Below are 56918 nucleotides of genomic sequence, written 5' to 3' on the forward strand. Positions count from 1 at the left end.
CGGCCGGAACGGATGCGAATCTAACTTTTTCCCGCTCACCCAGGTAGTCCCCGTCGAGCTGGAAAGCCAGCGGGCGGCCCGAGAGCAGGGTGAACTCCGAGACGTCGTGCAGTTGGAGCACCTGCCGGCCGTGCGGGCCGGGCCGACGGGAGAAGGACTGGGTCACCGTACGTGCCGTGCTGCCTACTCGCAGCTGCCGCATCGCGAGCACGTCCAGCCCGAGGTCGAACGATGCCTCCGGGTTCGGGTTGATCTCCCGCTCACCCAGGTAGGTCCAGGGCGCGGTGTTCTGGATGATGACCGTGGACAGCTCGGTCTCCACCGCCTCGCCCGGGCGCTCCAGCGTGATCGTCGGATGCCGGCGGTCCGAGGCGAGGAAGTACTGGCTCAGCGTCGAGCGTAGGTAGAGCGCCGGTGTGGACACCCGACCCCGCCGGCGAGCCTGTTCGACCCGGTGGATCACCGCCGCGTCGATGCCGAAGCCGGCGCAGAAGGTGAAGTAGCGGTCGTCCGCCCGGCCCAGGCCGATGGCGCGGGATCGGCCGAGGCGCAGCCCCTCCAAGATCATGCTGGTCCCGTCGGGCCACTCCCGTGGCAGGCCGAGCGCGCGGGCGAAGACGTTGGTCGAGCCGCCGGGGACGGTGGCCAACGCCGGTAGCCGCTCGGCCGGGGTATCCCCCGTGCGGAAGGTCGGCGGCTCGGCGGTCATCAGGCCGTTCACCACCTCGTTGACCGTGCCGTCGCCACCGAGCGTCACCACCAGGTCGACGCCCTCCTCGGCGGCCTCCCGGGCCAGGTCCATCGCGTGGCCTCGGCGGCGGGTGTACCGCACAGACAGGTCGACTTCGCTGCGCAGCGCCCGGACCAGTACGTCCCGGCTGCGTTCGCTGGTGGTGGTGGCCTTTGGGTTGACCACCAGGACGGCCTGCATGGGCGGCACTGTACCGCGCCTACCCACGGGTATCGTGTCGCGCGTGACGATCGACTCCGAGCTGGCCCCGATTACGCTCCGCTGGGCGGTCTGGCTGCTGCGCGCCGAGGCGGTCGCGCTCGGCCTGGTCGCGGCGTGGCTGATCTGGTCCGACCTGACCGCGCGTACCACCGACCTGACCTCGGCGTTGCTGGTGACCGCGTTCGCGGTGGGCGGGGCGGCCGCGCTCTGGGCCCTCGGCAGTGCGCTGGTACGCCGCAGGGCGGGCGCCCGAGCACCGGCCATCGTGCTGCAGCTCATGCTGCTGCCGGTCGGCTGGTACATGATCCAGGGCGGGCTGGGCTGGCTGGGGGTGCCGCTGATGGCGCTCGGGCTCGGGGTCACCGGGCTCCTGCTCAGCTCGCCCACCAATCGGGCGCTCGGCTTCGACTGACCCACCCGCGGGTGTCCGGGCGCGTTGGCTCCCGGCAGGGCGGCGGGCGCGTTCGGCCGCCGGAGATGGACGACCCGTCAGAAGCCGGAGGCGCGGCGGGTGAGCAGGGAGATGGTGGCCCGGCCGTCGGCGGCCCGGGCGGACGCCGCGGTGGTCAGCGCGGTGAGCACCTTCCAGGCGAAGGACGACTCGGCGGGGAGCGTGGCCCCTCGGACGGTCGGCACGGTCACCTCGACGGTGAGCGCGTCCTCGGTGACCGCGAACCGGCACTCCAGTTCGGCGTTGCGGGTGGCGATGGCGAGCAGCATGGCGCAGGCCTCGTCGACCGCGATGCGCAGGTCCTCGATCTCGTCGAGAGCGAACTGGAGCCGGGCCGCGAGGCCGGCCGTAGCGGTGCGGAGCACGCCGAGGTAGGCGCCGTCGGCGGGCACGGTGAGGTGCACGACATCGTCGTCGGTCGTCGGCTGGCCGGTCAGTTGAGTCACGCCTCATCCCCCCGGTGCGGGACTCTACCCGCTCAGGCGTCCGAGTGGGTTGGTGCGGCGGCCGCCTGGGCGGCGAGGTCGTGCAGGGCTGTTCCGGTCAGCCGGTACGGCACCCACTCGTCCATCGGGGTCGCGCCGATGGACGCGTAGAAGTGGGCCGCCGGGTTCCAGTGGATCATCCACCAGTCCAGCCGCCGGTAACCGCGCTCGACGCAGATCGCGGCCAGGGTGGCGAGCAGCCGGCGACCGGCGCCGGTGCCCCGGGCCGCTGGACGGACGTACAGGTCCTCCAGGTAGATGCCGTGCACGCCTTCCCAGGTGGAGAAGTTGAGAAACCAGAGGGCGAAGCCGATCGGCTGATCCGTCGCGTCCACCGCGACGTGCCCGAACAGCGCCGGCGTGGGGCTGAACAATGCGGCGGTCAGCTGCTCCTCGGTGAGGTGGCACTGCTCGGGGGCCCGCTCGTAGTCGGCGAGTTCGTGCACCATCGCGACGACGGCCGGCACGTCCTCGGGACGCGCCGGCCGGATCGTCGGTGCCTGGGCGGGCAGACTCACGCCTGCTTGGTCTCCCAGAAGATCTTCGAGATCTCGTCGATCTTCGACAGTAGCTCGTCGGCCTTGGCCGGGTCGGTCGCACCCTTGGCGCCGGCCGCGCCGGCCAGCTTGGTGGCCTCGTTGAAGAGCTGGTGCAGGTGCGGGTACTTCTCGAAGTGGGCCGGCTTGAAGTAGTCGGTCCAGAGCACCCAGAGGTGGTGCTTGACCAGCTCGGCGCGCTGCTCCTTGATGACGATGGCCCGGGTGCGGAACTCCGGATCGGTGTTGGACTGGTACTTCTCGCAGATCATTTTGACCGACTCGGCCTCGATCCGCGCCTGGGCCGGGTCGTAAACGCCGCACGGCAGGTCACAGTGGGCACTGGCCGTCACACGGGGCGAGAGGATGCGGGGAAGGCGCATCAGGGTCCTCCATGGGATGTTTGCGATGATCCAAGCCGACATTACTCCTGGACATGCTCCCCGGCGGGCGGGAGGTGAAACCCGGTGCGTGCGAACGATCCGGCCCGTGCCGCGCTCCGCCGTCCGCTGGCGGCCGTGCTGGTCACCGGCCCCTCCATGGCCCCGACGCTGCGGCACGGGGACGCGGTGCTGGTGCGCACCGGCGGTCGGCCGGTACGCCCCGGCGACGTGGTGATCGCGGTCTTCCGCAGCCGCCCCGACCTGCTCGTGGTCAAGCGCGCGGTCCGCCGCCAGGACGGCGGCTGGTGGCTACGCGGCGACAACGACCTGGTCAGGGACGACTCCCGGGCGTACGGGGTGGCGGACGTCGCAGGCCGGGTGGTGGCCCGGTACTGGCCGCGTCCCGGGCTGGTCAAACGTCGGCCGCACTGGATATGACCCCGCTCACACCCGGGTGACGGGCGCCTGACTATGCTCGGAAAGTGCCCGGGTGACCCCCCGCACCGCCGCCCCGCTGGCCGCTGACCATCGCGCGCCGAGCCGGCCGGTCCGTCTGCTCGACAGATCCTGGAGTCACCATGTCTACGTCCACCCTGGACCCCGCCGATCCTGTCTTCCGGCTGCACGCCGGCGGCAAGATGGCCGTCGCGTCGACCGTTCCGCTCACCAGCCGGGAGGACCTCTCCCTCGCGTACACCCCGGGGGTGGCCCGGGTGTGCGAGGCGATCGCGGCCGACCCCGACCTCGTCGACGAGTACACCTGGGTGTCGCACACCGTCGCCGTCGTCACGGACGGTTCCGCCGTGCTCGGCCTGGGCAACATCGGCCCGCGCGCGGCGCTGCCGGTGATGGAGGGCAAGGCGGTGCTGTTCAAGCAGTTCGCGGGCGTGGACGCGGTGCCGATCTGCCTGGACACCCAGGACGTCGACGAGATCGTGGCGACGGTCCGGGCGCTGGCCCCGTCGTTCGGCGGGATCAACCTGGAGGACATCAGCGCCCCGCGCTGCTTCGAGGTGGAACGCCGGCTGGACGAGGCGCTGTCGATCCCGGTCTTCCACGACGACCAGCACGGCACGGCGATCGTGGTGCTGGCCGCGCTGCGCAACGCGGCCACCCTGCTCAACCGCAAGCTCGGCGACCTGCGGGTGGCCGTGAGCGGGGCCGGCGCGGCCGGCGTCGCGGTGACGAAGATGCTGATCGCCGGGGGAGTGAACCCGGACCAGGTGGTGGTCTGCGACTCCAGGGGCATCATCGGCCGGCACCGGGAGCTGACCGGCACCAAGGCAGAGCTGGCCGAGACCACCAACGCCGAGGGCCGCCAGGGCGGCGTCACCGAGGCGTTGCGCGGGGCGGACGTGCTGGTCGGCGTCTCCGGCGGGCAGATCCCTGAGGAGGCGGTGGCCGGGATGACTCCGGGCGGCATCGTCTTCGCGCTGGCCAACCCCACCCCCGAGGTGCACCCCGAGGTGGCCGCCCGGCACGTCGCGGTGGTCGCCACCGGGCGCAGCGACTACCCCAACCAGATCAACAACGTGCTCGCCTTTCCCGGCGTGTTCCGGGGCGCACTGGACGCCCGCGCCACCCGGATCACCGACGGGATGAAGGTGGCCGCCGCCGACGCCATCGCCGGCGTGGTCGCCGAGACACTCACCGCGGAGGCCATCGTGCCCTCGCCGCTCGACCCGCGGGTCGCCCCGGCGGTCGCCGAGGCCGTCGCCGAGGCCGCCCGGCGCGACGGGGTCGCCCGCCGCTGACCGCGCGACGAACGGGCCCGGGGGCGGCTCCGGCCCGTTCGCCCTTCTTGACCCGCGCTCCGCTTGTTACCGTGCCGATCATGCGTGCCGCCTATGCCTCGGCCCTCGACGCCGACAACCCGCTCGCCGCCCTCACCGTCGGCGACCGTCCCGAGCCGACCCACCCCGAGCCGGACTGGGTCACCGTGCAGGTACGGGCCAGCTCGCTCAACCACCACGACCTCTGGTCGCTGCGTGGCGTGGGGCTCACCGCCGACCAGCTCCCGATGATCCTCGGCTGCGACGCCGTCGGCACCGACCCGGACGGCAACGAGGTGGTCATCTACCCCGTGGTGCCCACCCCGGGCGACCCGCGCGGGGTCTCCATTCTCTCCGAGCACTTCCCCGGCACCTTCGCCGAGCGGGTGGCCGTACCCCGGATGAACCTGCTGCCGCTCCCGGACGGCCTGTCGGCGACCGACGCGGCCTGCCTGCCCACGGCCTGGCTCACCGCGTGGCGGATGCTCACCACCAAGGGCCGGGTGGCCGACGGCGAGTCGGTGCTGGTGCAGGGGGCCGGCGGGGGTGTGGCCACCGCGGCGGTCGCGCTCGGCGTCGCGCTCGGCAAGCGGGTGTACGCGACCAGCCGCGACGCCGGCAAGCGGGAGCGGATCACCGAGCTGGGCGCGACCGCGCTGGCGCCCGGCGCCCGGCTGCCCGAGCGGGTCGACGTGGTGATCGAGACGGTCGGCGCGGCCACCTTCGACCACTCGCTGAAGTCGGCCGCGCCGATGGCCCGGATCGTGGTCTCCGGTGCCACCGCCGGGCACGAGCCCAAGATCAACCTGCGCCGGGTCTTCGCCATGCAGCTGGAGATCCTCGGCACCTCGATGGGCACTCCGGGCGAGCTCACCGAGCTGCTCGCGTTCTGCGCCGCGGAACAGATACGCCCGGTGGTCGACAGCGTGCTGCCGTTCAGCCGGATCGAGGACGCGTTCGCCCGCCTCGCCTCCGGCGGCGTCTTCGGCAAGGTGGTCGTCGACCACACCGCCTGACCGCTGGTCAGAGGTGGTCGTCGAGGTTGGCCAGGCCGCCCCGGGTGGCGTCGGCGGGGAGGCGCTTCTTCGCCGCCGCGTCGCCGTAGAGGGTCCAGCGCAGGAACTCGACGGTGGTGTCGGCGACCACCCGGAGCGCCCCGCCGTCGGTGAGCAGGGCCCGCCCGTGGTCGCCCTTCGGCAGGCTGAGCATCGCCTTCGGCCAGGGCACCGCGTCGTAGGCCGCCTTGCCGGCGGCGTAGTCCACCACCTCGTCGGCCTCGCCGTGCACGAAGAGCTGCGGCGCGGCCGCCCCGGCGAAGGCGGTGCCGACGCCGAGCGCCGTACCGGCGAAGACGATGCCGGCGTCCAGCCGCTCGTCCCGGCCGGCGGTGAAGAGCCCGATCGTGGTCACCCCGCCCGCGCTGTGCCCGGCCGCGGCCACCCGGTCGGGGTCGAGCCGGCCGCGCAGCGGGTCCCCCGCCTTCGCGTCGAGCGCGAGCACCTGGCTCAGCGCGTACGAGACGTCGGCCGGCTGGTTGAGCACGTCGAGCACGTTGCCGTCGCCGCCCGTGCCGGTGTGCGGGAACCGCGGCGCGGCCACCACGAACCCGGCCGCCGCCCAGCGGCTCAGCAGCAGCTGGTAGTCCTCCGGCCGGGCGCCCAGCCCGTGGCTGAACATCACCACCGGGAACCGCCCGTGCGCGGCCGGCGCGGACCGCTCAGGCGCCCCGCCGGCCGCGCCCTGGGCCGGATACCAGACGGTCACCGGGAGGGCGCGGTCGCCGTCGCGGTTCAGCGGCAGCTGGCGTACGCCGACCGCGAAGCTCTCGGTGGGGGCGTGCCCGGCGGCCACCGGCGGCGCCGACGTGCTCGCCGCCGGTGGCGAACTCGGGGCGGCGCGCCTGGCCGGGGCCGTCCCGCCGGAGCAGCCGGCCAGCCCCGCGGCGAGCAGAGTGGCGGTGACCAGAGCGGCACGGCGACGGAGCATGAGGACGATTCTGCCTCGCGATCCGGCCCGGCCGGCCGGCGTCGTACGCGGCATGACCCGATCGGCGCGGCCCGGTGGTCTCACCGCTCCCGTTGAGCGGGCAGGCTGCTCCGGAGGCGGGCCCGCCCGCCGGCCGTCGTCAGCGGGGCAGGGCGCGGGTGGTGAGGGTGGTGACGCCGGAGAGGGCCGCGTCGGTGGGGAGACGGTGCAGCGCGGCCGGATCGTCGTAGAGGGTCCAGCGGAGAAAGTCGGTGGTGGTGGCGAGGACCTGGGCGAAGCCCGGGCGACCCGGGGTCAGGTACTCGCCGTGGCCCTGACCGGGGAGGCTCAGGAAGGCGGCCGGCCCGAGCGCGCGGGCGTACCCGGCCCGGCCGACCGACTCCGGCACGATCGGGTCGGCGCCGCCGTGCACGAACAGCAGCGGCGCGACCGGTCCGGCGAAGCTGCCGGCCACCCCGCCAGCGGCGATCACGATCCCCGAACGCAGCCGCGTCGAGTGCCCCGAGGTGAACATGCCGGCCGTGGTGAAACCACCCGCCGAGTGCCCGGCGGCGGCGATGCGGGTGACGTCGAGGTGCCCGGCCAGCGGGTCGTCGGGGCGGGTGGTGAGGCGGACCAGGTGGCGGATCAGCCGCCAGCCGTCGGCGGGCTGGTTGCGGACGTCGACCCGGGTGAAGTCCCGGGCCCGCAGGTTCGTACGCGGAAAGGTCGGCGCGGCCACCACGAAGCCGGTGGCGGCCCAGCGGGTGGTCAGCGGGGCGTGCAGCTCGGGGAGGCTGCGCAGGCCGTGGCTGTAGATCACCACCGGAAACCTCCCGGCGGCCACCGGCGCCCCCGGCCGTACGACCGGGCCGGCCGACGTGGTGGCGGGTGCCGTCGGCGGGCCGCTCGGCGCGGCGGGCGTTGCCGGGGTGGTGGGCTCCACCGGATACCAGACGGTGACCGGGAGCGGTCGGGGGCCGCCGGGGTCGACGACGAACTGCCGCACGCCGACCGCGTACGTCCGCTGCGGGGCGTGCCGGGGGGCCGGTGGGGCCGGGTCGACGGTCGCGGCGGTGGCCGGACCGCAGCCGGCCAGCAGCGCCGTCACCAACGCGGCGACCAGCCGCTGAACCCCCACCCCTGCACGGTATGCGGCCGGGTGGGCGGCCAGGCCCGCCCGACCGGATTGGTTGCCACCGCCACCCGGCCGAAAGTCCTCCGCCGGCCGGATCGGGTTTCCGTCACCGGCCCGGCGGGACCCTGCCGGTTGACGGGCTTCGCTAGGGTCACGCGCATGTCTGAGAACTACACCGACCCGAGCGGCAACACCGCGCAGTTCCGCGCCTTCGTCGAGTCGCCCGACACCGCCGCCGCGGCGGAGGCCCCGTCCCGGCTGCCGCTGTTCGTCGGCATCGGCGTGGCCGTGGTGGTGGTCGCCCTGGTCGCCTGGTTGGCGCTCGGCTGACCGCCCGTCGTCGACGGCGCGATCAGCTCTTGGCGGCGAGCACGTCCCGGGTCTCCCGGGCGATCTCGCGCTCCTCGTCGGTGCCGACCACGCAGACCGCGACCTCGGCACCGTCCGGCGAGATCACCCGGTCGCCGCTGCCGTCGTTGCGGTCCGGGTCGACGGCGATCCCGAGCCGCTCCAGGCCGGCCAGCGACGCGGCCCGGACCGGCGCGGCGTGCTCGCCGACGCCGGCGGTGAAGGTGATCGCGTCGACCCGCCCGAGCAGGGCGTAGTACGCGCCCACGTACTCGGTGATCCGGCGGCGGTAGACGTCGAAGGCGAGCGCGGCGGCGGCCTCCCCGGCGTCCCGGCGGGCCAGCACCTCGCGCATGTCGTTGACCCCGGTCAGGCCGAGTAGGCCGCTGCGGTGGTTGAGCAGGTCGTCGATCTCGTCCACCCCCATCCCGGCCTCGCGGCGCAGGTGGAAGATGACCGTCGGGTCGAGGTCGCCGCTGCGGGTGCCCATGACCAGGCCCTGCAGCGGGGACATGCCCATCGACGTGGCCACGCTCCGCCCGCCGCGGACCGCGCAGGCGCTCGCCCCGTTGCCCAGGTGCAGGGTGATCGTGTTCAGCTCCGCGTACGGCCGGCCGAGCAGTTCCGCCGTGCGCCGTGAGACGTACGCGTGCGAGGTGCCGTGGAAGCCGTACCGGCGGATGCCGTACCGCTCGGCGAGATCCCGGTCGATGGCGTAGGTCTCGGCGGCCTCGGGCAGCGTGTGGTGGAACGCGGTGTCGAAGACGGCGACCTGCGGGGTGTCCGGCAACGCCTCCCGGGCCACCCGGATCCCGGCCAGGTTGGCCGGGTTGTGCAGCGGGGCGAGCGGCACCAGGTCCTCGATCGCGGCGATCACGGCGTCGTCGAGCAGCACCGGCTCGCTGAACTTCCGGCCGCCGTGCACCACCCGGTGCCCGACCCCGGCCAGCCCGTCCAGGTCGAGCCGGTCGATGATCTCCCGGACCGCGCTCTCGTGGTCGGCCGGCCCACCGCCCGGCTCGCCGACCCGCTCGACGGTGCCCTTGTCACGGACCTCCTCGCCGTCGTACAGCCGGTACTTCACCGACGACGACCCGCAGTTGAGGACCAGGATCCGGTCGGTCACGCGACCTCCTCCGACGACGCGGCGGCCTGGATGGCGGTGATCGCCACCGTGTTGACGATGTCCGGCACGGTGGCGCCCCGGGAGAGGTCGTTGACCGGGCGCCGCAGGCCCTGCATGACGGGGCCGACCGCCACCGCGCCGGCCGACCGCTGCACCGCCTTGTACGTGTTGTTGCCGGTGTTCAGGTCCGGGAAGATGAACACGGTCGCTCGCCCCGCCACCGGGCTGTCCGGCAGTTTGGTGGCCGCGACCTGCGGGTCGATCGCCGCGTCGTACTGGATCGGGCCCTCGACCAGCAGCTCCGGCCGGCGTTCCCGGACCAGCTCGGTGGCCACCGCGACCTTCTCCACGTCCGCTCCGAAGCCGGAGCCGCCGGTCGAGTACGACAGCATCGCCACCCGCGGCTCGACGCCGAACCGGGCCGCCGTGTCGGCCGACGAGATGGCGATGTCGGCGAGCTGGGCGGCGTCCGGGACCCGGTTCACCGCGCAGTCGCCGTAGACCAGCACCCGGTCGGCGAGCAGCATGAAAAAGACGCTGGAGGCCACCGAGACGCCCGGCACGGTCCGGATGATCTCGAAGGCCGGCCGGATGGTGGCCGCGGTGGTGTGGGTGGCGCCGGAGACCATGCCGTCGGCGTGCCCGGTCTGCACCATCATGGTGCCGAAGTAGTTGGGCTGGGCCACGATGTCGTAGGCCAGTTCGAGGCTCAGCCCCCGGTGCGCGCGGAGCTTCGCGTACTCGGCGGCGAACTCGTCCCGCCACTGGCTGGTCACCGGGTCGACCACCTGCGCGTCGCCGACGTCGATGCCCAGCTCCCGGGTGCGCCGGGCGATGTCGTCGGGGCGGCCGAGCAGGGTGAGGTCGGCGACGCCGCGGCGCAGCAGGATCTCCGCCGCACGCAGGATGCGCTCCTCCGCGCCCTCCGGCAGCACGAGCCGCCGGCGCTGTGCCCGGGCCCGGTCGATCAGGTCGTTCTCGAACATCAGCGGGGTGACCCGTTCGGAGCGGCTGACCCGCAGCCGGCGGGCCAGGTCGACGGTGTCCACGCAGCGTTCGAAGGCGCCGAGCGCGGCCTCCACCTTGCGCGGGTTCGCCACGCTGGGCCGGCCCTCGATGTGGCTGGACGCCTCGACCGTGTGGTAGCTGTCGCTGGTCACCGAGAGGACGGCCAGGCCGGTGCTCAGCCGCTCGACCAGCCGCATTGCCCGTGGGTCGGGTTGCTCGCCGAGGGTGAGCACCATGCCGGCCAGGGAGACCTGCCCGGCCACGTGCGCGGCGCCCGCGGCCACCAGCAGGTCGGCCCGGTCGCCGGGGGTGATCACCAGCGCCCCGTCGGTCAGGTGGTCCAGCAGGGTGGGCACGTGCGCCGCTCCCACCACGTAGTCGAGCACGTCCCGGTCGAGGGCGGCGTCGTCGCCGGAGAGCAGGGTGGCGCCGAGCGCCGCCGCCACCTCGGCCACCGTCGGCGCCGACACGGCCGGGACCTCCGGGATCGCGTACGCGGGGACGGGCAGTTCGGGCAGCGTCATCGATCCGGGCACCCGGTTGGCGACCACCGCCACCACGGTCGCGCCCAGGTCCCCCAGGTCGTGGTACGCCCCGCGTACCGCCGCCGCGATCGCCTCCGGCTGCTGGCCGAATCCGTCGACCACGGGCACCACCACGCTGCCGAACTCGGTGGCCAGCCGGGCGTTGAACGCCAGCTCGCGCGGGCCGGCGCCGTCCCCGTCGGCGAAGTCGCTGCCGACCACGACCACCGCCGGACAGCGCCGCTCCACCTCCCGGTAGCGGGCGACGATCCGGGAGATCAACTCCTCCCGCCGGCCGTCCGCGACCAACGCGGTGGCCTCGGCGTACGTCGAGCCGTACAGCTCGTCGACCGGCAGCTCCACCCGGTAGCGCTCGGTGAGCAGGGCGAGGATGGGGTCGGGGTCGGTGCCGGGAACCAGCGGCCGGAACACACCGATCCGCTCGACCTGCCGGGACAGCAGCTCGGCCAGCCCGAGCGCGACCGTCGACTTGCCCCCACCCGACCCCACGCTGGTGAGGTACACGCTGCGCGCCACGACCTCACGCTACAAGATCGCACCGCACCCCGCCCGGGTCCTTGGGCCCGGGGCCGACGGCCCGCTCGGCGGTCACGAGGGTGCCGGCACGGCCGGTCCGGTGGCCGGTTCGGACACCACGTCGGCCGGCTCCAGCTCCCGTTCGTACACCTGCCCGGTCAGGTCCGTGCCGAAGCTGTGGTGTGGTTCCTCCCGGACCAGGCAGAAGCCACGGGAGAGGTAGATCCGACGGGCGGCGACCAGGGGGTGATTGGTCCAGAGCCGCATCCGGGTGTAGCCCGCGCGCCGGGCGAAGGCGAGGCACTCGTCGACGAGCCGGCCGCCGAGGCGCCGTCCCCGGGCCGCGGGGTCGACCAGCAGGATCCGCAGCTGCGCCGTCCGGTCGTCCGCCGCCACGCAGAAGACGCAGCCCACCCGCTCACCGTCGAGCTCGGCGATCCACGCGGCCTCCCGTGCCGGGTCGTGGCCGGCCGCGTAGTCGGCGACGATCCGCGCCACGAGCGCCTCGAAGCTGGTGTCCCAGCCGAATTCGGCGGCGTACAGCTCGCCGTGGGCCAGCACCACCCAGCCGAGGTCACCGGGACGGTTCAGTGGACGAATGAGGATCTCCTCGCTCATCGGTACCCTCCCAACTGAAACAGTCGTTTCAGTGGCAGAGTAGCGCTGTGAGCCAGCGAGAGCGACCCCCCAGCGCCCGCCGCGAGGAACTGCTGGAGCGGGCGTACGGGTACGTGATGGAGCACGGGCTGGCGGAGCTGTCCCTCCGCCCGCTCGCGGCCGCCATCGGGTCCAGCCCCCGGGTCCTGCTGTTTCTCTTCGGCTCGAAGGAGGAGCTGATCCGGGCCCTGCTCGCGCGGGCCAGGTCCGACGAGCTGGCCGCGCTCCGGCAGATCCGCCCGGCGGGGGGCCCGGACGACTTCGCGGGGGCGGTGCGGACGACCTGGGGATGGCTCGTGGATCCGGCCCATCGTCCGATGCTGGTGCTGTGGGCCCAGGCGTACGCCCGCTCGCTCAGCGAGCCGGAGGGACCGTGGGCGGGATTCGCCCGGCAGACGGTGGCGGACTGGCTCCGGCTGCTCGCCGAGGTCCAGGGTGGGGGCGACGGCGGCCCCGGCGCCGGCGATCGGGATCCGGCCCTCGGCCTGGCGGTGCTGCGCGGTGCCCTGCTCGATCTGCTGGCCACCGGCGACGCCGAGCGCACGACGGCGGCCGTCGTGCGGTACCTGCGCCTGATCGGGGCCGCGGCCCACTGAACCCGGGCCGCGGTCACCGACCTACTCGTCGTCCTCGTCGTCCAGCCGGGCCAGCCAGGTGGCGAAGCGCTCGATCGGGGTCTCGAACTCGGGGTTCAGGTCGACGAAGTCGCGCAGCCGCTCGCCCAGCCACTCCAGGCTGACCTGCTCGTCGCCTCGGCGCTCGACCAGCTCCTCGATGCCACGGTCGGTGAAGTACATGGTCCGTCCTCTCAGGAAGTGGGGCCGCCACACGAGGCCGGGGCAGCGGCCGTCGTACGGTCGCTGCCCCGGTGCTGGCGGTGCGGTCAGGTCACGGGCGGGGGAGAGCCGCCTCGATCAGCGCGGCCTGCTCGACCTCGTGCATCTTCGCGGAGCCGACCGCCGGGGCGGCGGCGGCCGGGCGGGAGATGCGGCGCAGCCGCACGTCGCTGAGGTGCTCGAGCAGGTTGAGCGCGACGAACGACCAGGCACCCTGGTTGGCCGGCTCCTCCTGGACCCAGGCGAAGTCCTCGGCGTTCGGGTACTGCGCCAGGGCGGCCCGGATCTCCTCGACGGGCAGCGGGTAGAGCTGCTCCATCCGGATGATCGCGGTGTCCGTGACGCCCCGCTCCTGCCGGGCCTGGAACAGGTCGTAGTAGACCTTGCCCGAGCAGAGCAGCACCCGCTTCACCTGCTCCGGCGCGGGAGCGGCGGTGTCCCGCAGGACCGGCTCGAAGGTGCCCGAGGTGAAGTCCTCCACCGGCGACACGCAGAGCTTGTGCCGCAGCAGCGACTTCGGCGTGAACACCACCAGCGGCTTGCGCTTCGGCGACAGGGCCTGGCGACGCAGCAGGTGGAAGTAGTTCGCCGGGGTGGTCGGGATGGCCACCCGCATGTTGTCCTCGGCGCAGAGCTGCAGGAACCGCTCCGGGCGGCCGGAGGTGTGGTCCGGGCCCTGGCCCTCGTGGCCGTGCGGCAGCAGCAGGGTGACCGCGGAGCGCTGGCCCCACTTCACCTCGCCGGAGGAGATGAACTCGTCGATCACCGACTGGGCGCCGTTGACGAAGTCACCGAACTGTGCCTCCCAGCAGACCAGCGCGTTGACGTTCTCCACCGAGTAGCCGTACTCGAAGCCCATGGCGGCGTACTCGGACAGCAGCGAGTCGTGGACGAAGAAGCGGGACCGCTCGCCGTCGCCGGTGAGCGACGCCAGCGGAAGGTAGTCGTCGCCGGTCTTCGAGTCGACGATCGAGGCGTGCCGCTGGACGAAGGTGCCGCGGCGGGAGTCCTGCCCGGCGAGCCGGACGGTGACCCCGTCGTGCAGCAGCGCGCCGAACGCGATGATCTCGCCGAAGCCCCAGTCGATGCCGCCCTCGACGGACATCTTGGCCCGCCGGTCCAGCAGCTGCTGGATCCGCTTGTGCGGGGTGAAGCCCTCCGGCAGGTTGACGTGCGCCTCGCCGATCGCCTTGACCACGGCGGCATCGGTGGCGGTGTCGACCTGCGGCTCCGGCTCGTTCTCGCGGCGGGGCCGGCTGAGCTGGCGCGGCGTGGTGGCGGCGTCCCGGGTGGCCTTGAAGACCCGCTCCAGCTGCGCCTGGTAGTCGCGCAGCAGCTCCTCCGCGTCCTCCACGGTGATGTCACCCCGCCCGATGAGCTCCTCGGTGTAGAGCTTCCGGACCGACCGCTTCGAGTCGATGATCTTGTACATCTGCGGGTTGGACATCGACGGGTCGTCGCCCTCGTTGTGCCCGCGCCGGCGGTAGCAGACCATGTCGATCACGACGTCCTTGTTGAACGCCTGCCGGTACTCGACGGCGAGCCGGGCCACCCGGACGACGGCCTCGGGGTCGTCGCCGTTGACGTGGAAGATCGGCGCCTGGATCATCCGGGCGACGTCGGTGCTGTAGAGGCTGGACCGGCTGTATTCCGGGGCGGTGGTGAAGCCGACCTGGTTGTTGACCACCACGTGCACCGTGCCGCCGGTGCGGTATCCGCGCAGCTGGGACAGGTTGAGCGTCTCGGCGACCACACCCTGGCCGGCGAAGGCGGCGTCACCGTGCACCGCCAGCGGCAGCACGGTGTAGCCCTCCAGCTTGAGGTCTATCCGGTCCTGCTTGGCCCGGACGATGCCCTCCAGCACCGGGTCCACGGCCTCCAGGTGCGACGGGTTGGCCACCACCGACACCTTGACCGCGTGCTCGCCGTTCGGCGTGGTGAACTTGCCGTTCTGGCCGAGGTGGTACTTCACGTCGCCCGAACCCTGCGTGGAACGCGGGTCGAGGTGCCCCTCGAACTCGGAGAAGATCTTCTCGTACGGCTTGCCGACGATGTTGGCCAGCACGTTGAGCCGGCCGCGGTGGGCCATGCCGATGACGACCTCGTCCAGCCCGGCCTCGGCGGAGCCCTCCAGCACCTCGCCGAGCAGCGGGATCAGCGACTCGCCGCCCTCCAGCGAGAAGCGCTTCTGGCCGACGTACTTGGTCTGCAGGAAGGTCTCGAACGCCTCGGCGGCGTTGAGCCGGTTGAGCACGTGCTTCTGCTCGTCGGGGGTCGGCTTCTCGTACTTGCGCTCGATCCGCTCCTGGATCCAGCGCCGCTCCTCCGGGTCCTGGATGTGCATGTACTCGATGCCGACCCGGCGGCAGTACGAGTCGCGCAGCACGCCGAGGATCTCGCGCAGCTTCATCCGCTGCCTGCCGGCGAAGCCGTTGACCGGGAAGACCCGGTCAAGGTCCCACAGGGTCAGCCCGTGCTGGAGGACGTCCAGGTCCGGGTGCTTGCGGATCGTGAACTCCAGCGGGTCGGTGTCGGCCATCAGGTGGCCGCGCACCCGGTACGCGTGGATCAGCTCGTGCACCCGCGCGGTCTTGTTGATCTGGCCCTCGGAGCTGACGGCCACGTCCCGCATCCAGCGCACCGGCTCGTACGGGAGGCGCAGCGAGGTGAAGACCTCGTCGTAGAAGCCGCGCTCGCCGAGCAGCAGCTCGTGCATCACCTTGAGGAACTCGCCGGACTGCGCGCCCTGGATGATCCGGTGGTCGTACGTGCTGGTCAGCGTGATGACCTTGCTGACCGCCAGCTCGGCCAGGGTGGCCTCGCTCATGCCCTCGTACGGCGCCGGGTATTCCATGGCGCCGACGCCGATGATGGCGCTCTGGCCCTGCATCAGGCGCGGGATCGAGTGCACCGTGCCGATGCCGCCCGGGTTGGTCAGCGAGATGGTGGTGCCGGAGTAGTCGTCCATGGTCAGTTCGTTGCGGCGGGCGCGCCGGACCACGTCCTCGTACGCCTGCCAGAACTTCCGGAAGTCCATCTGCTCGCAGGCCTTGATGGAGGGCACCACCAGGGTGCGGCTGCCGTCCGGCTTGGCCAGGTCGATGGCGATGCCCAGGTTGACGTGCTCCGGGCGGACCATCGCCGGCTTGCCGTCGACCTCGGCGTAGGAGTTGTTCATCTCCGGGTGCTCGACCAGCGCCCGGACCATCGCGTACCCGATCAGGTGGGTGAAGCTCACCTTGCCGCCACGACCACGGGCAAGGTGGTTGTTGATGACGATGCGGTTGTCCACCAGCAGCTTCGCCGGGACCGCGCGGACGCTCGTGGCGGTCGGCACGGCGAGTGAGGCGTCCATGTTCTGCACGATCTTGGCGGCGACCCCGCGCAGCGGGGTGGTGCCGGCGGCGCTCACGGCCGGGGCCTTGGCGGCCGGCTTCGCCGGCGCGGCCGGCTTGGCGGCGGGCTTCTCCACCGGCTTGGGCGCCGGCTTCGCCGGGGCGGCCTTGGCGGCGGGGGCCGGCCTGGCCGGCTTCTCGGCGACGCTGGCAACGGCCTCCTGCTGCTCACCCGGCTCCGGGCGCACGGCCGGCGCGGCCTTGCCGTCGGGGCGCGGAGTCGCGGCACCCGGGCCCGGCCGGTAGTCGGCGAAGAAGTCGTGCCAGGCCGGGTCCACGCTCGAGGGGTCGGCGAGGTAGCGCTGGTACATCTCCTCGACGATCCACTCGTTCGGGCCGAAACCCGCCAGTGGGTTCTCCTGCGAAGTCTGCTGGGTCGACACGTCCGCTGATCGCCTCTTTCACGCGGGTTCGTAATGTCACGCGGTGTCCTCCGATGCCCGATTGCGGTGGGCGCGGAGGACGGCTCCCAGGCTACGCCGTGCGAATGTCGCAGGCATTCTCGCCTCCGGCTGGTGTTGCGTTTCACAGAAGATGCCAGAAGTGCCGCAACCGCCACGTGTTCCATCGAGACCTGCTATGGGACGAAAGGCCCCGGACAGTGACGAAACGCCACCGCCCGGGGCCCGGTCGGGGATGCGACTCAGGAGATGTCGCGTCGCCGGATGGTCAGCACCCCGATCACGCCGGTCACGACGGCGTACCCGATCAGCACCGCGGCCCCCGCCCAGCGGGGCGGGTTGCCAGGGATCTCGGCCCCGCTCACCATCAGGCTCGACGCCAGCGAGGGGACCAGCAGCTGGAGCTTGTTGATCCACTCGCCGAACTTCTGGGCCAGCAGGCTGATCGCGATGGCGGCGCCGATGGTGCCGCCCAGGTAGAGCAGGATGCCGGTCACCGTGGCGCCGATCTGGCTGCGGATGAGCACGCCGATCCCGACGCCCAGCACCGACCAGAGCAGGTAGGCCAGCCCGTTGAGGGCGATCGCCCGCCACACGGCCCCGCTCCCGAGGTGGGAGCCGACGTCCACCGCGTTCAGCACCAGCGGGGCGATGGCCAGGTTGAGCACCGTGGTAGCCAGCCAGAACAGCAGGGCCAGCACGCCGGCGGCGGCCAGCTTGGCCAGCATCACCGCGGTGCGGTGCGGCGCGGTGAGGAACGTCGTGGTCACCGTCTGGTGGAAGAACTCGCTGGTCACCACGACGATGCCGAGCAGCATCACGATGAGCAGGCCGAAGAACTGGCCGTTGGTGTAGAGGTTGGCGGCCAGGCTGTCCGCGGTGGAGACCGCCTGGACCTGGTCGGCCTGCTCGGCCGGCACATCGCCCAGGTTTCCGCTGGTCAGGGCTTCGGTCTGCAGCCAGTTGAAGAACAGGGCGAGGGCCCAGAGCGGCAGGGTGATCAGGCCGAAGATCCACCAGGTGCTGGTCGTACGGATCTTGAGCAGCTCGGAACGGACCAGGTTCATCGGATCTCCGCCTTTCCGGCCGTCAGCTCCAGGAAGACCCCCTCCAGGTCGGGGCGCTCGGTGGTCAGCTCGTGCAGCTCCACCTTGGTGGCCAGGGCAACCCGGCCGACGGTCGGCGCGTCCACCCCAGACACCAGCAGCGCGCCGTGACCGTCGGCGTCGACCGTGGCCGACTGCTCGCGCAGCGCCGTGGCCAGCTCCTCGGCCTGCGGGGTGCGTACCCGCACCCGGGTGCCGTGCGTCATCGAGCCGATCACCTGGTCCACCGGCCCCTGCCGGACCAGCTTGCCGGCCGCGATGATCACCACGTCGTCGGCGAGCAGCTGCATCTCGGAGAGCAGGTGGCTGGAGACCAGCACCGTCCGCCCCTCGGCGGCCAGCCCCTTGAGGAAGCCGCGCATCCAGCGGATGCCCTCCGGGTCGAGGCCGTTGGCCGGCTCGTCGAGGATCAGCACCTGCGGGTTGCCCAGCATCGCGGCGGCGATGCCGAGCCGCTGCTTCATACCCAGCGAGTAGCCCTTGAACTTGCGCTTCGCGGCCGGGGTGAGCCCGACCAGCGCGAGGGCCTCGTCGGCCCGCTGGCGGGGCAGGCCCGCCGCCGCGCAGATCACCCGCAGGTGGTTGATCCCGGTGCGGCCCTTGTGCGCGCTGGACGCCTCCAGCACCGCGCCCACCGACCGCAGCGGGTCGGCCAGGTCGGCGTACCGGTGGCCGCCGATGGTGGCCTGGCCGGCGGTCGGGGTGACCAGGTTGAGCAGCATGCGCAGGGTGGTCGTCTTGCCGGCGCCGTTCGGGCCGAGGAAGCCGGTCACCCGCCCCGGCTGGACGGTGAAGGACAGATTGTCGACCGCCCGGACGTTCTTGTACTGCTTCGTCAGTCCGGACACCACGATCTGACCGGTCCCGGCGCTGGGGCTCCACTGCCCGTCGGACATCTTTCTCCTCTCCTGGCACGGCGCGCGGGCGCGCCGGTGGGGACGCCGTTTGCGGCGGCGCCGTGGGACAGCCTGACAACCTCGCGCAACCCGGTCAATCGGGCGGGACGGGTACGCCCTTCTCCGTCGCTGGCAGGAGGCGATCGTCCTCAGGGAGGAGACGTCAGGCCGCAGGCAGCGCGATCCAGGTGGCCCGGGCGTATCCGAGCAGGGCACCGTCGGGGCCGTAGAGGCTCGAGTGGACCTCGGCCTTGCGCCCCTCACCCCCGATCATGGCGCCGGTCACCACGCACTCGTCGCCGGGGCGCGGCAGCGCCGTGACCACCGCGGCGATCCGACCCAGGACGTACGGGCGGCCGGGCGCGATCACCGCCCAGCCGCCGGGACAGTCCAGCGCTGCCCAGACCGTCGCCGGCACCACCTCGGCCGGGGCGCGGAACGGGGCGGCGGTCCGCCCGTCCGGCAGGGGGCCCGGGAAGATCCGTAGTCCCTCCGGGTTCTCCGGTCCGCAGACGTAGCAGCCGGGGAAGGGGTGGTCCACCAGCCCGGCGTACGCCTTCGCGGCGATCTCGGCCGTCGGCGCGTCCACCGGCGGGACCACGGCGGTGAACTCGTCGACCCGGCGGACCTGCGCGATCAGCTGGCCGTCCGGGTCGAGGACCGCGCCGTCGACCACGGCCAGCGGGGTCTCCAGCGGAGGCGGCTTGCGCAGCGTGACCTCCACCGGCCCCCGGTCGTCGACCGCAGCCGCGAAGATCCCGGCGCTCCAGCCACCGTTGCCGGAGCCGGCGGGGCCGTGGTGGCGGGACTCGATGATCATGCTGTCCTCCGAGGATGGTCCGGGCACCGGCCGCGTCGCCGGACCCGCTCCGGCAGCCTCGCACGCCGTTCACCCGTCGCCCGGCACCGGTGGCCGGCGTCACACCGCGCGACCCGCCGCAGGTGGGAGCCGGGACCGGAGCGCCGACTGGCGTTCACCGGATCGACACCCCTCATCCCCGGGAGCGGCAACCCACGCCACCTACACAGATATCCATGGCCGTTCTACACGCCGCTGGCACCCCCCTCACGACCAGCGGTTACACCCTGCTGATCGCCGACGACCCGGCTCTGGTCGCGGCCGCGCAACGCCTGCGCCACGAGGTGTTCGCCACCGAACTCGGCGCGACCCTGCACCCTGGGGCGGTCGGGCTCGACACCGACGAGTTCGACGCCCACTGCGACCACCTGGTCGTGCTGCGGGAGGGCACCGACGAGGTGGTCGGCACCTACCGGCTGCTGCCCCCGGGGCGCACCGACCGCCGGTACGCCGAGGACGAGTTCGACCTGACCGCGTTGGCCCCGCTCCGGGACGACCTGGTCGAGGCGGGCCGGTCCTGCGTGCATCCGGACCACCGCTCCGGCGCGGTGATCAACCTGATGTGGGCCGGGATCTCCCGATACCTGCACCTGCGCGGGTCGCGCTGGCTCGGCGGCTGTGCCTCGGTGCCGGTGGCCGACGGCGGGACGGCCGTCGCCGAGGTGTGGGGCCAGGTCGCCGCCCGGCACCTCGCCCCGCCCCCGCTGCGGGTGGCGCCCCGCCGCCCGTGGTTCGCCGAGGCGCCCGCCGCCGTCGACCCGGCAAACTTGCCGCCGGCCGAGCGCCGCGCGCTGGTCCCCCCGTTGCTCCGTGGCTACCTGCGGCTCGGCGCGTGGGTCTGCGGGGAACCGGCGTACGACCCGGACTTCGGCTGCGCCGACTTCTACGTGCTGTTCTCGCTGGACCGGATGAACCCCCGTTACCTGCGGCACTTCCTGGGCGGGGAGCCGTCGTGACCACCGGTGAGCTGTGGCGCCCCGCCTCGGGCTGCGGACCGCGGTGCCTGCCGGCCGCTGCCGGACCGGACGTGTCGTTCCCACGCCGGGTGGGGCGGCTGCTGGGTGTGGTCGGGATGCTGCTCGCCGGGGCCGGGCTGGCCGTACTGCTGCCGCTGCTGCCCGCTCGGGGCCGGCGGGCCGCGCTGCGCGGCTGGGCCCGGGGGACGCTGCGTGTCCTGGGGGTGCGGCTGCTGGTCCGGGGCCGGCTGCCGCGCCGACAGGCTCTGCTGGTCGCCAACCACGTCTCCTGGCTGGACATCCTCGCGGTGCTCTCGGTCGCACCGGCCCGGCTGCTCGCCAAGCGGGAGGTGCGGGACTGGCCCGTGGTGGGGCCGTTGGCCGCCGCTGCCGGCACGGTCTTCGTGGATCGGTCCCGACCGCGGAACCTGCCGGCCACGGTCGCCCGGGTGGCTGCCGCGCTGCGCGGCGGTCACCCGGTGGCGGTCTTCCCCGAGGGGACGACCTGGTGCGGCGAGGCGGCCGACTGCCGACCCGGGCGGGGGTTCCGACCGGCGATGTTCCAGGCCGCGGTGGACGCCGGCGTGCCGGTCGTGCCGCTGCGCCTCGCCTACCGGTCGGCCGGCGACCCGACCACCCTGGCCGCCTTCCTCGGCGAGGAGACGCTCTGGGAGTCGGTACGCCGGGTGCTGGCCGCCCGGGACCTGACCGTGTCGGTGGTGGTGGCCGCCGCGCTGCACCCGGCCCGCGACGCGGACCGGCGGGTGCTGGCCCGCGCCGCCGAGTCGGCGATCCACCTGGCCCCGGTCCGGCCGGTGCCCCGGCTCACACTGGTGGGCGACTTCCTGCCGACGCCCGTCGGTGCGGCGGCGCTGGACCGGGCGGCCTGACAGAGTCGCGACACAGTCTTGTTCAGTCGCGATGTATCGCGTTATGCTCCTCTCGTTGCTCGACGCGCCATGTATCGGCGCGTCACCGAGGGGAGAACGCCATGGTCAGCTGGAAGGTCGACAGCCCGCAACGGCTCACCGTGGACGGGCCGGTCACCCGGCTCGACGTACGACTGATCAGTGGCCGGCTCAACGTGGTCGCCACCGACGGCCCGGCCCGGATCGACGTCACCCGGGTCAGCCGCCGGCCGGTCATCGTGGAGCACCGTGACGGTCGCCTGTTCATCGGGCACGAGCGGCACCCGCGCTGGGCGGGGGTCCTCTGGTGGCTCGGCCAGCTCGGTCGCCGGTTCCGCGCCGAGGTCTCCGTCGCGGTGCCGGCCGACGCGGTGGCCGACCTGCGGCTGGTGGACGGCTCGCTGGTCGCCTCCGGCCTGCGCCGGGACACCCAGGTCGACGTCACCTCCGGGCAGATCACCCTGATGGGGCTGCGCGGCCGGACCACCGCCAAGGTCACCTCCGGTCCGGTGGAGGCGCTCGGTGTCGCCGGTGACCTGAGCCTGGAGACCGTCTCCGGCGAGGTGATCCTCGCCGACAGCGCCCCCGGCCGCGTGCACGCCCACACCGTCTCCGGCTCGATCACCTGCGACCTGGACAACCCCCGGGGCAGCGAGATCCGGCTCAGCGCCATCTCCGGCAGCATCACCGTGCGGGTCCGCGAGGACAGCGATCTCACCGTCGACCTGCACACCGTCTCCGGCCGGATCACCAGCGGCTTCCCCCAGGTGCGGGGTCACGCCGGGCTGGGCGCGGTGAAGGACAGCCACGGCGTCCTCGGCGCGGGCGGCGGTAAGCTCTGGGCGTCCGCGACGTCCGGCAGCATCGCCCTGCTCGCCCGACCGGTCGAGGACGCCGACGACCTGGAGGAGCTGCCGTGACCGCCGTGTTCAGTCACGGCCGGCTCCGGCTCTATCTGCTCAAGCTCCTCGATGACGGCCCGAAGCACGGCTACGAGCTGATCCGGCTGCTGGAGGACCGCTTCCTCGGCCTGTACGCGCCGAGCGCCGGCACCATCTACCCCCGGCTGCAACGCCTGGAGGTCGAGGGGCTGGTCAGCCACACCGCCGCCGGTGGCCGCAAGGTGTACGAGATCACCGAGCCGGGCCGCGCCGAGCTGCGGCAGCGCGCCGACGAGCTGGCCACCCTGGAATCGGACATCACGGCCTCCGTCGAGGACCTCTCCGCCCTGGCCGGCGAGATCCGGAGCGAGGTACGTGGCTCGGTCCGCGACCTCAAGCGGGAGCTGCGCGAGGCGGCCCGGCAGACCCGGCAGGCCCGCTGGGAGCCGCCGATCCGACCCGCCGCCGGCGGCGGCACGGCGACGCGCCCCGAGTCGCCCCTGATCGCCGAGTTCGACCAGCGGCTCGCCGCGTTCACCGGTGAGGTGGGCACACTGGTCCGCGCCGGCCGACTCACCGAGACCCAGCTCCGGACGGCGATCCGGCTGCTCGACGGAGCACTGGACGGGCTGCGCCGGCTGCTCCGCTGAGCCGTCGGTCAGGGCTGGGCCGGCTCACAGGTTGTTTCCAGCATCCGCCCAGCACGGCCGCAGGCAGAACGCGGATGATGGGTGCCATGGCGGCTACCCAGACCGAGGCTCGACTGCTCGTCGTCGAGGACGATCCCAACATCCTCGAACTGCTCTCCGCGAGCTTGCGCTTCGCGGGCTTCGACGTCGCCACCGCGACGAGCGGCAGCGCCGCGCTGAACGCCGCCAAGGACCACCGGCCCGACCTGGTCGTGCTCGACGTGATGCTGCCCGACCTTGACGGGTTTGAGGTCATCCGGTTGCTCCGCGAGGGCGGGACGCGCACCCCGGTGGTCTTCCTGACCGCGCGGGACGCCACCGACGACAAGATCCGTGGGCTGACCCTGGGCGGTGACGACTACGTCACCAAGCCGTTCAGCCTGGAGGAGCTGACCGCCCGGATCCGGGCGGTGCTGCGGCGCACCGCCACCGGCGAGCAGGTCCCCTCCCGGCTCACCTTCGCCGACCTGGAGCTGGACGAGGAGACCCACGAGGTGCACCGGGCCGGCCAGCGGGTGCAGCTGTCGCCGACCGAGTTCAAGCTGCTGCGCTACCTGATGCTGAACGCCAACCGGGTGCTGTCCAAGGCGCAGATCCTCGACCACGTCTGGAACTACGACTTCCGGGGTGACGACAACATCGTCGAGTCCTACATCTCCTACCTGCGGCGCAAGGTCGACAACACCCAGCCCCGACTGATCCACACCCTGCGCGGGGTCGGCTACGTGCTGCGCAAGCCGGCGGCGTGAACGCCGTCCACGAGGCGAAGGGCCAACTTCGGGCCATCCCGCTCCGAGTCAAGCTGGTCGCCTCGGTCTTGGCCCTGGTCGCCGCCGCGCTGCTGGTGATCAGCTCGCTGACCACGTACTTCCTGCACAACTACCTGATCGGGCAGGTGGACGGTGAACTGAGCGCCGCCAGCGCGTACCTCGGCCCGGCGGTCCCACAGCTGGAGGCCGGGAGGGCGGAGGCCACGCTGCCCACCGACTACGTCGTCGCGCTCGCCGACGCTCGGCGAGCCGCCATCGTCGGGTACGACCGCAACCTGCGATCGGACGACCTGCCGCCCATCCCAGGTGACCTGGCGGGCTTCCGCGACCGGGAGGGCGATCCGTTCACCGTCCGCGCCGAGGACGGCCGGCGGTGGCGGATGCTCTACCAGGAATTGTCGGACGGTCGGGTGCTGGCGGTAGGGCAGCACATCACCGACGTCGACCAGGCGGTCAAGCAGCTCGCCTGGATCGACCTGCTGGTCGGCGGAGCCGTACTGATCGTGCTGGCGTCGCTGGGCGCGGGGATCGTGCGTACGAGTCTCAAGCCGCTCGTGGAGATCGAGCGGACCGCCGCGGCCATCGCCGGCGGCGACCTGACCCGTCGGGTGCCCGACCCGGAGGAGGGTCAAGCCTTCCCGACCTCCGAACTGGGCCGGCTCTCCCGGGCGCTGAACGCGATGCTCGCCCAGATCGAGGCGGCCTTCACGGCGCGGGCGGCGTCCGAGGCGGCGGCCCGCAGTGCGGAGATCAGCGCCCGGGACGCGGCCTTCGCGGCCCAGGCCTCCGAGGCACGGGCCCGCCGCTCCGAGGAGCGGATGCGCCAGTTCATCGCGGACGCCTCGCACGAGCTGCGGACCCCGCTGACCACCATCCGGGGCTTCGCCGAGCTCTACCGGCAGGGTGCGGCTCGGCAGCCCGAGCAGACCGCCGACCTGCTGCGCCGGATCGAGGACGAGGCGGCCCGGATGGGGCTGCTGGTGGAGGACCTGCTGCTGCTCGCCCGGATGGACCGCGAACGGCCGATCGCGCTCGCCCCGGTGGAGCTGCCGGTGCTGGCCTCCGACGCGGTGCAGGCGGCCCGGGCGGTCGACCCGGAGCGCCGGATCGAGCTGGACATCGAGCCCGGTGCCGGGCCGCTGGTGGTGCTCGGTGACGACGCCCGGCTGCGGCAGGTGATCGGCAACCTGATGACCAACGCGCTCACCCACACCCCGTCGGACGCCTCGGTGACCCTGCGGCTTCGGGTCGAGGCCGGCAACCTGGCCGTGATCGAGGTCGCGGACACCGGTCCAGGCCTCACGCCCGAGCAGGCCGAGCGGGTCTTCGAGCGGTTCTACCGGGTGGACGCGGCGCGGACCCGCCGGGCCGGCGGGCCGATCAGCACCGGGCTGGGGCTGGCCATCGTCGCCGCGCTGGTGGCGGCGCACCACGGAACGGTCGAGGTGGCCGACACACCGGGCGGCGGGGCCACCTTCCGGGTCAAGCTGCCGCTGCTGCCCGAGGCGCCCGAGTCGAGCGAGTGACTTTCAGAGAACATTCAGCCGTGTTCCAGGCTGGTCGCAGTGCCAGAGGGGAAGGTGGATCCATGACCGACCACGAGACCGACCCGCAGCGGTCGCCGGCTCCCGCCGACGCCGAGCCGTCGCACCCCACCGCCGAGCTGCCCCGCACCGGGAGCGTGCCCTCGGACTACGCCACCCCCACTCCGGCCGCCACGCCGGTTCCGGCCGACTCCCCGGCCGCCGGGACCGCCGCCCCGACCGTCCCTGACGCAAGCCGCGTCGACGCGCCGGCCGACGCCGGCCGCACCGATGTGCTGGCCGACGCGGGCCGCACCGATGTGCCGGCGGACGCCGTTCGCACCGATGCCCCGGCCCACCCCGACAGCCCGTACGCGCGGCCGACGGCACCGCCGCCCGCGCCGCCGTACCCGGTCTCGGGGCAGCCGCAGCAGCCCGGCCCCTGGTACGGGGGGCAGCAGCACAGCAGCGGCTGGGCCGCCGGCGCGCACCACGGCGCCGGCTACCCGACGCCCGCCGGCGGGCCGGTCCCGCCGTACCAGCACCACCAGCCGTATCCCGGCGCGCAGCCGCACCAGCCCGGCCAGCCGGTCCCGCCATGGGGCCCGCAGCCGCAGGCGCGCCCGAGCCGGGCGGGGAAGTTCATCGGCGTGGGGGCCCTCGCCCTGGCGCTGATGCTCGGCTCCGGGGTGGCCGGCGGTGCGCTCGCGCTCGCCCTGGGTGACTCGGGCACCACCATCACCCGCACCTACTCGGCGGCGCCCGTGATCAACGGTGCCGACCTGCCGAAGATCGCCGCCTCCGTCCAGGACAGCGTGGTGTCGATCATGACGGACAGCGGTGAGGGCTCCGGGGTGATCCTCAGCGCCGACGGGTACGTGCTGACCAACAACCACGTGGTCGCCTCCGCCAGCGGCGACACGGTGAAGGTGGTCTTCGCCGACGGCAAGATCGCCCAGGCCAAGATCGTCGGCACCGACCCCAAGACTGACCTCGCGGTGGTCAAGGCCGACGGGGTGAGCGGCCTGAAGGCGGCCAAGTTCGGCGACAGCGACGCGATGCAGGTCGGCGACCAGGTCCTCGCCCTGGGCAGCCCGCTCGGTCTCCAGGGCTCGGTCACGGCCGGCATCCTCAGCGCCCGCGACCGCACCATCCAGGCCGGCGAAGGCGGCCAGCAGCAGATGGACCCGCGGCAGGGCGCCAGCTCGATCTCGGGCCTGCTCCAGACCGACGCCCCGATCAACCCGGGCAACTCCGGCGGCGCGCTGGTCAACACCCGGGGCGAGGTGATCGGCATCAACACCGCCATCGCCACCGCCGGACAGGGCAGCAACGGCAACATCGGCGTCGGCTTCGCCATCCCGAGCAACAAGGCCAAGGACGTCGCCGGGAAGCTCCAGCGCGGCGAGAAGGTCAGCCACCCGTCGCTCGGGGTCAGCGTGAACGCCGCCGAGGACGGTGGCGCGCTGATCGCCGCGGTCACCCCGGGCAGCGCCGCCGAGAAGGCCGGGCTCCAGCGCGGCGACGTGATCACCAGCTTCGGCGGCAAGGTGATCAAGGATTCGAACGACCTGGTGGGCGCCGTCCAGTCGGGCAAGGTCGGCGACCGGGTCGACGTGCAGTTCAAGCGGAACGGTTCGACCCAGACGGCAACCGTGACGCTCACCGAAACGTCATAACGAATACAGACCTGCCTCCTCCACTGGCGGCGGGTGACGGAGCCAAGGGGGTTGGCGCCGTCACCCGCCGCCGCTTTCGTGTCCCACCCGGTTCGGGTGAGCCCGGCTCACCCGGTCCGGCGGCACCCTCGACGGACCGGGAACCGCACGGGAGGGGACGCCATGACGACCACCGCCGCCGTCCGAACCGATCAGGAGATCCAGCGGGACGTGCTCGCCGAGCTCGACTGGGACGCGCAGACCCGGCCGACCGAGATCGGCGTGACCGTCGCCGCTGGCGTGGTGACGCTGACCGGCCAGGTGGACAGCTACGCCCGGCGCTGGGCGGCCGAGCGCTGCGCGCACCGGGTACGGGGAGTCCGGGCCGTCGCCAGCGACCTCGAGGTACGGCTGCCGGCGATCGAGGAGCGTACCGACGCCGACATCGCCATCGCGGCCAGCCGGGCGCTGGAGTGGGACAGCTTCGTCCCCGCCGAGCGGCTGGACGTGACCGTCGCCGACGGTTGGGTCATGCTCCGCGGTGAGGTGGAGTACGGGTTCCAGCGGCGTACGGCCGAGCGGGAGCTGCGCCGGCTGCGCGGCGTACGCGGGGTCACCAACCTGGTCGAGGTGAGTCCGCCCACCCCCTCCAGCGACGAGCAGAACCGCCGTGACCTGCAGCGGGTGCTGTTGCGGCGGACCGGGACGGAACGGATCGAGGTGCACTTCACCGGGGACACCGTGGTGCTCGACGGGGTGGTCCGCTCCTGGTGGCAGCGGGAGGAGGCGGAGCGGGCCGCCTGGGCCGCCCCGGGGGTGCGCGAGGTGCACGACCGGATCGTGGTGGCCGGCTGAGCCCGTTTACCGCCAGCCCCGCCGGGAAAGCGTCGCCGATCACGTACGCCAGGGACCACTCGGGGAGGACTCGTGGCCGTGAACCACCAGCCGTCGGACCGCTCGCGGGCACGGCCGTTGCGGATCGCGATGGTGGTGCCCCCGTGGCTGTCGGTGCCGCCGCCTGGCTACGGCGGCCTGGAACATGTGGTGGCTGGGCTGGTGGACGCACTGGTCGACCACGGTCACGCGGTGACCGTCTTCGGCACCGGCCGGGACCACGGCACCGCCGCCGATTTCGTCTCCACCGGTTCGGAACTCCAGTACGACCGGCTGGGCGAGTCGCTGCCCGAGCTGGCTCACCTGGCCCGGGTCAACCACCTGATCGACCCCGCCGACTTCGACGTGATCCACGACCACACCACGATCGGCCCGCTGGTCGCCGGCCGTCGGGCGGTGCCCACCGTGGCCACCGTGCACGGCAACCCGGTGGGGGAGTACGGCACGGTGCTCAGCGACACCGACCACGGGGTGGGCCTGGTGGCGATCTCGCACGCCCAGCGCCGGGCGAACCCCGGGCTCCCCTGGGTGGGAACGGTGCACAACGCGATGCCGCTGCGGGACTTCCCGCGCAAGCGGGCACCGGGGCACGGCCCGGTGCTCTGGCTCGCCCGGTTCAGCCCGGACAAGGGCCCCGACCTGGCGATCCACGCCTGTCGGGTGGCCGGCCTGCCGCTCACCCTGGCCGGCAAGTGCAACGAGCCGGCCGAACGCCGCTACTTCGAGCAGGTGGTCGAGCCGCTGCTGGACGACGACGTGAGCCTGGTGCTGAACGCCGACCGGGAGGCGGCCCTGCGGCTGCTGCTCGACGCCCGGTGCCTGATCATGCCGATCCAGTGGGAGGAGCCGTTCGGCATGGTGATGGTGGAGGCGATGGCGACCGGTACGCCGGTGGTGGCCCTGCGCCGGGGCGCCGTACCGGAGCTGGTCCGCCCCGGGCTGACCGGGCTGGTCTGCGACCACCCGGACGAGCTGCCGGCCGCGCTGCGCGAGTCGTCACGCCTGGACCCGGCCGACTGCGTGGCGCACGTCGCGGAGAACTTCTCCGTGGAGCGGATGGCCCTCGGCTACGAGTCGGTGTACCGCAGCTTCCTGGCCAGTCGGGCGGTACGGCTCGGACAGCGGGAGCCCGCCCGGATCACCGCCCACTGATCGATCAGGCCCGGACCGTCAGCTGGGCGGCGGCGGCGTCGAGCTGTTTCGCGTACGCCGGGCTGATGCTGCCCTCGCGCTGTCGCTCGCCGATCTTCGTGCGGAGCCCGTCCACCGCGGTGGTCAGCGCGTCCTCGCCCGTCGCGGCGGTGGCGGTGCGCAGCAGGTTGCGCAGATCGACGCCGACGTCGTCGCGGATCTGGCCGGCGGCCAGGCCCGCCTCGATCAGCCCGTCCACCCGGCTGGCCGCCTCGACCAGGCCGCCGCCCGGCGGCACCTGCGGGGCGCCGCTGGTCGCCGAGGCCGATCGGGTCGGGCTGGGCGGCGGTGGCGTCCACGCCGTGCCACGGCTCGACGGCGCCGCGGAGGGGATCACCAGCGGTCCGGCCGTCGGCAGCCCCCCCGGGGACGGCTGCCGGTCCGGGAGCAGGCTGGACGCCAGCAGCGCGGCGGCGGCGACCACCAGCACGCCGGCCGCCACCAGGGGCAGCAACCGCCGGTTGCCGGTCCGCCGACGCGGGCCGTCCGCACCGGGCGCCGGTGGGGCAGCGGCGCCCGCGCCAGGCTCGGCGGCGCCCGCGCCAGGTGGGACGGCGGCGCCCGTGCCGGGTGAGACGGCGGCACACCCGTCGGGCTCGGCGGAGGAGGAAATGGCCTGCCCCGGCCCGGACCTGGGCGACCCCGGGGTGGCCGGCGCCGGCAGGGTCACCGCCGGAGCCAGCACGGTGGCGGCCTGCGCGTCGGCGGGCCGGAGATGGTCGCGCAGCGCGGCGGCCACCTGGCGCGCGGTGGGCCGACGGCGCGGGTTGCGGGCCAGGCAGCGCAGGCAGACGTCCGCGACCGGTGCCGGCAGGCCGGGTAGGTCGTCCAGCGTCGGTGGCTCGGCCTCGGCCAGCGCCACACCGAGCTGCTCCCAGGTGTCCGCCGGGTACGGCGTCTGGCCGGTCAGCGCCTCGAAGAGCAGTACGCCGAGCGAGTACACGTCGGTGGCGGGCTGGGCCGGCGCCCCGTCCAGCCGCTCCGGCGCGACGTAGGCCGGGGTGCCGAAGGTGCCGCCGTCCTCGTCCTCGTCGGGGGCGCCGACCCGGGTGGCGATGCCGAAGTCGAGCACCTTGGCGCCGACCCGGGTCATCATCACGTTCGCCGGGGTGATGTCCCGGTGCACGATGCCGAGCCGGTGCGCCGCGGCCAGCGCCTCGGCCACCTGAGCGCCGACCGCCACCGCCTCCGGCCAGGGCAGCGGGCCCTCGGTCAGCCGGTGTTCCAGCTCCTCGCCGCTGAGCAGCTCCATCACCACGAACGAGGTGATGCTGCCGTCCGGTGCCACCGCCTCGCCGTAGTCGTGCACGGCGGTGACATGTGGGTGCACCAGTTGGGCGGCGGAGCGGGCCTCCTCGCGCACCATGTCCCGGAACCGGGCGTCGGCGGCGAGCGAGGGGGCGAGCACCTTCAGCGCGACGATCCGGTCCAGCACCTCGTCCCGGGCACGCCAGATCACCGACATGCCGCCGGCCCCGATCCGGTCGATGAGCCGGTACCTGCGGGCCAGCAGGCTGCCGGCCTGCAGTGACGCCGTCACATCGCACCTGCCTGGCTTGGGAGCGGTTTCAGGTTGCGGGAACGTGTCCGGCATGTCAACGGGTGTCCGGTCCGGGGAGCCGCCCCACACGCGTCGGCGACCGCCACCGGTTGACGGGCCCGCCCTGCCGACCGGCTACCGGCGGGGCGCCTGCGGGCCGCGTGCCAGGATGAACGCCATGGCAGGCGGTCCGGTGGCGTTCGTGCTCGGTGGCGGGGGAGTGCTCGGCGCGGTCGAGGTGGGCATGCTTCGTGCCCTGTTCCGGGCCCGGATCCGGCCCGACCTCGTGCTCGGCACCTCGATCGGCGCGGTCAACGGCGCCCTGGTCGCCGCCGACCCGACCGAGGCGGTCACCGACCGGCTGGTCCGCCTCTGGGCCTCCCCCGAGGCGAGCGAGGTGTACGGCGACTCGGTCGCCCGGCAGCTGCGCCGCTTCGCCGCCCGTACCCACCTGCACTCGCCCCGGCCGCTGCGCCGACTGCTGGAGAACGAGCTGGGCGAGGAGACCACCTTCGCCGATCTGAAGGTGCCGTTCCGCTGCTGCGCGGCGAACATCGAGCGCGCGGCCGAGCACTGGTTCCACAGCGGGCGTGTGGTGCCGGCGGTGCTCGCCTCCGCCTCGGTGCCGGGACTGCTGCCGCCGAAGGAGATCGACGGCCAGCACTACATCGACGGCGGGGTGGTGAACTCCATCCCGGTCGGGGAGGCCGTCGCCGCCGGAGCCAAACAGATCTTCGTCCTCCAGGTGGGGCGGATCGAGCGCGAGCTGAGCCCGCCCCGCCGACCGTGGGAGATCGCCCAGGTGGCCTTCGAGATCGCCCGCCGGCACCGGTTCGCCCGGGAGATGGCGGCCCTGCCCGACGGGGTGGAGGTGCACGTGCTGCCCACCGGGGGGCTGGAGCCGCGCGACGACAGCCCGTGGGCGTACCGCGACATCGCGGCGGTGGGACGGCGGATCAGCCGGGCGTACACCGCCTCCCGCCGCTATCTGGACACCCGGCTGGAACGCTGATGCCGCTGCCGCCACGGTGGGTACGCCGGCTGCTGCTGGCCCCCGGCGTGGTGCTGCTCGCGCTCGCCGTGGTGGCCACGCTGCCGGCCTGGGCGTTGCTGGCGCTCGCCGCCTCGCCGCTGGTGCCGGGCCGGTTGCGACCGTTGCGGCTGCTCTGGATCGGCACCGTCTACCTGGTCTGGGACGCCGCCGCGCTGCTCGCCCTCTTCGGGCTCTGGGTGGCCTCCGGCTTCGGCGCACGCAAGCGCTCACCGGCCTTCCAGCGGGCGCACTATCGGCTCGCCGGCTGGTTCCTGCGGGTGCTGTTCTGGCAGGCCCGTTGGGCGCTGCGACTGCGCATCGACGTGGTCGGCGCGGCGCTGGACGTCGCCCTGCCCGGCCGCCCCGAGCTGGTGATCTGCCGGCACGCCGGGCCCGGCGACTCGTTCATCCTGATCCACGCGCTGGTGAACTGGTACCACCGGGAACCGCGGATCGTGCTCAAGGAGAGCCTCCAGTGGGACCCGGCGATCGACGTCCTGCTCAATCGGCTGCCCAACCGGTTCATCGCGCCGGGGCCGGACGGCCGGGAGGCGGTGGTCGCGCAGATCGGCCACCTCGCCACGGACCTGGACGGCGACGACGCGTTCGTGATCTTCCCGGAGGGCGGCAACTTCACCCCCAACCGGCGGCTGCGGGCCATCGCCCGACTGCGCGCGCTCGGGCTGGAACGGATGGCGTCGCGCGCCGAGCGGATGCAGCATGTGCTCGCTCCGCAGCCGGGTGGGCTGCTGGCCGCGCTGGACGCCGCCCCGCGGGCCGGGGTCGTCTTCGTCGCCCACACCGGGCTGGACCGGATGCTCACGGTCACCGACGTGTGGCGGGAACTGCCGATGGACAAACGGATCGTGATGCGGTTCTGGTCGGTGCCGCCGGAGGAGATCCCCACCGGGCGGCAGGAACGCATCGACTGGCTCTTCGACTGGTGGGCCCGGATCGACCGGTGGATCGCGGCGAACCGGAACGGGGTCGCCGCCGGCTGAACCACTCTCGGTGCGGGTACAGCGAGCTGGCAGGAACCCCACGTATCGTGCCTTCGTGGAGCAGATCTGCGTGGTGACGACGGTGGTGGACGCCCGGCGGGTCGCGGACGTGCTGGCGGCCGCGGCCGTCGCCGGACGTGTGGCGGCGTGCGCCCAGGTCGGTGGTCAGCTGGACAGCACCTACTGGTGGCAGTCTGCGATCCAGACCACGGCCGAATGGTCCGTGCAGTTCAAGACCGCGCCGGACCGCCTGGACGCCCTGGTCGACCAGGTCCGCGCCAACCACCCGTACGAGGTGCCGGAGATCCTGGTGACCCGGGTGGAGAGCGGCAACCCCGACTACGCGGCCTGGGTGCACGAACACACCCGTCCCTAGGTACGCCTACTCTGGGCCACCCTTGCCCCCGGTCACCATGATGGCCGGGTGGAGAACAGCGGCTACCCCTGCCCCGGCTGCGGCGCCCCCGCCGATCTGGCCTCCGGTTGCCCCGGCTGCGGCCGCCCGCCGTACCCGCCGGCCGCCGAGGTGATCCGGTTGGACCGGGAGATCGTCACGCTGTCGCCGCAGGTCGAGCACGCCCTGGCCGCGTACCGGGAGCTGGCGGCCCGGCTCGGCGCGGCCCGGCAGCGTCGGGCGGAGCTGGCCACGCGGATCCGACTGGACTTCCCGCTGCCGCGCCCGGGGTCGATGCCGCCGCCGGGCCCGGTCGGGTCGGTGCCGCCGGCACGCCCGGTGCCGGCCGCCGCGGTGCCGCCCGGCGGCGCGGAGACCTCGACGCGGACCGTGCAGGGCCTCCTCTTCGTGCTCGGCGGACTGCTGCTCGGCACCGCGGCGGTGGTCTTCACCGCGGTCGCCTGGGCCGCCTTCGGGGTCGGCGGGCGGGCCCTGATCCTGCTCGGCCTCACCGCGCTCGCCCTCGCCGTGCCGCTGGTGGCGCACCGGCGCGGGCTGCGCGGCACCGCCGAGACGATCGCCGCGGTGGGGCTGTTGCTGGTGCTCCTCGACGGGTACGCCGTCTGGTCGGTGGATCTGTTCGGGGTGGCCGGCTGGCCGGGGAGCCGGTACGCCGCGCTGGTCGGGGGGATCGGCGCGGCGGTCGCGGCCGGGTACGGGCGGCTCAGCCGGCTCACCGTGCCGTGGTTCGCGGCGCTGCTGACCGCGCAACCCGTGCTGCCGCTGGCCGCGGCTGCGGCCGAACCGTCGGCCGCCGGCTGGGCGCTGGTTTTCACCGGCCTGGCGCTGGGCGACCTCGTGGTGGTGGTCGTCCTGCGGAACCGGGTCCTGCCGGTGCCGGCCGGCGACGGTCCGGTCCGGCCTCCGCTCGTTCCGCCTGGGGTGGACGACGAGGGCTGGGCCGGGGCCGCACCGCCGGTCGTCGGCGGGGAACCCGGCCGGGGCGGGGTGGCCGGTGGGGGGCCGGTCCACCCCGGGCCGGCGGCGGGGAGCGGGGGAACGGCGGCCGGTGGGGGGCCGGTCGCCGTGCCGCGGCCCGCCCCGGCCGGCCCGGTGTTCGCCGGGCTGGTGCTCGGCTGGATCGGGCACGGCGTCGCGCTCGCGGTCGCGGCGGGCTGCGCGCTGGTGCCGCTCGTGCTCGGGCGGGCGGCCGGCACCCCGCTGCTGGCCGGTGGTCCGCTGCTGGCGGTGGCGCTGGCCCTGTTCGCCGGGGCGCTGGCGGCCGGCGGCCGCGCGTACCGGATGGTCACCGCCGGGCTGCTGGTGCCGGTGCTGGCCATCGCGCTGATCCGGCCGGTCGCCGCGCTGCGGCCGGGGCTGCTGTTGGTGGCGGCCGGGCTGGTGGTGGCCGGGTCGGCGGGCGCGGTGCGTGCGCTGCCGGAGCGGCTGCGCACCGGGCCGCGGGTGGGCGCGTTCGTGGTGGTGGCCGGGCTGGGCCTGGTGGCCGCGACCCTCACGGTGGTCGTCGCCGGTGCCACCGCGCTCTCCGCGCTCCCGGCGTGGCAGGGCGCGAGGCCGGTTCCGGCCCCGTCCTGGGGTTGGCAGCTCCCGGTTGCCGTGCTGCTCACGGCCGGGGCGGTGGCGCTGCTGGTGCCCCGGGCCGTCCGGCCGGTGGTCGGGGCGATCGGTGGGGCGCTGGCCGTGCTGGCCGCGCCGGCCGCCACGGCGACCCCGTGGCCGTTGGTGCTGGCGGTCGACCTGGTCGCGGCCACCGCGCTGTCGCTCGGCGCCGTGCTCCGGCCGCGTCGGCGGCGCGCGACCGTGCTGGTTCCCGCCCTGGCCGCGGCGGTGCTCGCCGGCCACGCACTGCTGGTCGGCTGCGCCGAGCCGGCCGGGGCGGGAGGCGCACTCGCGGTGCTCGCCCTCGTCGGCCCGGCCGTCGCGGCGTGGGGCCGCCGGGGCGAGGGCGCGCAGCCGGGCGTCGCGGGCGTCGCGCTGGGCGTGGCGCTGCTCGCCGTACCGGCGGGGGTGGTGGTCGCGCTGATCGGCTTCGGCGCGCCGCCCTGGTGGCGACTGCGTGGTGCGGCCGCTGCCGTCGCGGTGCTGGTGGTCGCCGTCCACGCCGTCCGTCGACGCTGGCCCGACCTGCACCGGTACGCCTCGACCGGGTTCGCCGTCGCGCTCGCTCCGGTCGGCGTCGCGCCGCTGGTGGTGTCCGTCGCCGAGCCGGTGGCGGTCTACGCCGCGGCGGGTGTGCTGCTGGCCCTCGCCTCCAGTTGGGTTGCCCGGCCGGACGGCGCGCTGCGGGTGGTCGGCGCCGGGCTGGCCGGACTGGCGTTGCTCACCGCCGCTCCGGCGGCCCTGCGGGTGCTGCTGGAGCTGCCCGTACCGGCCTGGTCCGGGGTGCCGGTCGTGGCGCCGGCGTCGGGCGCGGCCCGTGCCGGGTCGGGGCTGCTGCTGCTCGGGGCCGCCGCCGCGGCGTACGCCCGGGTCGCGACGGCTCCAGGTCGCGGCGTGGCGTCGGATGCGCCGAGCTGGCGGCTTCCCGCGCTGGCCGCGCTCCCGTTCGGCGCGATCGCCGCGCCGGTGCTGCTGGCGGCGGCCGGCGCACCCTGGCCGGTGGTGCCCGTGGTGGCGTTCGGGAGCGGGCTGGCCGCGCTGCTGGTGGCCGCGCTCGCCCCGCGTCCGCCGCTGGCGGTCACCCTGCCGCTCGGGCTGGTGCTGGGCGTCGCCGGGCTGGGCGGGCTGCTCGCCACCCGGGCCGGGACGCTCGCCGGGCTGGGCGCGGTGGTCGTCGCGGCGGTCGTGGTCGGGGCGGCCGGGCGGCACGCCGACGCCCGGCTCGCCGGTTGGCTGGCGGCGGTCGCCGCGGCCACCGGCTTCGCGGTGACCGCGTCGTTGGCCGGCGGGCTGCCGCTGCGTACCGCCGCCTTCGCGGTGCTGGCCGTGGCGGTGCTGGCGCTGCACGGCGTGCCGCTGTTGCGCGCCCGAGCAACCCGTGCGGTGGCGCTGGAGGCGGCGGCGCAGGCGGTCGCCGTGCTGGCGCTGCTGCTCACCGGCGGCGCGTTGCGGCACGCGGCGGCGGTCTGCGCGCTGTGGGGCGCGGTCGTGGCGGTGCGAGTGGTGCGCGGGGGCGAACCGTGGACCCGGCGGTGGGTCCTGGCCGGCGTGGCCGGCGGCAGCGCACTGCTCGGCGGCTGGCTGCTGCTGGCCGGCGGTGGGGTGGTGGTGCTGGAGGCGTACACCGTGCCGGCGGCGGCGCTCGCCCTCGGCGCGGGCCTGGTGGCGCTGCGGACCCGGTCCGGCCTGAACAGCTGGCTGGCGCTCGGGCCGGGGCTCGCCGCGGCGTTGCTGCCCAGCCTGGTGTCGGTGCTGGTGGCGCCGGACGCGCAGCCGTGGCGCCGGCTGGCGCTCGGGGCCGTGGCGCTCGGCGCGGTGCTCGGCGGGGCGGCCCGGCGCTGGCAGGCACCCGTCGTGCTCGGCGCGGTCACCCTGGTCCCGCTGGCGCTACACGAGCTGGCCCGGGGCTGGGACCTGTTGCCCCGGTGGATCTACCTGGGCCTGGGCGGCCTGGCGCTGATCACCCTCGCCGCCACCTACGAGCGGCGCCGGCGTGACCTGGCCCGGCTGCGGGCCGCGGTGGGCCGGCTGCGGTAGGGATAACACCACCTGCGGCTGGGGGGTTGGCAGGATTACTGAGCGAAGTCGATCAAGGCATGCTTGGTTACGGAGAGTCGCGCCGCCGGCGTGACGCACCGACCGAGGGGACGGGTATCGGCATGACCTCATCGACGCTGACGGCACCACCGAACCGGCGGGGCAGCGACTACGCGCGGCTGTCCCGCCAGGTTGCCGCGGCGGGTCTGTTCGACCGGCGACCGGGCTGGTACGCGGTCCGGATCGTGCTCACCCTGGGCGCCTTCCTGGCCGGCTGGGTCCTGGTGGTCACGGTCGGTGACTCCTGGGCGCAGGCGCTGCTGGCGGTCGGAATGGCGGTGGCCACCACCCAGGTGGCGTTTCTCGGGCACGACGCCGGCCACCGGCAGATGTTCCGCCGGCGCGGCCCGAGCGAGTTCGCCGGCCTGATCGCCGGCAACCTCGCGGTCGGGCTGAGCTACGGCTGGTGGGTGGACAAGCACAACCGCCACCACGCCAACCCGAACCACACGGACGAGGATCCGGACGTCGGGGCGGGCGCGCTGGTGTGGTCGTACGAGCAGGCGGCGGCGACCCGTGGGCTGGGCCGGCGGCTCGCCCGGCGGCAGGCGTGGCTGTTCTTCCCGCTGCTCCTGCTCGAAGGGCTGGCGCTGCACGTGGCGAGCGTCCAGGCGCTGGTCGGCCGGGAGCCGGACGGCCGGTGGCGCACCCCGGTGCGGCACCGCGCGGTCGAGGGCCTGCTGCTCGTCGCGCACGCCGTCGGCTATCTCGGCCTGCTGTTCGCGGTGATGTCGCCCGGCAAGGCGCTGCTCTTCGTCGCGGTGCACCAGGGGCTCTGGGGGCTCTACATGGGCTGCGCGTTCGCCCCGAACCACAAGGGCATGCCGATGCCCACCGCCGAAGACGACCTCGACTTCCTGCGTAAGCAGGTGCTCACCTCGCGCAACGTGCGGGGCGGCCGGTTCGTGGACGTGGCGCTGGGTGCGCTCAACTACCAGATCGAGCACCACCTCTTCCCGAACATGCCCCGGGCCAACCTGCGGCGGGCCCGGCCGATCGTCCGGGCGTACTGCGCCGAGCAGGGCATTCCGTACGTGGAGACCGGGCTGATCGAGTCGTACCGGCAGGCCCTGACCCACCTGCACGAGGTCGGCCGCCCGCTGCGGGCGGGGTGAGCCGGCACAGACCGACGGGGGTCGATTTCCGGCGAGCGTGGACCGGCCCCGATCGGCGCTGCCGGTAGGGTCGGGCCATGACAGGGGTGCGCACCGCGGCAGCGGTGCGGAACGAGCCGGGCGGGCGGGCCCCTACCCGGCGGACCGACGACATCGTCCGGAGCGCGGCATGAGATTCGAGATCAGCAAGGTGCTGGACGCCATCGAGGGGCGGGTCTGCACCGACCCGTCGTTGGCCCGCGCCGTGGTGGACCTGGCCGAGGTGATCCGCTGGCAGGACCTGGACGGCGGCCGGCCGGCGAGCCTGCTACGGCTGGGCATGGTGATCGACGCGCTCTCCCGGCAGCTGGAGGAGGACAGCGTCCCGGTCTACGCGATCGTGCACCGGGCCCTGCTCTCCGACGCGGACCTGACCTCCAACGAGCGGATGGTGGTCCGGCGCTGGGCCGACGACGGCCTGGTCGAGGTGCTGGACCACCCCGGCGACCGGATGCTGGAGGTGGCGGACCTGCTCGGGCTGCCGGTGCTCAGCCGGGTCCGCTTCGACGGGCTGAACGGCCGCTACCCGTGGCTCGGCCAGGCCGGGCGGGTGCTCGCACCGGTGCCCGGCGCCGGTGGCCCGGTGTTCATCGCGCACGTCGGCGGCGGGCAGAGCCCGGCCTCCGGCAGCCGGTCACCGGCCGGCGGAAAACTGCTGGCCCGGCAGTGGCGCTGCCCCGAGCCCGGGTGCGCACTCTTCGGCGGCGGCGGGGGCGGCGGCGCCTTCGCCGACCTCGCCCGGGTGGATCGCGCCCCGGCGGGACAGCCGCCACCCGCCCTGCGCAACGGCGTACCGACCTGCCCCCGGCACGGTGCCCGGCTGGGTGACGCCGGACCGCGGCCGCGTACGGAGGTGCTGGCGGTGCGGATCGGCGGGCTGGTGCGGCGGCGGTTCGTGCTCACCGAGAGCCAGCCGGTGCTGGTCGGGCGGGCACCGGACTCCGTCGGCGGAGTCGTGCTCGGCCAGTGGCTCAACGACGAGGCACGGCGCTGGATCAGCCGCAGCCACGTCCGGTTCGAGCTGCGCGTCGGCGAGGTTGTCGTCACTGATACCAGCACCAACGGCTCGGGCGTGCGTCCGGGCGGCTCGATGGCCGAGCCGGACCGGATCGCGCTGGCCCCGCAGCAGTCCCGGGTGCTGGCCGAGGGCGACATCATCGAGCTCTACCCGGGCGTGCAGGTCGGCCGCGCCGACGCGCTGGCCAGCGACGCCAAGTTCAGCCCCACCTCGGTGATGGCCGAGGCCCCCACCATGGCGATGCGGCTGCCGCGTCCCTGAGGCCGACGACGAAGGGCGCCGGGACCGTCGCGGTCCCGGCGCCCTTTTCGCGTACGGGGGTCAGGCCTCCAGCACGGCGGCGAGCTGGGCCACCGCGTGGTCGATCTCCTCCTCGGTGATCACCAGCGGCGGGGCGAGGCGGATGGTCGAGCCGTGGGTGTCCTTGGCCAGGACGCCCCGCTCCATCAGCCGCTCGCAGGCCTCCCGGCCGGTCATCAGCGCCGGGTCGATGTCCAGGCCGGCCCAGAGGCCGCGGCCCCGGACGGCGACCAGGCCCTTGCCGACCAGGCCGCGCAGGCCGGCGTGCAGCCGCTCGCCCAGCTCGGCCGAGCGCCGCTGGAATTCGCCGGTGGCCAGCAGCCGGACCACCTCGGTGGCGACGGCGCAGGCCAGCGGGTTGCCGCCGAAGGTCGAGCCGTGCTGGCCGGGCTTGAGCACGCCGAGCACGTCGGCGTTCGCGGCCACCGCGGAGACCGGCACGATGCCGCCGCCGAGCGCCTTGCCCAGCAGGTACATGTCCGGCACGACACCGTCGTGGTCACAGGCGAACGTCGCGCCGGTCCGCCCGAGGCCGGACTGGATCTCGTCGGCGATGAAGAGGACGTTCCGGTCGGTGCAGACCCGGCGTACGCCCGGCAGGTAGCCCTCCGGGGGCACCACGACGCCCTGCTCGCCCTGGATCGGCTCCAGCAGCACCGCGACGGTGTTCTCGTCGATCGCGGCGGTGAGCGCCGCCAGGTCGCCGTACGGGACGACCGTGAAGCCCGGGGTGTACGGCCCGAAGTCCGCGCGGGCGTCCTCGTCGGTGGAGAAGCTGACGATGGTGGTGGTCCGGCCGTGGAAGTTCCCCTCGGCGACCACGATGTTCGCCTGGCCCGGGGCGACGCCCTTGACCTGGTAGCCCCACTTGCGGGCGACCTTGATGCCGGTCTCCACCGCCTCGGCGCCGGTGTTCATCGGCAGCACCAGCTCCTTGCCGCACAGCTCGGCCAGCTCGCGGCAGAAGTCGGCGAACTGGTCGTGGATGAACGCGCGGCTGGTCAGGGTGAGCCGGTCGAGCTGCGCGTGCGCGGCCTCGATCAGCTTCGGGTGCCGGTGGCCGAAGTTAAGCGCCGAGTAGCCGGCCAGGCAGTCCAGGTAGCGACGGCCGTCGACGTCGGTCAGCCAGGAGCCCTCAGCGGACGAGATCACCACGGGCAGCGGGTGGTAGTTGTGCGCCGTGTGGCGCTCCGCGTCCTGTACGGCGGACGGCGTCCGCAGCATGTCGTCGATGATCACTTGACTGCCTTTCCCTGACGGAGTCGCAACGTGCAGCACTTCGGTCCGCCGCCGGCCTTGCGCAGCTCGGACAGGTCGATCCCGATGGTCTCGTAGCCCCGGTCGCGCAGCTTGGCGGCGAGGTCGGTGGCCTGGGCGGGCAGCACCACGTGCCGCCCGTCGCTGACCGCGTTCAGCCCCAGCACCTCGGCGTCGGCCATGGTGGCGTGGATCGCGTCCGGGAAGAGCCGGCGCAGCACCGCCCGGCTGCCCGGCGAGAACGCCTCCGGCAGGTACGCCACGGTCCGCTCGTCGAGCACGGTGAGCGCGGTGTCCAGGTGGTAGAAGCGCGGGTCCACCAACTGCATGGTGGTCACCGGGTAGCCGAAGACCTCCTGCAACTGCGCGTGCGAGGCGTGCGCGGTGCGGAACCCGGTGCCGGCGAGCAGGTGGTCGCCGGCCAGCAGGACATCGCCCTCGCCCTCGTTGACGTGCTTCGGGTCGTACATCTCGAACCCGGCGGCCTCGAACCAGGCGCGGTAGGCGGGGGCCTCGTCCGCGCGCTGCGGGTCGCGGAACTGCACCGCCATCGCCTTGCCGTCGATCACCGTGCCGCCGTTCGCGGCGAAGACCATGTCCGGCAGGCCGGCGACCGGGTCGATCAGCTCGACCTCGTGTCCCAGGTCGACGTACGTCTGGCGGAGCTGCTCCCACTGCCGGATCGCCAGGTCGGCGTCCACCGGCGCGGTGGGGTCCATCCACGGGTTGATCGCGTAGTCGACGGCGAAGTACGTCGGCCGGCACATCAGAAAGCGCTGGCGGATGGCGTCCATCGTCATGTCGTGCTCCCAGGGGTCGGGCGCGCCCGGCCACCGTCGGCCCACGGGCTGGCGCCGTGGGTCCAACGGTATGCGGCGGGGGCCGACGACATCCACCGCAAGAAGTTGCGTTCAGCGTCTGATCGTTGCGTCTGGGTCCGACTAACCAACGGATCGTTGCGTCGACGCGGACAGAGGTCGCCGGGAGGAACGCCGAGGGGGCGGCGGACCGCCGCCCCCGACCGAGGTGCTGCCCGGCCGGTGAACCGGCAGTGCCGACCGGGCGTGCCGGCACTGCGCCGGCAAGCGGGACAGGGTTGTCAGAATCGACCGGCGAACTGTGCGTCGAGCCAGTCCCGGAACCGGCCCACCCACTCGCCGTCGGTGTTCGGCCAGTCGAACTGGCCGGTCATCGCCATGATGCCGAGCACCACCGCGCCGAGACCGACCAGGATGCCGATCAGGGCGTCGGTCTTGCCGGCCACGTGCCGGCGGCGGGTGGCGATCAGGCCGAGCACGGCGAGCACCGCGCCGGCCGCGCCGAGCCCGATGCCGTACCCGGCGAGGGTGCCGGTCAGCACGAACAGCGCGCCGGCCACCGACACGATCAGGCCGAGGGTGGCCAGCAGGCTGGCCCGGGGCTTCGGGCCGGGGGCCGTCGGGGCGGTCCGGCCGTCGACGTCGGCGCGGTCCAGCGGCCGGTCCGGCCGGCCGTCCCGGTCCAGGTCGGCGGTGCGCTCCAGGTCCGGGTCCGGATCGATCGGCGCGCGGGTGTCGCGGGTTTCCGCGCCGAGCGGCCGGCCGGCGGCGGCGGCCCGCGCCGTCGCGGCCCGGTCCGCCGCGTGCCGCTCCGCCGCGTGCCGCTCCGCGTCGGTCAGCGGCTCGCCGTCGGTGTCGGTGGCGCCGCTGCGGTACGTCGTCCGCTCCCGGTCGCGGTCGGTGGCCACCGATCGGTCGTCCACCCGGTCCGCGACGGAGTCCCGGTCACGGCCGTCGACGATCCCGTCGCCGTTCACGTCCTGAGTTCTCGCCGGGCCGTTCCGGCGGGACAAAATCTTCATGTCGATACCTCCTGATCTCCGGCGCGACGGCCCTGGCGGGGCACTGGCCGCACACGCATTGACGGTGAGGTACCCCGTGGTCGAGGAAACGACACCCGTCGACGGATCGCGCGGACTCCTCGTCGGCGCTGACCGGGCCACCCGGCTACCGTTGCCGCGTGCCAGAGGGACACACGATTCACCGCCTGGCGGCCCGGCACGCCGAGCTGTTCGCCGGCGACAAGGTGCACGCCACCAGCCCGCAGGGCCGCTTCGCCGAGGGTGCGGCCCGGCTCACCGGCACCGTCCTCGACGGCACCGAGGCCTACGGCAAGCACCTGCTGCACCACTACGCCGGCCAGCTGACCCTGCACGTGCATCTCGGGCTGTACGGCAAGTTCGCCGACGGGTCCGGCGAGCCGCCGCCCCCGATCGGGCAGGTCCGGCTCCGGCTCACGAGTGACCGGCACTGGCTCGACCTGCGCGGCCCGACCGCCTGCGAGCTGCTCACCCCGCCCGAGGTGGCGGCGCTGCGCGACCGGCTCGGCCCGGACCCGCTGCGCGCCGACGCCGATCCGGACCGGGCGTACGCACGGATCCGCCGCAGCTCCACGCCGCTGGCGGCGCTGCTGCTGGACCAGTCGGTGGTGGCCGGCACCGGCCTGATCTTCGTGACGGAGGCGCTGTTCCGGGCCGGGTTGCCGCCCACCCGGCCCGGCCGGAACCTCACCCCGGCCGGCTGGATGGAACTCTGGGCGGACCTGGTCGACCTGATGACCCTCGCCGTGGGTCGCGGCCGGATCGACACCGTGCGGGAGGCCCACCTGCCGGAGGTGATGGGTCGCGCGCCCAGGGTCGACCGGCACGGCGGCGAGGTGTACGTCTACCGCCGCCCCGGCGCCCCCTGCCACGTCTGCCGCGCCGAGATCAGCCGCGGCACCCTCTCCGGCCGCAACCTCTACTGGTGCCCCACCTGCCAGGGGCGGTAAGGGTCCCTGCCGGCGCTGCCGCGGAGAACCGGTTCCGGTCAGCGCAGCCGGCGGATGTCGCCGTACGCCCGGTAGAAGCCGCCCCGGCCGGCCTCCCGGACCTCGGTGACCAGGTAGCGGGCGCCGGGCTCCCGGATGCCCTTGGGGAACTGCACCGACCAGTCCCGGCGGTAGCCGTCGGAGAGCACGTGGATGCGCAGCCGGCCACTTTCCTCGACGCACTGCACCATCACGCCGGCCCGATCATCGGTGGTGACCTCCACCGAGGTCCAGGCGGCCGGCTCGGGAAGCCGGGCCGGGGCCTTGACGTCCACCACCTCCGGCACGCTGCCAGCCTCGGCGGCCCGGATCGCCGGCTCGCTGGCGTCGATGCAGGCCAGGTGGCCGCTGGTGGTGACCACGTAGAGCCGCTCGTCGTGGTACTGCATCGAGTACGCCGAGCCGCAGCCGGTGCCGAGCTTCCACCGCCGGTTGCCGGCCGCGTCGAAGCAGTAGATCGAGGACGCGCTGTCCCCGGCGAAGACGTGCCGGCCGTCCTCGGCCGTGGCGCAGGAGAAGGCCGCGGCGTCGCAGCGGTACGTCTGCTCGGCCCGCCCATCCTTGCGAAGCCGCACCACCTCCCGGGTGCCGGTGCCGGCGAACACGGTGTCCCGCTCCTGCCAGCCGAAGAGCACCGCCCCGGTCCGGGTGTGCCACAGCTCCCGCCCGCTACGCCAGTCGTAACCGGTGACCCCCTGGGAGTGGCCGTGGTAGAGCGCGTCGGTATCGCAACGCACCATCCAGGCGGACCGGCCCCGCCCCGGCCGGCGCCAGAGGAACTCGTCCTCGTGGTCGATCGCGGCGATGCCGCCCTCGCGGTCGGAGACGCCCAGCACCCCGTCGTGGATGTCCAGCCAGTAGATGTCGATGTCGGGGGCGATCGCGTACGCCACCCGGGGGATCTTGCCGGAGAGGTCGTAGACGTTGCCGTCGTCGCAGCCGGCGTAGATCCAGGCGTCGTCGGCGACGATGCACTTCACCCCGTCGGGGAGCCGGACCTGGTTGAGCACCCGGGCGTCGTGGCCGAGGGTGGTGATCACTCCGTGCTCGTTGCCGACCATGCAGGTCTGCCCGTCGATGAAGATGCCGAACGCGGGCGCGCCCGAGTCGTATCGCCAGAGGACCGGGGCGGTGCGGGCGGTGGAGCGGGTGCTGACGATCTGCCGGCGGGACACCGACCGCTTCTGGCGTACGCCGCGTATCGCCGGGGCGTACCCCTTGCGGACCTTCTCGCCGATCTTCTTGGCGGCGGCGGCCCGGGCGCGGGCGTTGTCCGGATAGCTGGTCGTCTTCGCCTGGCCCTGGTCGCCGATCCGGCCGTAGCGCACGGTCATCGCGGTGTCCTCCACCACGACCTCGTAGAACTTGTGCGCGCCGTCCACTTCGGACAGTTCGAGGTAGGTCGTCTCCTGCGACATGGGGATGCCTCCGAGGGGGAAGGTGCCGGAGATCGGCACCGCGACAGCGCGCACACGCTAACCGCGCCCCCCGACAAGAACTCCGGGTGCGCTTCTTGTCGCTCCGGCGACGACAACCGCACCCGAGAGCCGACAGCGGCTCCTACCGGCGGGAGCGGGTGAGGGTGTCGACGGCCTTGCGGGCGGCGATCAGCACCGGGTCCCAGACCGGGGCGAACGGCGGGGCGTAGCCGAGGTCCAGCGAGGTCATCTCGTCCACCGTCATGTCGTTCCACAACGCCACGGCCAGCGCGTCGATCCGTTTGGCCGCCTCGGACCAGCCGACGATCTGCGCCCCGAGCAGCCGGCCGTCGGGCCGCTCGGCGATCAGCTTGACCGTCATCGGGCGGGCGCCCGGGTAGTAGCCGGCCCGGCTCGTCGACTCGGCCATCACCGTGATGAACTCGAAGCCGGCTTCGGTGGCGTCCCGCTCCCGCAGGCCGGTCCGCCCCACCTCCAGGTCGCAGACCTTGGTCACCGCCGTGCCGATCACCCCGGGGAAGGTCGCGTACCCGCCACCGATGTTGATGCCGGCCACCCGGCCCTGCTTGTTGGCGTGGGTGCCCAGCGGGATGTGCACCGGCATCCCGCTGACCCGGTGCAGGGTCTCCACGCAGTCGCCGGCCGCCCAGACCCCGGGCACCCCGGGCACCCGCATCCGGCGGTCGGTGCGGACCCCGCCGGTGGGGCCCAGGGGCAGGCCGGCGGCCTCGGCGAGGGCGGTGTTCGGGCGTACCCCGAGACCCAGCACCACGACGTCGGCGGGGACCGGCCCCTCCGTGGTGACCACCGTGGCGATCCGGCCGTCCCGCTCCTGCAGGCCGGTGACCGTCAGGCCGGTACGGATCCCGATGCCGATCTTGCGCATGGCGTCGGAGACCAGCTCGGCCATGTCCGGATCCACCGTGGACATCGGCTGGTCGGCCTGCTCGAGCAGGTCGACCGAGAGCCCGCGCTGGAGCAGCGCCTCGGCCATCTCCACGCCGATGTAGCCGCCGCCGACCACCACCGCGCGGCGGGGCCGGGGCTCGCGTTCCAGCCAGTTCAGCAGCGCCATTCCGTCGTCGAGGGTCTGCACGCCGAACACCCCGGCGACGCCGCCGCTGGCCCAGCCGGGCCGCACCGGCGTGGCACCGGTGGCGTACACGAGGGTGTCGAAGCCCGCGCGGACCTCGGCGCCGCCCGCCAGGTCGCGGACGAGCACCTCGCGGCGGTCCAGGTCGATGGCGGTGACCTCGTGCCGCAGCCGTACGTCGATGTCGAACTTCTCCCGGAAGGTGGCCGGGTCGCGGGCGATGAGCTGGTCCCGCTCGGGCAGCACCCCGCTGATCCAGTACGGGATGCCGCAGGCGGAGTACGAGGTGAAGTGGCCCCGCTCGAAGGCGACGATCTCCAGATCGGCCGGGTCGCGGCGGCGCCGGGCCTGGGACGCTGCCGCCATCCCGGCCGCGTCCCCGCCGACGACGATCAGCCGCTCCGCCACGAGACCCATCCTGTCATGCGGAAATGGACGGCGGGCCGCTCCGCGTGGTCTCCGGGGTCACCCCCGGGTCTGCCGGGCCACGTCCGCCACCACGTCGACCAGCCGGCCGCTACGCGCGAACACCGCCCGCTGCCGCGCCGCGCCGCTGCCGTGCCGGAGCAGCCCACCCAGCAGGTCGGTCACCTGGTCGAGGTCGCCGTGCCGCTCCAGCTCGGGGCGGACCCGGTCGACCAGCCGGTCCAGCAGCTCCCAGGCCGGGCGCAGCTCCCCGTCGGTCAGGTCGACGCCCTCGCCCTCCAGCCCGTCGTGGGCCGCCCGCCAGTGCGCCGCGACCAGCAGGTGGTGGTCCGTGCGGATGGCCGGCCGCCCCTCGGCGATCTCCGTCATAGCGGTGGCCACCAGAGCCCGGACCAGGGCGGCGACCAGCACCGCGTCGTCCACCGACGGGCAGACGTCCCCGATCCGGATCTCCACGGTCGGGTACGTCGCGGACAGCCGGGCGTACCAGTAGAGCATTCCCTCGTCGAGCATCACGCCGCTGGCGATGAGCTGCCGGATCAACCGTTCGTAGTGTTCGTACGAGTCCAGGTACGGGGTGGGCGCCACCGACGGCCAGCGTTCCCACTCGATCGAGCGCCAGCTCGCGTACCCGGTGTCCGCGCCCTCGGCGAACGGGGAGTTGGCGGTCACCGCGTGCAGGATCGGCAGCCAGGGGCGGACGTGGTTGAGCACCTGCACCCCGACCTCCGGGTCGGGGATGCCGACGTGCACGTGCATTCCGTTGTTGCCGGGCCCGGGCACCAGCAGCCGGAACCGCTCGACCATCCGGTCGAAGCGGGGCTTGTCCACCACCGGCGGCACGGGTCCGTCCACCGGCCCGGTGCCGATGGCCAGCAGCCGTACGCCGGCCCGCTCGGCGGCGTCGGCCAGCGCGGACCGGAGCACGCCCAGCGAGTGCCGGATGGAGGACAGTTCCAGCCCGGGCGGGCTGGCGATCTCGATCTGGCTGGTCTGGAACTCCCGTTCCACCTGGCCGCGCAGCTCGGCCGGCACCTGCTCCAGCACCAGTTCGACGGCGGGCACGGCGGCCCCGGTGTGCGGGTCGACGAGCAGGAACTCCTCCTCGACGCCGACCGAGAGCAGGTCGGTGCCAGCCGGGGCGGTGTCCTGTTCTCCTACCGCCACCGATCCACTCATCGCCACCACCGTCCGCTCCGTATCGGCCACGGCACCGGCGCCGCCCCGTCGGCGTCCTTGCTACCCACCCCCTCCCCGCCCGGAAACGCCCCAGCGTGTCGCCAGACTGGCCACACCTCTCCGGGAAAGCGGGGCGACGGACCGGGCGACGCGCGTCGGGGCCGGGGAAGCGGGCCGGGGCGCAGGTGGCGTGCCTACGATGGGGCCGGCCGACGCCCAGTGCGTCGCCGCCGGCAGCGAGGGAGGCCGCGTTGACCCCGAGCAGCACGTCGCGGACGGTGACCGAGGCCCGGCGTGCCGACCGGGACTGGCGACGGCAGGTGCCGCGCGGGTTCGCCACCTTCCTCTGGGCCGTCGCGGTGATCTGCGCGCTCGCCGCGTTGAGCAGCGCCTTCCGCACCGGCATCCAGCCGGTCCGCACCGCGATCGACGCCCTGCTGGTGCCCGCCCCGGCCAACCTGGCGTACGCCGTCTTCCTCGGCACCCTGGCCTCGGCGGTGCTGCGCCGCAAGCAGCTCGCGTACTGGGTGCTGGTCGCGTACTTCAGCCTCACCCTGGCGGTCAGTGCGCTGGCCGGGGTGCTGCTGCTGGTGGTCGGCGTCAACCGGCTCAACGCCGCCGCCGGGCACCGGCTGTTCAGCACCCTGGAGACGGTCGGGGTGTGGGTCGGCATCGCCTTCACCGCCACCGCGCTGGCCCTGCTGCTCGCCGCCCGCCGGGAGTTCTTCGCCCGGGTACGCAGCGGCAGCACCTGGCGGGCGTTCGGCGTCTTCCTCGGCCTGGCGGCGGTCTCCGTCGGGCTCGGCTATCTGCTGCTCCTGGTCGAGCCGGGCAACCTGCACACCTGGTCGGACAAGCTCGGGTACGCCGCCGAGAAGGTGTTCGGTGGCGCGATCACGCTGGACGTGACCCGCCGGGGCCAGGCGCCCGGCTGGGTCAACCTGCTGCTCGGTGCCTTCGGTGCGATCGCCTTCGTCACCGGCCTGTTCACCCTGCTCCGCTCGCAGCGCGCGAACGCCGTGCTGCACCCCGCGGAGGAGCAGCGGATCCGCGAGCTGCTCGCCCGGTACGGCGAGCGGGACTCGCTCGGCTACTTCGCCACCCGGCGGGACAAGGCGGTCGTCTTCTCGCCCAGCGGCAAGGCGGCGCTCACCTACCGGGTGGTCAACGGGGTCAGCCTGGCCAGCGGCGACCCGATCGGCGACCCGGAGGCGTGGGGCCCGGCCATCGAGGCGTGGCTCGGGCAGGCCCGCGCGTACGCCTGGATCGCGGCGGTGATGGGCGCCAGCGAGGCCGGGGCCAGGGCCTATCAACGGTACGGGTTGAAGGTGCTGCACCTGGGCGACGAGGCGATCCTGCTGACCCGCGAGTTCGACCTGGACGGCCGGGACATGCGGCCGGTACGCCAGGCGGTGCACCGGGTGGAACGTGCCGGCTACACCGCCCGGGTACGACGGCACGCCGAGATCCCGCCGGCGGAGCTGTCCGAGCTGGCCAAGCTGGCCAGCGCCTGGCGGGACACCGAGGAGGAGCGGGGCTTCTCGATGGCGCTCGGCCGGTTCGGCGACCCGGCCGACGGCGACTGCGTGCTGGTCGACGCCCGGGACGCCGACGGCCGGGTGCGGGCGTTGCTGTCGCTGAGCCCCTGGGGCGCCAGAGGGCTGTCGCTGGACCTGATGCGCCGCGACCGGGCCGCCGACAACGGGGTCATCGAGTTCATGGTGGCCACGCTGCTGGGCGCCGCCCCCCGGCTGGGCGTCGAACGGGTGTCGCTGAACTTCGCGGTGTTCCGCTCGGTCTTCGAGGAGGGCGCGCGGATCGGCGCCGGCCCGGTCATCCAGCTCTGGCGGCACACCCTGCTGTTCTTCTCGCGCTGGTGGCAGCTCGAGTCGCTCTACCTGTCCAACGCCAAGTACCAGCCGCACTGGACGCCGCGCTACCTCTGCTTCGCCGAGCGCCGCGAGCTGCCCCGGGTGGGCATCGCGGGGGCGGTCGCCGAAGGCTTCCTCGCCCTGCCCGGTGGCCGGCCCAAACCGTCGTCCGGGGTGCCGTCGGCCGGTGGCGGCGTGCGCTTCGTGCCGCCCGCCGCCGCGACGGTCCGGGCGGTCCCGCCGGAGCCGGCCCCGCCCCAGCGGCCGGAGCAGATCCGGGTGCGCCTGGCCAAGCTCGACCGGCTCCGCGCCGCGGGCGTCGACCCGTACCCGGTGGGCTATCCGCGCACCGAGAGCTGCGCGGCGGTGCGGGATCGGCACGCCGGGCTCGCCCCGGACACCGGGACGGGGGAGACGGTGGCGGTGGCCGGCCGGGTGCTGCTGGTCCGCGACCACGGCCGGGTGGTGTTCGCGACCGTCCGCGACGGCAGCGGCGACCTGCAGCTGATGCTGGAGCACGACCTGGACCGCTGGCGGGCCACCGTCGACATCGGCGACCACGTCGGCGCCACCGGCGAGGTGTACGCCACGAAGCACGGCGAGATGTCGGTCCGGGTCGCCGACTGGCGGCTCACCGCCAAGTGCCTGCGCCCGCTGCCGGACAAGCACCACGGGCTGGCCGACCCGGAGGCCCGGGTCCGGCAGCGCTACCTGGACCTGGCCATCAACGCCGACGCCCGGGAGCTGCTGCGGGCGCGGGGCGCGGCCCTGCACAGCCTGCGCTCCGTACTGGTCGGGCAGGGCTTCCTGGAGGTGGAGACGCCGATCCTCCAACGGGTGCACGGTGGGGCCAACGCCCGCCCGTTCGTCACCCACAGCAACGCGTACGACCTGCGGCTCAGCCTGCGGATCGCACCTGAGCTGTTTCTGAAGCGGCTCGCCGTGGGCGGGGTCGAGCGGGTGTACGAGCTGGGCCGCGCGTTCCGCAACGAGGGCGTCGACCACAGCCACAATCCGGAGTTCACCGTGCTGGAGGCCTACCAGGCCTACGCCGACTACCACGACATGCGGAGGCTGGCCCGGGAGCTGATCGTGGCGGCGGCGGTGGCGGTGCACGGCGCGCCGGTGGCCCGCCGGCCCGGCGGCGAACTGGTCGACATCGGCGGCGAGTGGCCGGTACGGACGGTCAACGAGGCGATCTCCGCTGCGGTGGGCGACGAGATCACCGCCGACACCGGGCTGACCATCCTGCACAAGCTCTGCGACACCGTCGGGGTGCCGTACGACCCACGCTGGGAGCGCGGCGCGGTGCTGCTGGAGCTGTACGAGCGGCTGGTCGAGGCGCGTACCGAGCAGCCCACGTTCTACCTGGACTTCCCGACCGAGGTGTCCCCGCTGACCCGCCAGCACCGGCGCGACCCACGGCTGGCCGAGCGGTGGGACCTGGTGGCGTTCAGGATGGAGCTGGGCACCGCGTACACCGAGCTGATCGACCCGACCGAGCAGCGGCGCCGGCTCACCGAGCAGTCGCTGAGGGCGGCCGGCGGCGACCCGGATGCGATGGAGTTGGACGAGGATTTCCTCACCGCGCTGGAGTACGCGATGCCGCCCACCGGCGGCCTCGGGCTCGGCGTGGACCGGCTGCTGATGCTGCTGACCGGCCGGTCGATCCGGGAGACCCTGCCGTTTCCGCTGGTCCGCGAATCGTCCTGAGCCGGCCGGCCCGCTCGGGCCGGGTGCGCGTGACGCCGGCCCGGCGGGGTCGCGGCCGGTCGGACACCGCCGCATCGGCGGCCCGGCGGCTGCGATGATCGCCGCCGTCCAGGCGTGACTCCGGGTTCTAACCTGGTCGGTGTGCCGGGGTTGATGGTGGCGGTGGCGGGGGCATGGGCGTACGCGCTCACGTTGCTCGCGGCCGACCGCCCGGCGGGGCTGCTCGCGGGCGCGGCGGTCGCCGCCGCGCTGCTGCTGGCCACGTTGCTCGCGCTCAGGTCGCGCGCGATCCCCGGCGCGGCCCGTTCCGGATGGCGCCCCGTCACGCTGCGGGAGCGGGCCCGGCGTCGCCGGGTGCCCCGGCAGGTCGATCCCGACGCCCCCGGTCGGCCCCGCCCGCGTGCTCCCGGCCGACGCCCCTCGGCCGCGTAGCGCCCGCGTCGCCACGCGGCCGGTTCCGTCGTCATCCGTCCCGCCGGGACGCGTCGTCCCGTCGGGGCATCCGGAATCGGACCGAGGGGTTCCCCATGCTCGCCTTCGCACCACTGCACACCGCGGCCTCCGCCGCCGCCACCGTCGTCACCTGGCTCGCCGGCACGCTGGCTCCACTGACCGGCGGGCTCGCCACGGCCGCCGCGATCGTCCTGTTCACCGTCGGGGTGCGGCTGCTGATCTCGCCGCTCACCCTGGCCCAGGTCCGCGGGGAGCGGCGCCGGGCGGCGCTCGCCCCCGAGGTCCGCGACCTCCAGCGGCGGTACGCCGACGATCCCGCTCGTCTGCAGAGCGAACTTCTCACGCTCTACCGGCGGGCCGGAGCCAGCCCGGTCGCGGGCTGCCTCCCGGCGCTGTTGCAGGCGCCGTTCTTCCTGGTCATGTACCGCGTCTTCGCCACCGGCGACGGGAGTAACGGGCTGCTCGACGGGCGGCTGGCCGGAGTGCCCCTGGGCTGGCACCTCGGGGACGGGCTCGCCGGTCCGGTGGTGGCGGTCTTCGGGGTGCTGCTGGCGGCCCTGCTGGCGGTGGCCTGGTGGTCGTCGCGGCGGGCCCGCCGGGCGGCCGCAGCCCCGGGCGCCGGTACGCCCACCGAGGGCCCGGGCGCGGCCATTCTGGGTCGGCTGATGCCGCTGCTGCCGTACACGACGGTGCTGGTGGCGCTGGTGGTGCCGCTGGCGGCGGTGCTCTATCTGGTCACCACCACCGCGTGGACCGCCCTGGAGCAGGCCGTACTGCGTCGGCCGCCGGCGGTGGACATCGACGAACGTTGACAAGTGCGGGGGCGGGGCGTACAAATCGCCTCAGAGAGCGCTCTCTTGCCCGTCCCCGCAGAGAGGCATTCCGATGTCTGGTGTGGAGCGACGACTTTCACCGGCACGGCCGGCACCCTGCCCTCGTCCGCCAACTGGATCATCGACACCGGCACCAGCTATCCGGGTGGACCGGCCAACTGGGGCACCGGTGAGATCCAGACGTACACCTCGAGCACCGCCAACCTCAGCCAGGACGGCGCCGGCAACCTGCGGATCCCTCCGGTGAAGGACGGCGCCGGCCGGTGGACCTCGGCCCGGATCGAGACCCGCCGCACCGACTTCAAGCCGCCGGCCGTGGGAGTCCTCGCGCTGGAGGGGCGTATCCAGATGCCGAACGTCACCGGCGCGCAGGCGGCCGGCTACTGGTGCGAACATCCAGAGAATCGGTCATAGACCAACGCTAGGCTGTCCGATGTGCAGCTCCGGTACAGCTACCGCGTCTACCCGACGCCTGGCCAGCAGGAAGCGCTGGCGCGGGCGTTCGGGTGCGCGCGGGTCGTGTTCAACGACGGGCTGCGCGCACGCCAGGCGGCGCGCGAGTCCGGGATGCCGTACATCTCGGACGGCGAGCTGTCCAAGCGAGTGATCACTGAGGCGAAGAAGACGCCCGAACGCGCATGGCTGGGCGAGGTCTCCTCGGTCGTGTTGCAGCAGGCCCTGGCGGACCTGAATACCGCGTACCGCAACTTCTTCGCCTCGGTCACCGGCAAGCGCAAGGGCCGCAAGGTCGCGCCGCCGCGATTCCGGTCGCGCAAAGACAACCGGCAGGCGATCCGGTTCACCTCCAACGCCCGGTTCAAGATGCTCGACAACGGCCGGCTGCGCCTGCCGAAGATCGGCGACCTGTCGGTGCGGTGGTCGCGGGCGCTGCCGGCGGACCCCACCTCAGTCACGATCATTAAGGACGCGGCCGGCAGGTGTTTCGCCTCGTTCGTCGTGGCCACTGCGAACGAGCCGCTGCCTGCGGTCGACGCCGAGGTGGGCATCGACCTGGGGCTGACCCACTTCGCCGTGCTGTCGGACGGCAGGAAGATCGCGGCACCGAAGTTCCTGCGCCGCACCGCCCGCAAGCTCAAGCGGCTGCAGCAGGACCTGTCCCGCAAGACCACGGGATCGAACAACCGCAAGAAAGCCGTCGTCAAGGTCGCCCGGGTGCACGCCCGGGTCGCCGACACCCGGCGGGACTGGCAGCACAAGCTGTCCACGACGATCATCCGCGACAACCAAGCGGTGTACGTCGAGGACCTGCGCGTGACCGGTCTCGGCCGCACAAGGCTCGCCAAGAGCGTCCACGACGCCGGGTGGGCCAGCTTCACCGCCATGCTGGAGTACAAGGCCGCCCGGTACGGGCGCACCTTCGCGAAGATCAACCGGTTCGCTCCGACGTCACAGACCTGCTCGGCCTGCGGCCGTATCGACGGACCCAAACCGCTGAACGTCCGGTCGTGGACCTGCCCGTGCGGGGCGGTCCATGACCGGGACATCAACGCGGCCATCAACGTGCTCGCGGCGGGACGCGCCGAGAGACTAAACGCCTGTGGAGCGCAGGTAAGACCGGCACCCGTGCCGGCGCAGCGCCGTGAAGCAGGAATCCGCTCGGGCGCTGCGCGCTGTTCCGCACGCAGCGCGGAGGGAATCCCCGTCCTTCAGGGCAGGGAGAACGTCAAGACAACGTGGAATTCGGGAGCCCGGCGCGGGACTTCGTGGCCCGGGTCGCCTCCGGCGCACCGGGCGGGGTGAGCGGGCTGGTCGAGGTCCGGCTGGACAGCCCGGGCAACCCGCCGATCGGCAGCTTCGCGGTCGCCAACACCGGCGGCTGGCAGAGCTGGCGCTCGGTGCCGGGCAACGTCACCCCGGTGACCGGCCGGCACACCGTCTATCTGACCTTCACCAGCGGCCAGGGCGCCGACTTCGTCAACGTCAACTGGTTCACCTTCCGCCGCTGATCCGAAAGCAGGGGCTCCTTCCTGACGCCTGGTGCGCAGGAAGGGGCCCCTCTGGCGCTCTGGCCCCTCTGGACAGAAACAGTTAACAGTCCTAATAATAGGCTGACGTCGACGGTTGTGAATGCCTCGCGGTGTCGGCCCGGCCAGGCCGGCACCCCACCACAAGGTCCCAGGAGGACGCCGTGAGACTCCACCCCACCCGCGTGGCGACGTTCGCCGCCGCGCTCGCCGCCGCCCTGGTGGCGGCCACCGTCGTGGCCGCGCCCCCCGCCTCCGCCGCCACCGCCGCCTTCGTCCGCGTCACCAGCTGGGGCAGCGGGTACGAGGCCAAGTTCACCGTCAAGAACGACAGTTCGGCGACCATCTCCTCGTGGAACGTCCAGTTCGACCTGCCCGCCGGCAGCACCCTCGGCGTGTACTGGGACGCCCTGCTGACCAGCTCCGGCCAGCACGTCACCGCGGTCAACCAGTCCTGGAACGGCACCCTCGCCCCGGGCGCCAGCACCACCTTCGGCTTCAACGTCAACGGCAACGGCGACCCGACGAACTGCACCGTCAACGGCGGTCCGTGCACCGGCGGTGGCGGCGGCAACCCGGGGGCGCCGGGCAGCCCGGGCGGCCTGCGGGTCACCGGCACCACCAACACGTCGGTCGCCCTGGCCTGGAACGCCGTCTCCGGCACGGTCACCGGCTACCGGGTGTACGAGGGGACCAGCGTGAAGGCCACCGTCACCGGCACCTCGGCCACCGTCTCCGGCCTCGCCGCCTGCTCGGCGCACAGCTACACGGTGACCGCGTACAACGCCAGCGGGGAGTCGGCGAAGTCGGCGGCCGTGTCGGCCACCACCACCGGGTGCACCGGCGGTGGCGGCGCGATGGCCGCGGCGCCCTACCTCTACCCGGGCTGGGGCGACCCGCCCGCGCCGGCCACGGTGATGAACGCGACCGGGATCAAGTGGTTCACCATCGCGTTCATGCTCTCCGGCGGCGGCTGCAAGCCGGCCTGGGACGGCAGCGGTCCGCTCACCGGCGGCGCCCACGCCAACACCATCGCCGCGATCCGGGCGGCCGGCGGCGACGTGATCCCGTCCTTCGGCGGATGGAGCGGCAACAAGCTCGGCCCGAACTGCTCGTCGGCCAGCGCCCTGGCCGGCGCGTACCAGCAGGTCATCAACGCGTACGCGCTGAAGGCCATCGACATCGACATCGAGAACACCGACGAGTTCGAGAACGAGGTGGTGCAGGACCGGATCCTCGGCGCCCTGAAGATCGTCAAGCAGAACAACCCGGGGATCAAGACGATCGTCACCATCGGCACTTCGACCACCGGCCCGTCCTGGTGGGGCACCCGGCTGATCAACCAGGCCGCCGCGCTCGGCGCCAACATCGACGTCTTCACCATCATGCCGTTCGACTTCGGCGGCGGCGCGAACATGTACCAGAACACGGTGAACGCGGCCGAGGGGCTGAAGAACGTGCTGAAGACCGCGTTCGGCTGGTCCGACGCCACCGCGTACGCCCGCATGGGAATCTCCGGCATGAACGGCCTCTCCGACCAGCAGGAGCTGACCTCGCCGGCCACCTGGACACAGATCCGGGACTGGGCCAAGGCCCGGGGGCTGGCCCGGTTCACCTTCTGGTCGGTCAACCGGGACCGGCCCTGCCCGGGCGGCGGCGTGGTCTCCAACTGCTCCGGCATCGCCCAGAACACCTGGGAGTTCACCTCGGTCACCGCACGGTACTGAGCGGAAGCGCGGGTCAGCGACCGGCGGTCATCGACTGCCGGTCGCGCCGTGCGGCGACGGTGGATCGTCCGGCGGCCCGCCTCAGTCCTCCGGGTGCAGCGCGGCGTCCGCCGGCCCTCGCCGCCAGCCGGTGAACCGGACCACCAGGCCACCCCGGCTGGGCGAGCAGCAGTACGGCCCGGCCGACGCCTCGGCCGCCGGGTCCAGCGGGGCCAGCCGGACCAGCCGCCACGGCTCCCGTGCCACCCTGGCCCGTACGGTCACCGCGTCCCCGGCCCGGCTGACCCGGACCGTCACCTCCCGCCCCGACCACTCCGACACCGGCGCGACGGACCAGTCCGACACCTCGTCGGTGACCACCGCTCCGACCTGCGGCTGACCGTCGCTGACCTCCACTCCCGCCTTGGTCCACCGCCGTTCGTCCACCCGGACCAGCAACCCGGCCTGGTCGAACTGCGCGGCGTAGTCGAGGTGGAAGCTGACCTCCATCGCACTGTCCACCGGGAACGGCGCCAGCAGTGCCGACCCGTCATCGTGGACGAAGCCGTAGCTGGTCCGTCGCCAGAAGTCGCTGCCCGCGCGCGGCTCGACCAGCAGGCCCTCGCCGGACTCCTCGGCGCGCTCGGGCGGGTTCAGCCAGGTGCCGGCGGACCAGTCGACCGGTTGGTTGTCGGCGCTCATGCCGGCACCGTACCGGCCGGTTGGCCCGCCCAGGAGGGGCCGACCGCGGGTTTGCCGGATCGGCGCGGCGGAGAAGTAATCCGGGCATGGGCGACAGGTGGTACCAGGAGGCGGTCGTCTACTGCCTCGACATCGACACGTTTGCAGACTCCAACGACGACGGGGTGGGCGACATCCGGGGCCTCATCGGGCGCCTGGACTACCTGGCCCGGCTCGGCGTGACCTGCCTCTGGCTGCATCCGATCCACCCGTCCCCCCGGCGGGACGGCGGCTACGACGTCACCGACTTCTACAACGTGGACCCGCGTCTGGGAACGCTCGGCGACTTCGCCGAGCTGCTGCACCAGGCGCAGAACCTGGGCATCCGCGTGATCATCGACCTGGTGGTCAACCACACCTCGGACGAGCACCC

At 73.7% G+C, this 56918-nt stretch carries 50 protein-coding genes and 2 pseudogenes (2 of these 52 running past the window's edge); 30 read left to right on the plus strand and 22 right to left on the minus strand.

What is annotated here, in order from left to right:
* On the minus strand, window positions 1-931 hold the 5' portion of the coding sequence (locus ACNAVT_RS08830) for a diacylglycerol/lipid kinase family protein (protein WP_416294532.1). 20 nt of this gene lie to the left of the window's left edge; only the first 931 of its 951 coding nucleotides appear in the window; the start codon lies at window positions 929-931; its stop codon lies beyond the left edge, outside the window.
* Between ACNAVT_RS08830 and ACNAVT_RS08835 the strand changes: the two genes are divergently transcribed.
* Entirely contained in the window at window positions 930-1364 is a 435-nt protein-coding gene (locus ACNAVT_RS08835; protein WP_416294534.1) for a hypothetical protein, read from the plus strand. The genes ACNAVT_RS08830 and ACNAVT_RS08835 overlap by 2 nt on opposite strands.
* A gap of 77 nt (window positions 1365-1441) precedes the next feature.
* Here ACNAVT_RS08835 and ACNAVT_RS08840 read toward each other — a convergent pair whose 3' ends face one another.
* From ACNAVT_RS08840 to sodN, 3 genes are all read right to left on the minus strand, one after another.
* Window positions 1442-1849 carry an ATP-binding protein gene (locus ACNAVT_RS08840; protein WP_416294536.1) on the minus strand — a complete coding sequence of 136 codons (408 nt, stop codon included), beginning with the start codon at window positions 1847-1849 and terminating at the stop codon, window positions 1442-1444.
* A gap of 32 nt (window positions 1850-1881) precedes the next feature.
* Window positions 1882-2337 carry a GNAT family N-acetyltransferase gene (locus tag ACNAVT_RS08845; protein WP_416294713.1) on the minus strand — a complete coding sequence of 152 codons (456 nt, stop codon included), beginning with the start codon at window positions 2335-2337 and terminating at the stop codon, window positions 1882-1884.
* A 65-nt stretch (window positions 2338-2402) separates the two neighbouring features.
* The gene (sodN, locus tag ACNAVT_RS08850; RefSeq protein ID WP_416294538.1) at window positions 2403-2807 is read right to left on the minus strand and encodes a superoxide dismutase, Ni; all 405 of its coding nucleotides are present in this window, start codon (window positions 2805-2807) and stop codon (window positions 2403-2405) included.
* 84 nt (window positions 2808-2891) lie between these two features.
* On the opposite strand from sodN, the gene ACNAVT_RS08855 reads away from it, so the two are divergent.
* From ACNAVT_RS08855 to ACNAVT_RS08865, 3 genes are all read left to right on the plus strand, one after another.
* Window positions 2892-3245, plus strand: coding sequence for a S24/S26 family peptidase (locus ACNAVT_RS08855; protein WP_416294540.1), 354 nt, complete (start codon window positions 2892-2894; stop codon window positions 3243-3245).
* Between the two features lie 140 nt (window positions 3246-3385).
* Window positions 3386-4561, plus strand: coding sequence for an NAD(P)-dependent malic enzyme (locus ACNAVT_RS08860; protein ID WP_416294542.1), 1176 nt, complete (start codon window positions 3386-3388; stop codon window positions 4559-4561).
* Between the two features lie 71 nt (window positions 4562-4632).
* Window positions 4633-5595 (plus strand): zinc-binding dehydrogenase, encoded by a 963-nt coding sequence (locus ACNAVT_RS08865; RefSeq protein ID WP_416294543.1) that lies wholly within the window; start codon window positions 4633-4635, stop codon window positions 5593-5595.
* Between the two features lie 7 nt (window positions 5596-5602).
* Here ACNAVT_RS08865 and ACNAVT_RS08870 read toward each other — a convergent pair whose 3' ends face one another.
* Window positions 5603-6565, minus strand: coding sequence for an alpha/beta hydrolase family protein (locus tag ACNAVT_RS08870; RefSeq protein ID WP_416294545.1), 963 nt, complete (start codon window positions 6563-6565; stop codon window positions 5603-5605).
* 139 nt (window positions 6566-6704) lie between these two features.
* Window positions 6705-7685: an alpha/beta hydrolase family protein gene (locus tag ACNAVT_RS08875; RefSeq protein ID WP_416294547.1), complete on the minus strand. Its 981-nt coding sequence runs from the start codon at window positions 7683-7685 to the stop codon at window positions 6705-6707.
* A gap of 156 nt (window positions 7686-7841) precedes the next feature.
* Here ACNAVT_RS08875 and ACNAVT_RS08880 point away from each other — a divergent pair, with 156 nt between their 5' ends.
* A complete protein-coding gene (locus ACNAVT_RS08880; protein ID WP_416294548.1) occupies window positions 7842-8012 on the plus strand; it encodes a hypothetical protein in 171 nt (56 codons plus the stop codon).
* A 22-nt stretch (window positions 8013-8034) separates the two neighbouring features.
* On the opposite strand, the gene ACNAVT_RS08885 is transcribed toward ACNAVT_RS08880, so the two are convergent.
* The 3 genes from ACNAVT_RS08885 to ACNAVT_RS08895 all read right to left on the minus strand — a co-directional run bounded on the left by ACNAVT_RS08885 (window position 8035) and on the right by ACNAVT_RS08895 (window position 11843).
* The gene (locus ACNAVT_RS08885; protein WP_416294550.1) at window positions 8035-9156 is read right to left on the minus strand and encodes an acetate/propionate family kinase; all 1122 of its coding nucleotides are present in this window, start codon (window positions 9154-9156) and stop codon (window positions 8035-8037) included.
* A complete protein-coding gene (pta, locus tag ACNAVT_RS08890) occupies window positions 9153-11225 on the minus strand; it encodes a phosphate acetyltransferase (RefSeq protein WP_416294552.1) in 2073 nt (690 codons plus the stop codon). Before pta ends, ACNAVT_RS08885 begins: the two co-directional genes overlap by 4 nt.
* Before the next feature lie 72 nt (window positions 11226-11297).
* Window positions 11298-11843 (minus strand): GNAT family N-acetyltransferase, encoded by a 546-nt coding sequence (locus ACNAVT_RS08895; protein ID WP_416294554.1) that lies wholly within the window; start codon window positions 11841-11843, stop codon window positions 11298-11300.
* A gap of 47 nt (window positions 11844-11890) precedes the next feature.
* Here ACNAVT_RS08895 and ACNAVT_RS08900 point away from each other — a divergent pair, with 47 nt between their 5' ends.
* Window positions 11891-12478 carry a TetR/AcrR family transcriptional regulator gene (locus ACNAVT_RS08900; protein WP_416294556.1) on the plus strand — a complete coding sequence of 196 codons (588 nt, stop codon included), beginning with the start codon at window positions 11891-11893 and terminating at the stop codon, window positions 12476-12478.
* Window positions 12479-12499: 21 nt separating this feature from the next.
* Here ACNAVT_RS08900 and ACNAVT_RS08905 read toward each other — a convergent pair whose 3' ends face one another.
* The 5 genes from ACNAVT_RS08905 to ACNAVT_RS08925 form a co-directional block, all read right to left on the minus strand.
* Window positions 12500-12679 carry a DUF6104 family protein gene (locus ACNAVT_RS08905; RefSeq protein WP_089009804.1) on the minus strand — a complete coding sequence of 60 codons (180 nt, stop codon included), beginning with the start codon at window positions 12677-12679 and terminating at the stop codon, window positions 12500-12502.
* 91 nt (window positions 12680-12770) lie between these two features.
* Entirely contained in the window at window positions 12771-16496 is a 3726-nt protein-coding gene (locus ACNAVT_RS08910) for a multifunctional oxoglutarate decarboxylase/oxoglutarate dehydrogenase thiamine pyrophosphate-binding subunit/dihydrolipoyllysine-residue succinyltransferase subunit (RefSeq protein WP_416294558.1), read from the minus strand.
* 260 nt (window positions 16497-16756) lie between these two features.
* Entirely contained in the window at window positions 16757-17581 is an 825-nt protein-coding gene (locus ACNAVT_RS08915) for an ABC transporter permease (RefSeq protein ID WP_416294560.1), read from the minus strand.
* On the minus strand, window positions 17578-18516 hold the full coding sequence (locus ACNAVT_RS08920) for an ABC transporter ATP-binding protein (RefSeq protein ID WP_416294562.1): 939 nt from the start codon (window positions 18514-18516) through the stop codon (window positions 17578-17580). The genes ACNAVT_RS08915 and ACNAVT_RS08920 overlap by 4 nt, the downstream gene beginning before the upstream one ends.
* Window positions 18517-18679: 163 nt before the next feature.
* The gene (locus tag ACNAVT_RS08925; RefSeq protein WP_416294564.1) at window positions 18680-19336 is read right to left on the minus strand and encodes a hypothetical protein; all 657 of its coding nucleotides are present in this window, start codon (window positions 19334-19336) and stop codon (window positions 18680-18682) included.
* A 215-nt stretch (window positions 19337-19551) separates the two neighbouring features.
* Here ACNAVT_RS08925 and ACNAVT_RS08930 point away from each other — a divergent pair, with 215 nt between their 5' ends.
* From ACNAVT_RS08930 to ACNAVT_RS08970, 9 genes are all read left to right on the plus strand, one after another.
* On the plus strand, window positions 19552-20331 hold the full coding sequence (locus tag ACNAVT_RS08930; protein ID WP_416294566.1) for a GNAT family N-acyltransferase: 780 nt from the start codon (window positions 19552-19554) through the stop codon (window positions 20329-20331).
* A complete protein-coding gene (locus ACNAVT_RS08935) occupies window positions 20328-21221 on the plus strand; it encodes a lysophospholipid acyltransferase family protein (RefSeq protein WP_416294568.1) in 894 nt (297 codons plus the stop codon). The genes ACNAVT_RS08930 and ACNAVT_RS08935 overlap by 4 nt, the downstream gene beginning before the upstream one ends.
* A 101-nt stretch (window positions 21222-21322) precedes the next feature.
* Window positions 21323-22159 (plus strand): DUF4097 family beta strand repeat-containing protein, encoded by an 837-nt coding sequence (locus ACNAVT_RS08940; RefSeq protein ID WP_416294570.1) that lies wholly within the window; start codon window positions 21323-21325, stop codon window positions 22157-22159.
* On the plus strand, window positions 22156-22770 hold the full coding sequence (locus tag ACNAVT_RS08945; RefSeq protein WP_416294572.1) for a PadR family transcriptional regulator: 615 nt from the start codon (window positions 22156-22158) through the stop codon (window positions 22768-22770). The genes ACNAVT_RS08940 and ACNAVT_RS08945 overlap by 4 nt, the downstream gene beginning before the upstream one ends.
* A gap of 86 nt (window positions 22771-22856) precedes the next feature.
* Complete coding sequence (locus tag ACNAVT_RS08950; RefSeq protein WP_416294574.1) at window positions 22857-23558, plus strand: response regulator transcription factor; 702 nt, start codon at window positions 22857-22859, stop codon at window positions 23556-23558.
* Complete coding sequence (locus tag ACNAVT_RS08955; protein ID WP_416294576.1) at window positions 23555-25105, plus strand: ATP-binding protein; 1551 nt, start codon at window positions 23555-23557, stop codon at window positions 25103-25105. The genes ACNAVT_RS08950 and ACNAVT_RS08955 overlap by 4 nt, the downstream gene beginning before the upstream one ends.
* Before the next feature lie 62 nt (window positions 25106-25167).
* Complete coding sequence (locus ACNAVT_RS08960) at window positions 25168-26781, plus strand: trypsin-like peptidase domain-containing protein (protein WP_416294578.1); 1614 nt, start codon at window positions 25168-25170, stop codon at window positions 26779-26781.
* 162 nt (window positions 26782-26943) lie between these two features.
* Window positions 26944-27615 (plus strand): BON domain-containing protein, encoded by a 672-nt coding sequence (locus ACNAVT_RS08965; RefSeq protein WP_416294580.1) that lies wholly within the window; start codon window positions 26944-26946, stop codon window positions 27613-27615.
* A 129-nt stretch (window positions 27616-27744) separates the two neighbouring features.
* Window positions 27745-28806, plus strand: coding sequence for a glycosyltransferase family 4 protein (locus ACNAVT_RS08970; protein ID WP_416294715.1), 1062 nt, complete (start codon window positions 27745-27747; stop codon window positions 28804-28806).
* Window positions 28807-28810: 4 nt separating this feature from the next.
* Here the strand turns inward: ACNAVT_RS08970 and ACNAVT_RS08975 are convergent, their stop codons facing one another.
* Window positions 28811-30385 (minus strand): serine/threonine-protein kinase, encoded by a 1575-nt coding sequence (locus tag ACNAVT_RS08975; RefSeq protein WP_416294582.1) that lies wholly within the window; start codon window positions 30383-30385, stop codon window positions 28811-28813.
* A gap of 178 nt (window positions 30386-30563) precedes the next feature.
* Between ACNAVT_RS08975 and ACNAVT_RS08980 the strand changes: the two genes are divergently transcribed.
* From ACNAVT_RS08980 to ACNAVT_RS09005, 6 genes are all read left to right on the plus strand, one after another.
* Window positions 30564-31397 (plus strand): patatin-like phospholipase family protein, encoded by an 834-nt coding sequence (locus tag ACNAVT_RS08980; RefSeq protein WP_416294584.1) that lies wholly within the window; start codon window positions 30564-30566, stop codon window positions 31395-31397.
* Window positions 31397-32419 (plus strand): 1-acyl-sn-glycerol-3-phosphate acyltransferase, encoded by a 1023-nt coding sequence (locus ACNAVT_RS08985; protein WP_416294586.1) that lies wholly within the window; start codon window positions 31397-31399, stop codon window positions 32417-32419. Before ACNAVT_RS08980 ends, ACNAVT_RS08985 begins: the two co-directional genes overlap by 1 nt.
* Window positions 32420-32474: 55 nt before the next feature.
* Window positions 32475-32795, plus strand: coding sequence for a divalent-cation tolerance protein CutA (cutA, locus tag ACNAVT_RS08990; RefSeq protein WP_416294588.1), 321 nt, complete (start codon window positions 32475-32477; stop codon window positions 32793-32795).
* A gap of 48 nt (window positions 32796-32843) precedes the next feature.
* Window positions 32844-36470: an SCO7613 C-terminal domain-containing membrane protein gene (locus ACNAVT_RS08995; protein WP_416294589.1), complete on the plus strand. Its 3627-nt coding sequence runs from the start codon at window positions 32844-32846 to the stop codon at window positions 36468-36470.
* Window positions 36471-36592: 122 nt separating this feature from the next.
* Complete coding sequence (locus ACNAVT_RS09000; RefSeq protein WP_416294591.1) at window positions 36593-37645, plus strand: fatty acid desaturase family protein; 1053 nt, start codon at window positions 36593-36595, stop codon at window positions 37643-37645.
* Between the two features lie 169 nt (window positions 37646-37814).
* Entirely contained in the window at window positions 37815-38963 is a 1149-nt protein-coding gene (locus ACNAVT_RS09005) for an FHA domain-containing protein (protein ID WP_416294593.1), read from the plus strand.
* Window positions 38964-39023: 60 nt separating this feature from the next.
* Here ACNAVT_RS09005 and rocD read toward each other — a convergent pair whose 3' ends face one another.
* The 3 genes from rocD to ACNAVT_RS09020 form a co-directional block, all read right to left on the minus strand.
* Window positions 39024-40238 (minus strand): ornithine--oxo-acid transaminase, encoded by a 1215-nt coding sequence (gene rocD, locus ACNAVT_RS09010; protein WP_416294717.1) that lies wholly within the window; start codon window positions 40236-40238, stop codon window positions 39024-39026.
* The gene (gene ddaH / locus ACNAVT_RS09015; protein WP_416294719.1) at window positions 40238-41053 is read right to left on the minus strand and encodes a dimethylargininase; all 816 of its coding nucleotides are present in this window, start codon (window positions 41051-41053) and stop codon (window positions 40238-40240) included. The genes rocD and ddaH overlap by 1 nt, the downstream gene beginning before the upstream one ends.
* 305 nt (window positions 41054-41358) lie before the next feature.
* Window positions 41359-42099: a thrombospondin gene (locus ACNAVT_RS09020; RefSeq protein ID WP_416294595.1), complete on the minus strand. Its 741-nt coding sequence runs from the start codon at window positions 42097-42099 to the stop codon at window positions 41359-41361.
* Between the two features lie 158 nt (window positions 42100-42257).
* Between ACNAVT_RS09020 and ACNAVT_RS09025 the strand changes: the two genes are divergently transcribed.
* Complete coding sequence (locus tag ACNAVT_RS09025) at window positions 42258-43067, plus strand: Fpg/Nei family DNA glycosylase (RefSeq protein WP_416294597.1); 810 nt, start codon at window positions 42258-42260, stop codon at window positions 43065-43067.
* 38 nt (window positions 43068-43105) lie between these two features.
* Here the strand turns inward: ACNAVT_RS09025 and ACNAVT_RS09030 are convergent, their stop codons facing one another.
* The 3 genes from ACNAVT_RS09030 to ACNAVT_RS09040 form a co-directional block, all read right to left on the minus strand.
* A complete protein-coding gene (locus ACNAVT_RS09030; RefSeq protein WP_416294721.1) occupies window positions 43106-44524 on the minus strand; it encodes a WGR domain-containing protein in 1419 nt (472 codons plus the stop codon).
* Between the two features lie 142 nt (window positions 44525-44666).
* On the minus strand, window positions 44667-46046 hold the full coding sequence (locus ACNAVT_RS09035) for an FAD-dependent oxidoreductase (protein ID WP_416294599.1): 1380 nt from the start codon (window positions 46044-46046) through the stop codon (window positions 44667-44669).
* Between the two features lie 57 nt (window positions 46047-46103).
* The gene (locus tag ACNAVT_RS09040; RefSeq protein ID WP_416294601.1) at window positions 46104-47252 is read right to left on the minus strand and encodes a carboxylate-amine ligase; all 1149 of its coding nucleotides are present in this window, start codon (window positions 47250-47252) and stop codon (window positions 46104-46106) included.
* 311 nt (window positions 47253-47563) lie between these two features.
* Between ACNAVT_RS09040 and lysX the strand changes: the two genes are divergently transcribed.
* From lysX to ACNAVT_RS09075, 7 genes and pseudogenes are all read left to right on the plus strand, one after another.
* Window positions 47564-50827 carry a bifunctional lysylphosphatidylglycerol synthetase/lysine--tRNA ligase LysX gene (gene lysX, locus ACNAVT_RS09045; protein WP_416294723.1) on the plus strand — a complete coding sequence of 1088 codons (3264 nt, stop codon included), beginning with the start codon at window positions 47564-47566 and terminating at the stop codon, window positions 50825-50827.
* 141 nt (window positions 50828-50968) lie between these two features.
* Window positions 50969-51259 (plus strand): DUF6412 domain-containing protein, encoded by a 291-nt coding sequence (locus ACNAVT_RS09050; protein WP_416294602.1) that lies wholly within the window; start codon window positions 50969-50971, stop codon window positions 51257-51259.
* A 95-nt stretch (window positions 51260-51354) separates the two neighbouring features.
* Window positions 51355-52092, plus strand: a complete 738-nt coding sequence (locus tag ACNAVT_RS09055; protein WP_416294604.1) for a YidC/Oxa1 family membrane protein insertase — start codon at window positions 51355-51357, stop codon at window positions 52090-52092.
* Window positions 52093-52095: 3 nt separating this feature from the next.
* A pseudogene (locus tag ACNAVT_RS09060) lies at window positions 52096-52500 on the plus strand (1,3-beta-glucanase); the annotation flags it as partial.
* A gap of 48 nt (window positions 52501-52548) precedes the next feature.
* Complete coding sequence (locus ACNAVT_RS09065) at window positions 52549-53874, plus strand: RNA-guided endonuclease InsQ/TnpB family protein (RefSeq protein ID WP_416294605.1); 1326 nt, start codon at window positions 52549-52551, stop codon at window positions 53872-53874.
* Window positions 53793-54080, plus strand: a pseudogene (locus ACNAVT_RS09070) (carbohydrate-binding protein); the annotation flags it as partial. The gene ACNAVT_RS09065 and the pseudogene ACNAVT_RS09070, both read left to right, overlap by 82 nt.
* Window positions 54081-54262: 182 nt before the next feature.
* Complete coding sequence (locus ACNAVT_RS09075) at window positions 54263-55825, plus strand: cellulose binding domain-containing protein (protein WP_416294607.1); 1563 nt, start codon at window positions 54263-54265, stop codon at window positions 55823-55825.
* Window positions 55826-55906: 81 nt separating this feature from the next.
* Here the strand turns inward: ACNAVT_RS09075 and ACNAVT_RS09080 are convergent, their stop codons facing one another.
* Window positions 55907-56506, minus strand: coding sequence for a DUF1349 domain-containing protein (locus ACNAVT_RS09080; protein ID WP_416294609.1), 600 nt, complete (start codon window positions 56504-56506; stop codon window positions 55907-55909).
* Between the two features lie 86 nt (window positions 56507-56592).
* Between ACNAVT_RS09080 and ACNAVT_RS09085 the strand changes: the two genes are divergently transcribed.
* On the plus strand, window positions 56593-56918 hold the start of the coding sequence (locus ACNAVT_RS09085; protein ID WP_416294611.1) for an alpha-amylase family protein. It continues 1327 nt past the right edge of the window; only the first 326 of its 1653 coding nucleotides appear in the window; the start codon lies at window positions 56593-56595; its stop codon lies off the right edge, out of view.

This window comes from Micromonospora sp. SL4-19, assembly GCF_047921475.1.
Classification (GTDB): Bacteria; Actinomycetota; Actinomycetes; order Mycobacteriales; family Micromonosporaceae; genus Micromonospora.

What these genes read in the sequence shown, in the direction of transcription:
- ACNAVT_RS08905 (WP_089009804.1), bottom strand. Translation starts at nt 12,679, where the DNA reads ATGTACTTCACCGACCGTGGCATCGAGGAGCTGGTCGAGCGCCGAGGC.
- ACNAVT_RS08930 (WP_416294566.1), top strand. Translation starts at nt 19,552, where the DNA reads ATGGCCGTTCTACACGCCGCTGGCACCCCCCTCACGACCAGCGGTTAC.
- ACNAVT_RS08835 (WP_416294534.1), top strand. Translation starts at nt 930, where the DNA reads ATGGGCGGCACTGTACCGCGCCTACCCACGGGTATCGTGTCGCGCGTG.
- ACNAVT_RS08940 (WP_416294570.1), top strand. Translation starts at nt 21,323, where the DNA reads ATGGTCAGCTGGAAGGTCGACAGCCCGCAACGGCTCACCGTGGACGGG.
- ACNAVT_RS09030 (WP_416294721.1), bottom strand. Translation starts at nt 44,524, where the DNA reads ATGTCGCAGGAGACGACCTACCTCGAACTGTCCGAAGTGGACGGCGCG.
- ACNAVT_RS08920 (WP_416294562.1), bottom strand. Translation starts at nt 18,516, where the DNA reads ATGTCCGACGGGCAGTGGAGCCCCAGCGCCGGGACCGGTCAGATCGTG.
- sodN (WP_416294538.1), bottom strand. Translation starts at nt 2,807, where the DNA reads ATGCGCCTTCCCCGCATCCTCTCGCCCCGTGTGACGGCCAGTGCCCAC.
- ACNAVT_RS08980 (WP_416294584.1), top strand. Translation starts at nt 30,564, where the DNA reads ATGGCAGGCGGTCCGGTGGCGTTCGTGCTCGGTGGCGGGGGAGTGCTC.
- ACNAVT_RS08950 (WP_416294574.1), top strand. Translation starts at nt 22,857, where the DNA reads ATGGCGGCTACCCAGACCGAGGCTCGACTGCTCGTCGTCGAGGACGAT.
- ACNAVT_RS08845 (WP_416294713.1), bottom strand. Translation starts at nt 2,337, where the DNA reads ATGGTGCACGAACTCGCCGACTACGAGCGGGCCCCCGAGCAGTGCCAC.
- ACNAVT_RS08925 (WP_416294564.1), bottom strand. Translation starts at nt 19,336, where the DNA reads ATGATCATCGAGTCCCGCCACCACGGCCCCGCCGGCTCCGGCAACGGT.
- ddaH (WP_416294719.1), bottom strand. Translation starts at nt 41,053, where the DNA reads ATGGACGCCATCCGCCAGCGCTTTCTGATGTGCCGGCCGACGTACTTC.
- ACNAVT_RS08860 (WP_416294542.1), top strand. Translation starts at nt 3,386, where the DNA reads ATGTCTACGTCCACCCTGGACCCCGCCGATCCTGTCTTCCGGCTGCAC.
- ACNAVT_RS08870 (WP_416294545.1), bottom strand. Translation starts at nt 6,565, where the DNA reads ATGCTCCGTCGCCGTGCCGCTCTGGTCACCGCCACTCTGCTCGCCGCG.
- ACNAVT_RS08970 (WP_416294715.1), top strand. Translation starts at nt 27,745, where the DNA reads ATGGTGGTGCCCCCGTGGCTGTCGGTGCCGCCGCCTGGCTACGGCGGC.
- ACNAVT_RS08965 (WP_416294580.1), top strand. Translation starts at nt 26,944, where the DNA reads ATGACGACCACCGCCGCCGTCCGAACCGATCAGGAGATCCAGCGGGAC.
- ACNAVT_RS09055 (WP_416294604.1), top strand. Translation starts at nt 51,355, where the DNA reads ATGCTCGCCTTCGCACCACTGCACACCGCGGCCTCCGCCGCCGCCACC.
- ACNAVT_RS09005 (WP_416294593.1), top strand. Translation starts at nt 37,815, where the DNA reads ATGAGATTCGAGATCAGCAAGGTGCTGGACGCCATCGAGGGGCGGGTC.
- ACNAVT_RS08880 (WP_416294548.1), top strand. Translation starts at nt 7,842, where the DNA reads ATGTCTGAGAACTACACCGACCCGAGCGGCAACACCGCGCAGTTCCGC.
- ACNAVT_RS09020 (WP_416294595.1), bottom strand. Translation starts at nt 42,099, where the DNA reads ATGAAGATTTTGTCCCGCCGGAACGGCCCGGCGAGAACTCAGGACGTG.
- ACNAVT_RS08915 (WP_416294560.1), bottom strand. Translation starts at nt 17,581, where the DNA reads ATGAACCTGGTCCGTTCCGAGCTGCTCAAGATCCGTACGACCAGCACC.
- ACNAVT_RS08960 (WP_416294578.1), top strand. Translation starts at nt 25,168, where the DNA reads ATGACCGACCACGAGACCGACCCGCAGCGGTCGCCGGCTCCCGCCGAC.
- ACNAVT_RS08895 (WP_416294554.1), bottom strand. Translation starts at nt 11,843, where the DNA reads ATGAGCGAGGAGATCCTCATTCGTCCACTGAACCGTCCCGGTGACCTC.
- ACNAVT_RS09000 (WP_416294591.1), top strand. Translation starts at nt 36,593, where the DNA reads ATGACCTCATCGACGCTGACGGCACCACCGAACCGGCGGGGCAGCGAC.
- ACNAVT_RS08985 (WP_416294586.1), top strand. Translation starts at nt 31,397, where the DNA reads ATGCCGCTGCCGCCACGGTGGGTACGCCGGCTGCTGCTGGCCCCCGGC.
- ACNAVT_RS09080 (WP_416294609.1), bottom strand. Translation starts at nt 56,506, where the DNA reads ATGAGCGCCGACAACCAACCGGTCGACTGGTCCGCCGGCACCTGGCTG.